The 57,671-nt window shown below is 49.1% G+C and carries 57 protein-coding genes and 1 pseudogene (2 of these 58 only partly in view); 20 read left to right on the forward strand and 38 right to left on the reverse strand.

Annotated features, from left to right (window positions below):
- On the forward strand, positions 1-66 hold the 3' portion of the coding sequence (locus QMK20_RS20640) for a PTS sugar transporter subunit IIB (RefSeq protein WP_283653106.1). The gene continues 258 nt to the left of window position 1, outside the view; only the last 66 of its 324 coding nucleotides appear in the window; the start codon falls outside the window, past its left edge; the stop codon is at positions 64-66.
- 97 nt (positions 67-163) lie between these two features.
- Here the strand turns inward: QMK20_RS20640 and QMK20_RS20645 are convergent, their stop codons facing one another.
- The 5 genes from QMK20_RS20645 to QMK20_RS20665 form a co-directional block, all read right to left on the reverse strand.
- Positions 164-1,891: a methyl-accepting chemotaxis protein gene (locus QMK20_RS20645; protein ID WP_283653107.1), complete on the reverse strand. Its 1,728-nt coding sequence runs from the start codon at positions 1,889-1,891 to the stop codon at positions 164-166.
- A gap of 100 nt (positions 1,892-1,991) precedes the next feature.
- Positions 1,992-2,756, reverse strand: coding sequence for a M15 family metallopeptidase (locus QMK20_RS20650; protein WP_283653108.1), 765 nt, complete (start codon positions 2,754-2,756; stop codon positions 1,992-1,994).
- Positions 2,757-2,898: 142 nt separating this feature from the next.
- Positions 2,899-3,828, reverse strand: coding sequence for an NAD-dependent epimerase/dehydratase family protein (locus QMK20_RS20655; protein WP_283653109.1), 930 nt, complete (start codon positions 3,826-3,828; stop codon positions 2,899-2,901).
- Between the two features lie 126 nt (positions 3,829-3,954).
- Positions 3,955-4,581, reverse strand: coding sequence for a DUF1796 family putative cysteine peptidase (locus QMK20_RS20660; protein ID WP_283653110.1), 627 nt, complete (start codon positions 4,579-4,581; stop codon positions 3,955-3,957).
- A complete protein-coding gene (locus QMK20_RS20665; RefSeq protein WP_283653111.1) occupies positions 4,574-5,221 on the reverse strand; it encodes a DUF1796 family putative cysteine peptidase in 648 nt (215 codons plus the stop codon). The genes QMK20_RS20660 and QMK20_RS20665 overlap by 8 nt, the downstream gene beginning before the upstream one ends.
- 200 nt (positions 5,222-5,421) lie before the next feature.
- On the opposite strand from QMK20_RS20665, the gene QMK20_RS20670 reads away from it, so the two are divergent.
- Positions 5,422-5,769, forward strand: coding sequence for a hypothetical protein (locus tag QMK20_RS20670; RefSeq protein WP_283653112.1), 348 nt, complete (start codon positions 5,422-5,424; stop codon positions 5,767-5,769).
- A gap of 25 nt (positions 5,770-5,794) precedes the next feature.
- Positions 5,795-6,217, forward strand: coding sequence for a hypothetical protein (locus tag QMK20_RS20675; RefSeq protein ID WP_283653113.1), 423 nt, complete (start codon positions 5,795-5,797; stop codon positions 6,215-6,217).
- Between the two features lie 132 nt (positions 6,218-6,349).
- On the opposite strand, the gene QMK20_RS20680 is transcribed toward QMK20_RS20675, so the two are convergent.
- From QMK20_RS20680 to QMK20_RS20690, 3 genes are read right to left on the reverse strand one after another with little or no spacing between them, the layout of a single operon-like run.
- Positions 6,350-6,523 carry a hypothetical protein gene (locus tag QMK20_RS20680; protein ID WP_283653114.1) on the reverse strand — a complete coding sequence of 58 codons (174 nt, stop codon included), beginning with the start codon at positions 6,521-6,523 and terminating at the stop codon, positions 6,350-6,352.
- A gap of 22 nt (positions 6,524-6,545) precedes the next feature.
- A complete protein-coding gene (locus QMK20_RS20685) occupies positions 6,546-7,766 on the reverse strand; it encodes a glycosyltransferase family 4 protein (RefSeq protein ID WP_283653115.1) in 1,221 nt (406 codons plus the stop codon).
- Between the two features lie 34 nt (positions 7,767-7,800).
- Positions 7,801-8,007, reverse strand: a complete 207-nt coding sequence (locus QMK20_RS20690) for a hypothetical protein (RefSeq protein ID WP_283653116.1) — start codon at positions 8,005-8,007, stop codon at positions 7,801-7,803.
- Between the two features lie 76 nt (positions 8,008-8,083).
- On the opposite strand from QMK20_RS20690, the gene QMK20_RS20695 reads away from it, so the two are divergent.
- The gene (locus QMK20_RS20695) at positions 8,084-8,470 is read left to right on the forward strand and encodes a hypothetical protein (protein WP_283653117.1); all 387 of its coding nucleotides are present in this window, start codon (positions 8,084-8,086) and stop codon (positions 8,468-8,470) included.
- Here QMK20_RS20695 and QMK20_RS20700 read toward each other — a convergent pair.
- From QMK20_RS20700 to QMK20_RS20785, 18 genes are all read right to left on the reverse strand, one after another.
- Positions 8,467-9,666 carry a glycosyltransferase family 2 protein gene (locus QMK20_RS20700; RefSeq protein WP_283653118.1) on the reverse strand — a complete coding sequence of 400 codons (1,200 nt, stop codon included), beginning with the start codon at positions 9,664-9,666 and terminating at the stop codon, positions 8,467-8,469. The two genes, QMK20_RS20695 and QMK20_RS20700, sit on opposite strands and share 4 nt — an antisense overlap.
- Positions 9,667-9,695: 29 nt before the next feature.
- Positions 9,696-10,412, reverse strand: coding sequence for a glycosyltransferase (locus tag QMK20_RS20705; RefSeq protein ID WP_283653119.1), 717 nt, complete (start codon positions 10,410-10,412; stop codon positions 9,696-9,698).
- Positions 10,409-11,437: an NAD-dependent epimerase/dehydratase family protein gene (locus QMK20_RS20710; protein ID WP_283653120.1), complete on the reverse strand. Its 1,029-nt coding sequence runs from the start codon at positions 11,435-11,437 to the stop codon at positions 10,409-10,411. Before QMK20_RS20710 ends, QMK20_RS20705 begins: the two co-directional genes overlap by 4 nt.
- A complete protein-coding gene (locus QMK20_RS20715) occupies positions 11,395-12,252 on the reverse strand; it encodes a dTDP-4-dehydrorhamnose reductase family protein (protein ID WP_283653121.1) in 858 nt (285 codons plus the stop codon). Before QMK20_RS20715 ends, QMK20_RS20710 begins: the two co-directional genes overlap by 43 nt.
- Complete coding sequence (locus QMK20_RS20720; protein WP_283653122.1) at positions 12,249-13,235, reverse strand: polysaccharide biosynthesis protein; 987 nt, start codon at positions 13,233-13,235, stop codon at positions 12,249-12,251. The genes QMK20_RS20715 and QMK20_RS20720 overlap by 4 nt, the downstream gene beginning before the upstream one ends.
- Entirely contained in the window at positions 13,228-14,319 is a 1,092-nt protein-coding gene (gene wecB, locus QMK20_RS20725) for a non-hydrolyzing UDP-N-acetylglucosamine 2-epimerase (protein ID WP_283653123.1), read from the reverse strand. Before wecB ends, QMK20_RS20720 begins: the two co-directional genes overlap by 8 nt.
- Before the next feature lie 123 nt (positions 14,320-14,442).
- Positions 14,443-16,122, reverse strand: coding sequence for a glycosyltransferase (locus QMK20_RS20730; RefSeq protein WP_283653124.1), 1,680 nt, complete (start codon positions 16,120-16,122; stop codon positions 14,443-14,445).
- Between the two features lie 60 nt (positions 16,123-16,182).
- Complete coding sequence (locus tag QMK20_RS20735; RefSeq protein ID WP_283653125.1) at positions 16,183-17,301, reverse strand: CgeB family protein; 1,119 nt, start codon at positions 17,299-17,301, stop codon at positions 16,183-16,185.
- Between the two features lie 33 nt (positions 17,302-17,334).
- Positions 17,335-18,426 carry a CgeB family protein gene (locus QMK20_RS20740; protein ID WP_283653126.1) on the reverse strand — a complete coding sequence of 364 codons (1,092 nt, stop codon included), beginning with the start codon at positions 18,424-18,426 and terminating at the stop codon, positions 17,335-17,337.
- A gap of 181 nt (positions 18,427-18,607) precedes the next feature.
- Positions 18,608-18,967 carry a FliH/SctL family protein gene (locus QMK20_RS20745; RefSeq protein ID WP_283653127.1) on the reverse strand — a complete coding sequence of 120 codons (360 nt, stop codon included), beginning with the start codon at positions 18,965-18,967 and terminating at the stop codon, positions 18,608-18,610.
- Between the two features lie 12 nt (positions 18,968-18,979).
- Entirely contained in the window at positions 18,980-19,264 is a 285-nt protein-coding gene (locus tag QMK20_RS20750) for a hypothetical protein (protein WP_283653128.1), read from the reverse strand.
- Positions 19,264-19,596, reverse strand: coding sequence for an alpha-helical endospore appendage domain-containing protein (locus QMK20_RS20755; protein ID WP_137060081.1), 333 nt, complete (start codon positions 19,594-19,596; stop codon positions 19,264-19,266). Before QMK20_RS20755 ends, QMK20_RS20750 begins: the two co-directional genes overlap by 1 nt.
- Positions 19,597-19,625: 29 nt before the next feature.
- Entirely contained in the window at positions 19,626-19,913 is a 288-nt protein-coding gene (locus QMK20_RS20760; RefSeq protein ID WP_025684990.1) for a hypothetical protein, read from the reverse strand.
- A gap of 119 nt (positions 19,914-20,032) precedes the next feature.
- Complete coding sequence (locus QMK20_RS20765; RefSeq protein WP_283653129.1) at positions 20,033-21,514, reverse strand: glycosyltransferase family 2 protein; 1,482 nt, start codon at positions 21,512-21,514, stop codon at positions 20,033-20,035.
- A gap of 72 nt (positions 21,515-21,586) precedes the next feature.
- Positions 21,587-22,318, reverse strand: a complete 732-nt coding sequence (locus QMK20_RS20770) for a sugar phosphate nucleotidyltransferase (protein WP_283653130.1) — start codon at positions 22,316-22,318, stop codon at positions 21,587-21,589.
- Positions 22,315-23,115 (reverse strand): glycosyltransferase family 2 protein, encoded by an 801-nt coding sequence (locus tag QMK20_RS20775; protein ID WP_283653131.1) that lies wholly within the window; start codon positions 23,113-23,115, stop codon positions 22,315-22,317. Before QMK20_RS20775 ends, QMK20_RS20770 begins: the two co-directional genes overlap by 4 nt.
- Positions 23,112-24,047 (reverse strand): glycosyltransferase family 2 protein, encoded by a 936-nt coding sequence (locus QMK20_RS20780; protein WP_349361867.1) that lies wholly within the window; start codon positions 24,045-24,047, stop codon positions 23,112-23,114. The genes QMK20_RS20775 and QMK20_RS20780 overlap by 4 nt, the downstream gene beginning before the upstream one ends.
- Positions 24,044-24,982 (reverse strand): glycosyltransferase family 2 protein, encoded by a 939-nt coding sequence (locus QMK20_RS20785; protein WP_283653132.1) that lies wholly within the window; start codon positions 24,980-24,982, stop codon positions 24,044-24,046. The genes QMK20_RS20780 and QMK20_RS20785 overlap by 4 nt, the downstream gene beginning before the upstream one ends.
- Positions 24,983-25,545: 563 nt before the next feature.
- Here QMK20_RS20785 and QMK20_RS20790 point away from each other — a divergent pair.
- From QMK20_RS20790 to QMK20_RS20800, 3 genes are all read left to right on the forward strand, one after another.
- Complete coding sequence (locus tag QMK20_RS20790) at positions 25,546-27,321, forward strand: M4 family metallopeptidase (RefSeq protein WP_283653133.1); 1,776 nt, start codon at positions 25,546-25,548, stop codon at positions 27,319-27,321.
- 537 nt (positions 27,322-27,858) lie between these two features.
- Positions 27,859-29,574 (forward strand): M4 family metallopeptidase, encoded by a 1,716-nt coding sequence (locus QMK20_RS20795; RefSeq protein ID WP_283653134.1) that lies wholly within the window; start codon positions 27,859-27,861, stop codon positions 29,572-29,574.
- A gap of 503 nt (positions 29,575-30,077) precedes the next feature.
- Entirely contained in the window at positions 30,078-31,874 is a 1,797-nt protein-coding gene (locus QMK20_RS20800) for a M4 family metallopeptidase (protein WP_283653135.1), read from the forward strand.
- 164 nt (positions 31,875-32,038) lie between these two features.
- Here the strand turns inward: QMK20_RS20800 and QMK20_RS20805 are convergent, their stop codons facing one another.
- Complete coding sequence (locus QMK20_RS20805; protein ID WP_283653136.1) at positions 32,039-32,827, reverse strand: WIAG-tail domain; 789 nt, start codon at positions 32,825-32,827, stop codon at positions 32,039-32,041.
- A 114-nt stretch (positions 32,828-32,941) separates the two neighbouring features.
- The gene (locus QMK20_RS20810) at positions 32,942-34,102 is read right to left on the reverse strand and encodes a glycosyltransferase family 4 protein (protein WP_283653137.1); all 1,161 of its coding nucleotides are present in this window, start codon (positions 34,100-34,102) and stop codon (positions 32,942-32,944) included.
- A 223-nt stretch (positions 34,103-34,325) separates the two neighbouring features.
- On the opposite strand from QMK20_RS20810, the gene QMK20_RS20815 reads away from it, so the two are divergent.
- The gene (locus tag QMK20_RS20815; RefSeq protein ID WP_283653138.1) at positions 34,326-35,453 is read left to right on the forward strand and encodes a YheC/YheD family endospore coat-associated protein; all 1,128 of its coding nucleotides are present in this window, start codon (positions 34,326-34,328) and stop codon (positions 35,451-35,453) included.
- An 88-nt stretch (positions 35,454-35,541) separates the two neighbouring features.
- Entirely contained in the window at positions 35,542-36,339 is a 798-nt protein-coding gene (gene asd / locus QMK20_RS20820) for an archaetidylserine decarboxylase (protein ID WP_283653139.1), read from the forward strand.
- 170 nt (positions 36,340-36,509) lie between these two features.
- On the opposite strand, the gene QMK20_RS20825 is transcribed toward asd, so the two are convergent.
- The gene (locus QMK20_RS20825; protein WP_283653140.1) at positions 36,510-37,295 is read right to left on the reverse strand and encodes a helix-turn-helix domain-containing protein; all 786 of its coding nucleotides are present in this window, start codon (positions 37,293-37,295) and stop codon (positions 36,510-36,512) included.
- A gap of 180 nt (positions 37,296-37,475) precedes the next feature.
- Between QMK20_RS20825 and QMK20_RS20830 the strand changes: the two are divergent.
- Positions 37,476-38,773 (forward strand): annotated as a pseudogene (locus QMK20_RS20830) (aminotransferase class I/II-fold pyridoxal phosphate-dependent enzyme).
- A 138-nt stretch (positions 38,774-38,911) separates the two neighbouring features.
- On the opposite strand, the gene QMK20_RS20835 reads toward QMK20_RS20830, so the two are convergent.
- The gene (locus QMK20_RS20835; RefSeq protein ID WP_283653141.1) at positions 38,912-40,222 is read right to left on the reverse strand and encodes an ATP-binding protein; all 1,311 of its coding nucleotides are present in this window, start codon (positions 40,220-40,222) and stop codon (positions 38,912-38,914) included.
- Between the two features lie 149 nt (positions 40,223-40,371).
- Between QMK20_RS20835 and QMK20_RS20840 the strand changes: the two genes are divergently transcribed.
- A complete protein-coding gene (locus QMK20_RS20840; protein ID WP_014277794.1) occupies positions 40,372-40,497 on the forward strand; it encodes a hypothetical protein in 126 nt (41 codons plus the stop codon).
- Between the two features lie 113 nt (positions 40,498-40,610).
- Here QMK20_RS20840 and QMK20_RS20845 read toward each other — a convergent pair whose 3' ends face one another.
- The 5 genes from QMK20_RS20845 to QMK20_RS20865 all read right to left on the reverse strand — a co-directional run bounded on the left by QMK20_RS20845 (position 40,611) and on the right by QMK20_RS20865 (position 45,426).
- Complete coding sequence (locus tag QMK20_RS20845) at positions 40,611-41,834, reverse strand: ABC transporter permease (protein ID WP_283653142.1); 1,224 nt, start codon at positions 41,832-41,834, stop codon at positions 40,611-40,613.
- A 2-nt stretch (positions 41,835-41,836) separates the two neighbouring features.
- A complete protein-coding gene (locus QMK20_RS20850; RefSeq protein WP_025685414.1) occupies positions 41,837-42,583 on the reverse strand; it encodes an ABC transporter ATP-binding protein in 747 nt (248 codons plus the stop codon).
- 18 nt (positions 42,584-42,601) lie between these two features.
- Entirely contained in the window at positions 42,602-43,993 is a 1,392-nt protein-coding gene (locus tag QMK20_RS20855) for a DEAD/DEAH box helicase (protein WP_283653143.1), read from the reverse strand.
- A 155-nt stretch (positions 43,994-44,148) separates the two neighbouring features.
- Positions 44,149-44,928 (reverse strand): SDR family NAD(P)-dependent oxidoreductase, encoded by a 780-nt coding sequence (locus QMK20_RS20860; protein ID WP_283653144.1) that lies wholly within the window; start codon positions 44,926-44,928, stop codon positions 44,149-44,151.
- Between the two features lie 39 nt (positions 44,929-44,967).
- On the reverse strand, positions 44,968-45,426 hold the full coding sequence (locus QMK20_RS20865; RefSeq protein ID WP_283653145.1) for a chemotaxis protein CheX: 459 nt from the start codon (positions 45,424-45,426) through the stop codon (positions 44,968-44,970).
- Positions 45,427-45,853: 427 nt separating this feature from the next.
- On the opposite strand from QMK20_RS20865, the gene QMK20_RS20870 reads away from it, so the two are divergent.
- The 3 genes from QMK20_RS20870 (at position 45,854) to QMK20_RS20880 (ending at position 48,481) form a co-directional block, all read left to right on the forward strand.
- Positions 45,854-46,756 (forward strand): LysR family transcriptional regulator, encoded by a 903-nt coding sequence (locus QMK20_RS20870; protein ID WP_014277800.1) that lies wholly within the window; start codon positions 45,854-45,856, stop codon positions 46,754-46,756.
- A 60-nt stretch (positions 46,757-46,816) separates the two neighbouring features.
- Positions 46,817-47,626 (forward strand): histidinol-phosphatase, encoded by an 810-nt coding sequence (locus QMK20_RS20875; RefSeq protein WP_283653146.1) that lies wholly within the window; start codon positions 46,817-46,819, stop codon positions 47,624-47,626.
- Positions 47,627-47,740: 114 nt separating this feature from the next.
- Positions 47,741-48,481 carry a GTP pyrophosphokinase gene (locus tag QMK20_RS20880; protein ID WP_283653147.1) on the forward strand — a complete coding sequence of 247 codons (741 nt, stop codon included), beginning with the start codon at positions 47,741-47,743 and terminating at the stop codon, positions 48,479-48,481.
- 270 nt (positions 48,482-48,751) lie between these two features.
- Here the strand turns inward: QMK20_RS20880 and QMK20_RS20885 are convergent, their stop codons facing one another.
- A complete protein-coding gene (locus tag QMK20_RS20885; protein ID WP_283653148.1) occupies positions 48,752-49,411 on the reverse strand; it encodes a hypothetical protein in 660 nt (219 codons plus the stop codon).
- A gap of 153 nt (positions 49,412-49,564) precedes the next feature.
- Between QMK20_RS20885 and QMK20_RS20890 the strand changes: the two genes are divergently transcribed.
- From QMK20_RS20890 to QMK20_RS20915, 6 genes are all read left to right on the forward strand, one after another.
- On the forward strand, positions 49,565-49,780 hold the full coding sequence (locus tag QMK20_RS20890; RefSeq protein WP_283653149.1) for a helix-turn-helix domain-containing protein: 216 nt from the start codon (positions 49,565-49,567) through the stop codon (positions 49,778-49,780).
- 34 nt (positions 49,781-49,814) lie between these two features.
- A complete protein-coding gene (locus tag QMK20_RS20895; protein ID WP_283653150.1) occupies positions 49,815-50,027 on the forward strand; it encodes a helix-turn-helix domain-containing protein in 213 nt (70 codons plus the stop codon).
- 958 nt (positions 50,028-50,985) lie between these two features.
- Positions 50,986-54,093: a contractile injection system protein, VgrG/Pvc8 family gene (locus QMK20_RS20900; protein WP_283653151.1), complete on the forward strand. Its 3,108-nt coding sequence runs from the start codon at positions 50,986-50,988 to the stop codon at positions 54,091-54,093.
- 1 nt (position 54,094) lies between these two features.
- Positions 54,095-54,583 carry a hypothetical protein gene (locus QMK20_RS20905; RefSeq protein WP_283653152.1) on the forward strand — a complete coding sequence of 163 codons (489 nt, stop codon included), beginning with the start codon at positions 54,095-54,097 and terminating at the stop codon, positions 54,581-54,583.
- A gap of 259 nt (positions 54,584-54,842) precedes the next feature.
- The gene (locus tag QMK20_RS20910; protein WP_283653153.1) at positions 54,843-55,016 is read left to right on the forward strand and encodes a hypothetical protein; all 174 of its coding nucleotides are present in this window, start codon (positions 54,843-54,845) and stop codon (positions 55,014-55,016) included.
- A gap of 196 nt (positions 55,017-55,212) precedes the next feature.
- The gene (locus QMK20_RS20915) at positions 55,213-56,100 is read left to right on the forward strand and encodes an NAD(P)H-binding protein (protein ID WP_283653154.1); all 888 of its coding nucleotides are present in this window, start codon (positions 55,213-55,215) and stop codon (positions 56,098-56,100) included.
- Between the two features lie 182 nt (positions 56,101-56,282).
- Here QMK20_RS20915 and QMK20_RS20920 read toward each other — a convergent pair whose 3' ends face one another.
- The gene (locus QMK20_RS20920; protein ID WP_283653155.1) at positions 56,283-56,906 is read right to left on the reverse strand and encodes a GNAT family N-acetyltransferase; all 624 of its coding nucleotides are present in this window, start codon (positions 56,904-56,906) and stop codon (positions 56,283-56,285) included.
- 52 nt (positions 56,907-56,958) lie between these two features.
- Positions 56,959-57,671 carry the 3' portion of a metallophosphoesterase family protein gene (locus tag QMK20_RS20925; RefSeq protein WP_283653156.1) on the reverse strand. 28 nt of this gene lie beyond the right edge of the window, so the window shows 713 of its 741 coding nt (coding positions 29-741); the start codon falls outside the window, past its right edge; its stop codon occupies positions 56,959-56,961.

Consider the following 57,671-nt stretch of genomic DNA (forward strand, 5'->3'; position numbering starts at 1 on the left):
GCTTATGGTAGAGCAAACGGTGCCGCCGTGCTGGATCAAGCCTTGAAGCTGGCTGGCGAATCATAATGAACATGTAGACATTTTTCGATGAATAGCAAAAGGCAGCAGTCTCCCATCAGGAAGCTGCCGCCTTTCCGTATATTGGTATACATATTGATATTGATTATCCCGTCACCTTAAACCGTCCAATCAACTGGCGTAGCTCGGCGGACATCCCTTTCAGGCTCTCCGCCGATTGGCTGACGCCTTCCATGGAGGTTAGCTGCCCATCCGAGGCTTCTGTAATCAGGTGGAAGTGTTCGGCTGCATGCCGTGAAATTCCCTCCATTTGGTCCACGGAAGCTGCGACTTCCTCCGAAACAGAAGTGATCTCCTCCGAGGCAGCCGATACCTCCTGCAATTGTGTCGTGATCCGTTCCAGACCGGAATGAATATGGCCAAAGGATTGTCCAGCCACATTTACAATGTCCATTCCCACCCTGGCTTCAAGGGCGCTTCCCTCCATCCGCTTGGACAGCTCGGAAGTCTGTTGCTGAACCGAGGTGATGATGCCTGCGATAACCGCCGAGGACGACTGGGATTGAGTCGCCAGCTTCCTTACCTGCTCGGCTACCACGGCAAAACCACGCCCATGCTCTCCGGCCCGAGCCGCTTCTATCGCTGCATTCAGCGCGAGGAGATTGGTTTGTCCGGCAATATCCGTCATCAGGGAAAGTACCTCTCCGATTTCCACGGAATGCTCCTCTAATTGTTTGGTGGCGGTAGCCATCGCCGCTGTAGAGTCTACAATGGATTTCATTTGATCCACAGCCCTGACAATGGCTTCATTACCCTGATGAGCATTCTCGGTAGTTTCCTGCGATAAGTCCGCTACAATCGCAGCAGATTGTGCAATTCGATGCATGCTGGAGGTCATGTCCTCCATGCCTTTATTCATCTCCATGGCCTGGAATACCTGGGTTTCTGCCCCCACCGCAGCTTCTTTAATATGTATGGAAATATCCCGACTGGCTTCTGCTGTAACATGGGCATGATTGTACACATCCCCGGATGAAGACAGGATCTGGTCCGAGCCTTTGCCAATGCCCTCAATTACCGTTCTTGTATCCGTTACGAGGACCCCAAAAGCCGAAGCCAGACGGCCAATTTCATCCTTACGATTCGTATCAATAACGACCGTAAGATCGCCTTCACCAACCTTGGCAACATCTTTGGTCAACCTTAATAACGGACGAGTCAAATATTTGGCTAGTGCAAAGACCAACAGAATACATACCACCAGCACAATCGCAGCTACGATCAGCATCGTTCTTCTGGATGTTTCCATTAATTTGTATACCTCTGTAGCATCCAGATCTGCCCCGACAACTCCTGTAATGCTGCCGTCCTTGCCTTTAATCGGAACATAAGCCGAGACGGTGGCTCCGTACTCATCCTTCGTCAGATCGCCTATGGAAGCCTCCCCAGTTTCCAAAGTATGCAGCATCCCCGGGTACGCATTGTTTTCGGGAGTGCCCAGCGGCGAATAGTCCTCTTTGGCGGTGGAAGCAGCCACGCCGTCAACGATGTACACATAGCTCGCTTGGCCTCCGTCTTCCACTTTCCCCAGCGTGTATAAATACTTGAAGCCGTTAGCTTCCTTCAGCTCGTTAAGCTGATCGCGCAGCTCATTAAAATAAGCATTCTCTCCCCCGGCAACGGGTTTAATGTCTGTGTATTTGTCCACATTAATCATGGCTGCGGCCCTTTCGGCCACCGCTTTGGCCTGCTGGCCCATGGAGTTTTCCACCAGTTCGCTCGAAGATTGATACAAGGTAAAACCCAGAATGGCTCCACCGATTACAATAAGGCCCGAAAAAAACAACACCATACGTGACAACAGACTGTTCAACCCGCCAACGCTCCTTTGGATAATCCAACTTGTATTTACATCATTTTATATTATACATGTCTTTCTGCCTATCCTTTTTAGTTAAATCGTCCCATATTTCCTATTCCACATCAAAATTGAAGTATGTTTTAGCATAAGGCTCCTTCATCAGCGTAAAGTGCCACCATTCCTTGTTGTAAGGTTTGAAGCCACGCTTCACCATAGCATCCCTAAGGATTTTTCGGTTCGCCTGCTGTGTCTTGCTGATCAGCTTCGTGTTGTAATAGGAAATATCACCGAAAAAATCAAACGGACTCCCCATATCGACAGTCTTCCCCGTTTTGATGTGCACCAGCGTCAAATCCACGGTGCTCCCCCGCGAATGGCCGGATTTCCTGGCGATGAAGCCCAGCTTGAACAATTTGCGCTTATCCAGCTTCGGGTAATACTGCTGCTTCATTTTGAGATCACCGTTATCCTGCGACCATCTGACAAAATGATTCACGGCTTTTTGCGGACGATAGGCATCGTATACTTTCAACAGATATCCTTTGGCTGCCAGATCATCGCTAACCCCTTTTAAAGCCGCTGCACCTGTATGGGTCATGATCGCAAAAGGCCTCTTATATCCATCAATCCGTCTGCCAACAAAGTTATTTTCACTATAATAGCGGATTTCATATTGCGCCGCAGGAATCACTTCATCCAGATACACGAATCCCTTGGGCAATTTATTTTTCTTCTCAATGTTCAAATTCTGCGTTGTACTGCTATCCGCAGTTACGTCCGAGGCTCCGGCAGCAACGGTGAAAAAAGGACCTGCATTTAGCAATAATGCATATGTAATCAGTGCGATGCCGATTTTTCTTAAAGACTTCTTCAACATAGGCAGACTCCCCTTTGTGAAACTGGTTGGCTTACTGCTGACCATTGTATCAGGTGAGGACATATTTTCCTATAAGTAGCTGCCAGGCTATCCATAAAAAAGAGGCTGCCCCCAGCCCCTTCCTGAATCGCACGCTTTCCCGCTACACGCCTTCTTTTCCTGAACCAATACTGCTCGCATACGTTTCCTTCAATCCGGCAGAGATGCCATATAGCGGCTCCCATCGAAGCCAATGTCTCGCGACTGCGTTGCTAAGACAGCTATGGTGAATGTCTCCCGCCCGCGCAGCTGAATACACGGGCCGAACGGACGAGCCGTGCAGCTTCAGCAAATCGTAGGCCAGCCGATTGATGGACGTGGTTCGTCCCGTACTCACATGTACCGTACGCTGATCCGCTGCACGTATAGCCGCCAGATTCGCTCTGACTACATCCTTGACGTACACGAAATCGCGGGTTTGCGTTCCGTCGCCGTGAATGAGCAAGGGGCTCCCTTTTTTCAGTCGATCCATAAAAAGAGCGACTACACCGCCCTCTCCCTTCGCGGCCTGACCGGGACCATACACATTCCCGTAACGCAAAATCGTGTAATTCATGCCATATAACCGATGAAAAAGACGGATATACGATTCTGCGGTCAGCTTGGAAAGCCCGTAGCCCGAAATCGGCTCCACAGGATCGTCTTCCTGAATACATTGCTTTTGCAGTTCACCGTATACGCCGGATGTGGACGCAAATATCAGCTTGGATACACCGACTTCATGACAAGCCTGCAACAGATGAATCGTCCCCATCACATTCACATCTGCGTCCTCATCCGGTCGATGGATGGATTGCTGGACATCGGCCTGTGCCGCCAAGTGAAATACAATATCCGGGCTTTCCCGAATGAGCAGCGTCCGGGTCTCGGAGCTGCGGATATCCGCCATATGCATGACCGCGCGCGGGTCCACATTTGCGACATTCCCGGTCGTCAGATTATCCAGCACATGCACCCTGATGCCCGAATCAGCAAGCGCACGCACCAGATGGGAACCAATAAATCCGGCTCCCCCGGTGACCAAAGCCTTCACTAGCGCACCCTCCTTTTGGACCAAAGCAAGTTTCTTCCTTTCCCATCATGTTATGCGGCGCTCTACAGCTTGGCGCAGGCACGAGCACAGACACCAAAGACAATCTAAGACGTACCTTCCAGTTGCTCAGACGTGTAGCCTGACGTTTGCCAGCATAAAGCGCCACATCTCATCCTGCCCGCTCCAAATATCCTCAGGCGGCAGCGCCACTGGAACCAGTTGCTCCAGCCCCCAATCCAGCTCCGTCACATCGGCAGCCCCTGTATAATCCACGAATAACAAGCGAAAATCGTGGGTAATCATCTGTGACAATACGGTGTGCAGTTCTACCGCCTGATCCCGACTGCCCCCCAGACGAACCAGCAGCAAACAGGACGCAAGCGCAGATTTCTCCAATAGACGTGCGATGCGGCGATCAAGCGTCGTTTTGAATGCAGGATAGGAAGTCAGCTGCTCCGATGTATTCAGGGTAACAGGAAAATGGTGTGCCGCTGTAATTTCATACGACGCGTCCTCGACCATGAAGTTATACTCGCCGTAATCATGCCCCGTCACACGCAGGCTGGCAAAGTCCATGAATCCGGCGAAACGGGCATCCAGCAAGCGACTGATCTGCGACAAGTTGCCGGAAATCATCCAGTCCAGCGGTCCCGCGTATGGACGCAGTCCGTTTTTATCCAGCTGAATGGAAGGCAGGCAATGTCCTCCCAAGCTGAATACAGCGTCATAATCCCCCTGCAATCGCTCAAGCACGCCGTCCTCCCCTTTCCGAAGATAGGGACATTCCCTGAAAAAGCGTACACCAGTGCGGATCACTTTTATAATTCCATACATCGGCAAAAGGCATTTCCACCGCGCATACATTTGGAAGCTGCCAGTCGACCTCAGTCAGCTCTGTTACACCGGAACAGTTCACGATGAGCAGTCGAAATTCATGCGCCACCATGCCGTACAAGATGCGCTCCAGTTCCTCTGCCTCTTCATAGGTTCCCAGCATACGGACGAACAAGCTGTGCTGCGCCTTCTGCGTTTTTGCAAAAAAACGTTCGATACGGCGGTCTATCTTCTCCCTGAACTCTGGATAAGTCGCCAGATCTGCGGACGTATTGCGTTCCTGCGGGAAATCATGTACCGAGATCACGTTATAATCGATATCCCTGACCATATAGTTCAGTTGGCTCGTACCAACGACACTTAAATTGGGAAAATCCATAAACCCGGAAAACCGGTTTTCCAGCAAGCGATTCACATCGGACAGCGTGTCAGACATCATCCAGTCCAGCACTCCGGCAAACGGCCGTAGGCGGTTTTTTTCCAATTGAATGGCAGGCGTGCAGTTTTGCCCCAAACTGAAGACCGCATCATATTCCCCTGCCAGCTGTGCAAGTCTCATAGCCGTGCCTCCTTTTTAAAGCGACCCTTTCCTCAGGCCGCAGGTTGTTCCACTCTACATTACATGCCAGCTCGGCTAAAAGGGTTGGACCCCGGCGCGTATTTTGTCAAAAAAGGCGTACAACTATCCAGTCCAGACACGGCCATTTTTCATATGATATAAGGCTGGTAACCTAACGGAATTCAAGGAGGCTTCATCATATGTCCGTGTTTCTTTTATCTGCTGATCATCACCTCGCTTATCACAGCGCCAGTATACAAAGCTGTCATGTGACCCTGTTCAATCGTGAAAAGAGACCTGTCGATGTAATGTTGGAAATAGGAAATGATAGCGGCGTTTTCCGACGACAACTACTTAGCCTGAGCACTTCTCCCCAAGCCGGGTCTGTCGTACAGCTCAAAGATATGGAAACAGCCCAAAACCCTTTTTACCTGCGGGTGGTCACAAGTATATGCAATCCAGAAACGTTATTTATTTTGGCTGAATTTGTGGAGAACGAGAACGTGGTCGCTATGCGTACAGCCAGTCATTTTACCGTGACGCCCTAATACACGGACAGGAGAGGAAGAAAGTATGCTAAAATACTCGGTGCAAAACAAAGCCGAAGCAGGCACACATGCGCTGCCTTTTCAGGTCACCGAACAGGAGAGCGTGCTATCTACGTTGATCATTCCTGCGAGTGAGTCTGAAGGAAGTATTGTCATTGAAGCCTCCTTGGCATGGGAAAATCCGCTGCTCAACTGGGATATCGGAGAGCTGGTTATCCGACTGCGTCGCAACGACGGTCAGGGTCCCGTGCTGGACTGGTTGCAGGATTCCTGCTATCAGGAGGGCTTTGCCGAGCTAAGGTATGAGGAAACTGTGGAACAGACAGCGCCATATGTTTATTGCCTGACTGTGCAATCGGCTGACCGTCGGGCCGTTGTCACCGGTCCACTCGTGATCCAAGGCTCAGTTTACGATGATTCAGTTGATGGAAACCTGGACGAAACATGATCTGTAATCGCCCAAAAGGCAGGCTGGGAATCACGCCCCGGCCTGCCTTTTACACTTGCTCCACATATAATGAAACAGTCGAATATTTATATGCATTACGGACGTTTCGGTTCAGAATGACGACTGTCACTCTCATCGCGTGGCTTGTTTCAGACGTTCCAGTATGTTCGCGTCCGGTAGCTTATAATGTTCTGGTAAAGAGGTGTTAATCCGATTCCATATTTCATAATCCACCTCCAGATCCAGGTGCGATTGCTCGATTTCAAAAATACGGTTGTACAAGTCTCCAACTACAGGAAAAGTCATGATCCCCCTCCTCACTATCGAATCAACGTACTTGCTTGAGCGCTTGCGCGTAAATATCCACGAGTCGTGCAATCATTACATCCAGAGACCACTGCGTGGTTCCCCATGCTTTGGCTCGGTTCCCCATAGCAATACGCACATCATCCTGAGCCAGTAAATGTTGCAATTGAGCTGCTAACGCCTCCACATCGCCAACCGGGGAGACCAGCCCAGTATGTTCATGCTCCACCATTTCCGGGAGTCCACCTGCATCCGATACCACTGCCGGAAGCCCCGAAACCTGCGCCTCCATAACCGAAAATGGCTGATTATCTTGTATACTCGGATGAACAAAAATATCCGCCAGTTGCAAGAGGGCAGGCACATCCTCACGATGTCCGAGAAAAACTACCTCTTCCCTCAGCCCCAGCTCATCAGCCTGTGTTTGAAGTTCTTCCCTTTTGTCTCCCTCTCCGACAATCCAGCACACCCAATCTGTGCGCCGATCTTTCAGCAAACCAAGAGCACTCATTAAGTAGTGCAGCCCTTTGATATATACCAGCCGTGAAGGACAAATAATGACCTTTTTCCCCTCAGGTCGTGTGACATCCGTCCCCTTCGCGCAAACCTCCCAGAAGTGTTCGGTATCCAAACCATATTGGAAAGTAGCAATCTGTTGCTCAGGCACTTCAAACTCACGAATGAGCGTCTGCTTCATCCATTCCGTAGATGTAATTGTAATATCAGCGGATATAGCGCCATAGTGCTCCAGTGCCCAATAATATTTCCATACCAACAACTCTCGATATCCCGGCTCTTGATCCCGTTCCATCGCCATCATGACTTCGCGGGCCAGCGAGCCGTGAATATTGGCGACCAATGCGCTATCTTTACGTTTGACTCGGCTTAGGGCACGTGTCGCAATGACATCCTGTGTATGAATGACATCGTATTGTTCAACTCCAAAATACGCCGCCGACAGTTCCATGCAGTATCGGTCTTTTTCCACCGTCTGCACCCAGGAGTCCTGATGTAATACAGGTACAACCGTCTCATTCAGCTTCGTGTTCAGCATGGGCAACAACTGATCCTTCAGCAGCTCCCTATTCTCAAAAACAATATGGTATTTGGGTATATCCGGTCCGTTGCCCATCAAATCCACGGTGTGACCCAGCAGCTCCAGCCGTCGTTTAATTTGCAGCATAAACGGCCACACGCCTCCCAAATGAGGGATCGGCCAGTAGGTAGCCAACAAAATTTTCACAACAGCCTCACCTCCTCCTGTCTCGTACGCTAAGCTACATTCCGTTACTTCCGTAAATTTGCTGAGAGCCCGACAGTGCATCTGTCCATACCGCAAAGAAACCGTTATTGGGCACGATGGTCACATCAATAAAATTACCGATGGTGACAACCGGAACCGGGCTGTTCCCGTTAGGATTAAAGGAACTATTGGTTACCAGAAGCACTCTGTTAAATTTTATGCGCAGACTCCTGACAACCATACAAGCTTTCTATTCAGTAGATTCATAGTATAGAAGCATCCCTACAGGGATTTTCCAATATTCTGTATTCGAGAGGATGATTGTTTTGGCTTTTACAACCGGATATATGACAAACACTAGGGATTTTGGTACTGCCTGCTCCAATGTCGTTGTGAATCTGGTGAATGAGGATACGGTAAACGCAGCAACCGTGACCATACAAATTTTTTTCTCGCTCGTACCGGATACCAAGATCCCCTTGTACGTAACATCGGTTAACGTACCTGCAAACTCCATTGCCCGACGCACCTTCTTTATACAAGGTGTGCTTGCCTATGAAGTGCAATACAACGTGGTCGCCGCTGTTCCATCCAATGTGGTTCTTTCCAACTTCGGTCTGGACCAGTTTGGCAATGTTGTGCAGGAGCATCGTGTCCTTCAATCGGAGCTGACCACGATTGCGGCCCTGTCTCCAGTTAGCTAAAAGCGACCCTGTTCCAGCGCCTGATGCAATCGATGGGTGTAATACACGTAATTCCATTCCGGCGGTACAGCGGTGACTTCCCGCCCGCTGCCTATGGTAGAGTGATCATCTGTATAGTAGGAAAAAACGTGGGTATTCGGCAGTGGGCGGAGTAAATCCGTCAGATACAGCAAATCCGTCACGGCGATATAAGGTTTAACCCCGTAGCATACAACAAAGCGGGTCACCGTTTCCCCAATGGCCTGAATCAGCGCTTCCCTCATGGAATATCGCGGTCTTGGAGTTACGATCAGGCGAGGGTCGAGCATGATGGGCAGGAAGGAAGAGGCGCCCTGTTCAGGCGTAAGATCCAGCAACCGCACCAAGCAATTGCTGTAATGCTGCTCCAGCAGCTGATCCAGCAACGGCTCAGCCTGAGTCATATCCGTAACGGGCATCAAAATGGTCATTTCAAGCGGGATACCCCGGCGCGCTCTCGTCTCATGCTTGGCGACTTGAAATGCGTGCCGCCAGCGTCGATGCTCCTTCTGGCTGTGCAAGCTGGCCGATACACTAAAAGCGGAATCCACCCGGTAATCCATAAGGACCTCCGGGATGAATTTCATGCTGCACTTCTCGGTCAGTCGCAGCCAGTAATCATAGTCCTCCACGGGTTGCAACCGATAGCCGCCGATCTGACGGGCATATTGGCTTTTGTACATAAATGAAACCCCAACAATGCTGGCGTTCAGTAATTCGTGATGTGGCTGGCTCTGGTATCGGATCAGCGCTTGTTGATGCTGCTCGTCATACAACGGGTTTCCTCCAGCGTCAACCTGGCGGAAAGTGGAGAATACAAGGCCAAGCGAGTCGGGCCCCTGCTCCAGCTCTCTCCGCAATCGTTCAATAAAGAATGAATTATAAACATTGTCACTGGATACCCAGGTCACATATGTGATCGCAGGATCTTCGAACAACTCGTCGAACCCCCGGTTGAGGGCATGTGATACTCCTTTGTTTTCAGGAAGTATAATCAACTGAACACGCGGGTCCCCCCCTGCTGCATGGAACGCCGGTCCTACCATTTCCGGCGCTCCGTCAATAACGATGATGAAACGAAACGCTCCGTAGCTCTGGGCCAGTACGGACGAAATCGCCGCTTGTAGATAACCGATATCCTGTTTGTAGAGCGGCATTACAACCCCCGTATCTACCATATCAATCTCCCCCTGACAGACTTCCGGATTCATGAGGATAAACCGTTCAACAGCTGGCTGAAGCGATCTCGATACCGCGCTTGAGTTATGTTGTATTCCCGTTCAACGGCAGGCCAGTGCTTTTTTGTCCCCATTTCGTCATGCCAGCGATAGTTAACCAACGCTTCGTTCAGAAAAGGGAAAGGGTAACCCGCCAACATGACTCGATACCACATATCCAGATCATGGGTGTACGGCAGCAATTCATCGAACAGACCGATATGCGCAAACAGTTCCTTTTTGAACATGACAGTGCATCCATTGACCGGATTCCCTTGCTGGAAAAAACGGCAAAACTCCGGTATGGACGGAAATACGGCTGCCGCCTGCGGGTTCGTGATTTGGCTGTATTGATTGATAAGATTAAAATTGGTGTGAGAGATATATGCCCCCTGTTCCACCATAAAGGATACCTGGTTGTTAATTTTGTCCTTGTGATAGATATCATCTGAGCTGAGCCACGCAATATATTCGCCGCTGGCATGCCGGATGCCGTGATTCAGTGCGCTGGCTGTTCCGCCATTGGATTTGCCCAAATAATATATATATGGAAGATAGGGCTGAAGCATTTCGGTATGTGTCGTGGAACCGTCATCAACGACAATAATTTCAAGCGGACCATAGGTTTGCTCCAATGCGCTTTGCACAGCCTTATCCACGTATCCACAGTTATAAAATGGAATGACGATCGTTACACTCGGTCTCATATCGTTCCTTCCTTTCCGACTCGGCGGTATCGAATCATATCCTCCAGCGATTGCCCCAGCGGTATGATCGGCCTCCATCCCATATCCTCCAGCTCCTTGGCCCGGTATGCATCCATATACGCTGACTCTGCCGCGTCCCCCCATTCGATGGCAACAGGTGTCTCTGCCATTGCAACCATACGTTCCACGATATCTCCCAGCTCCACGATGCGGCCTGTGCAAACCGGGTAAACCTGCCCCGACACCCCTTGCTCCAGCAGCACACCGTATGCGCGGACGGCATCGCGCACATCGAGAAAATCACGCTGCGCATGCCGGGAAGATACCCGGAACGGTGCGGGTTCGAGTGCGGGCAAAGGCTCACATGCTGATTCGGTTGCTGGCTCCGTGTACGTGCGCTCCGTACGGATAATATGACCCGCCAGCAATGCGCAAAAGCCAGTGGATGGACCCGGCCCAATCAGATTACAAGGCTCTGCCAGCATGACGGATTGGTCAAACAACGTGCTCCAGGAGAGGGCGACTGCTTCTTGAAGGCTTTTGCTGAGACTATATGGATGCGATGGATGATACGGAGCCTGCAAAATTGCCTTTAGCCGGGAACCCACCACGACAATCCGGGCCTTTGGAAAAGGACGCAGCGCATCCAGCAGATACAGCGTGGACAGCACATTGGATTCCATGTAGAGCAGCGGGCTTCGCCAAGATTCGGGCACCGAATTTTTTCCACCCAGATGGAGCACATAATCCGGCGCAATCTGGCCAATCACTTCGCGAAGACGCTCCTTGTCGAGCAAATCGCATACATAAGACGTGATGTAAAAGCTGGTGCCGGAATCTACGCCGACGTTCTCATCACCGTTAAACTGCAAGATCAGCTCCCGGGCGGAAGCAGTCGTGCGGGTCAGAGCCGCTACCTTCCAGCCGAGCTTTGCAAAATGGCGGCAGGCGTGTATCCCGGTATAGCCTGCCGCTCCGGTAATTACAATGACGGGCCGACGTTGTTCCGCTGTGCTTCTGTCCATTCCAGCAGCTCCTTCAGCATAATGCTGTAGTGAGGAACATCGTAGAGCAGATCGGCCCGGGTAGAACGAAGTGTCCGGTCTTGAACCGGCTCATCCTTCAGCACGATCCGAATATCCTCCCTCTTCCAGATGTCCTTGAACAACAGCAACAGATCATACTTGCTGATCGGTTCAGGATGAACCAGATGAATGAGTCCATCTAGCGGCTCATTCATCAACACCTGTATAGCCTTTGCCAGCTCCAGTGTTGTAACCCCGTTCCAAAAGACGCGGCGATACCCGTCAACGTCCCCACTCTGCTGCAAGAACCAGTTCAGCAGACCAATGCCCCCCGGCCGGATTTCCGGGCCGATAATGGAGGTGCGAATCGTCAGATGGCCCGGCGCCTTTACTTCCCCGAGTATTTTCGTCAATGCATAGGCGCTTGTCCCGTCAGGTTGATCCGTTTCTGCATATAAACCGGGTACCCGCGTCCCCTCGAATACACAGTCCGTACTGATATGAATGAACCGAGCACCGATTCTGTCCGCCGTCCGCTGGAGAAAGTGCGGCAGCAGGCCGTTAATTTGATATGCTGTAATCTGATCCGCTCCGGCATACTGGTTTAGCACACCCACCGCGTTAATAATGACGTCAGGTCGCACACTCCGCACCAGTTGCTCCACCATAAAGCTGTCATTCACATCCAGCAGCAGACCCCCTTTATTCTTGGGATCACGCGTGGTGTAGAACACATGATATCCGCCCTGCTTTTGAAAGTAATCGACCAGCACATGGCCTGCCATGCCGTTACCGCCCAAAATAAGCAGCTTCATTTAATGAACCCCCCGCTCTGGAGAATGCTTCGAATCTCCGCTTTAGACATCAGATTGAACTCTGAGCTAAAGCTGCTGAACGACACTGGAGGGCATTGCTTATATCGATCCTTTAGTTGAGGGATATTCAGCGTTGGCAGAATGATTAAATATTGCTCGTCGTATACGACCGTCGTCAGACTTTCAAAGTCGCTCATTAAAATCTCATGAATTTTCTCGCCAGGACGGACACCTTTTTCTACAATTTCTACATTCTCCACGCCCGAATCCTCGATGAGCACCTCTGCCAAATCCACAATGCGGCAGGTTGGCATGGTCATGATGAAAATTTCCCCGCCTACACTTTCCACCGAGGCTTTGAACAGAAGGCTGATCGCATCACGCAGGGTCAGGAAAAAACGGGTCATGTTCATATCCGTGATCGAAACGGTACCCTTTTGGCGAATCTGGCTTTGAAACAGATGCACCACGCTTCCGTTCGTGCCCAATACGTTACCGCCACGCACCGTTACAAATCGTGTATCGCTATTCAGCAGATTGGCGTAGACGATCAGTTTTTCACCAATCGCCTTGGTCATCCCGTAAAAATTGGATGGATTCGCAGCCTTGTCAGTGGAGATATAAATGACTTTCTTGACCTGATTGATGACAGCGGCTTCGATCACGTTTTGGGTGCCTACCACGTTCGTTTTTAGTGCTTCATAGGGCTGATCTTCACATACAGGTACGTGCTTGAGAGCCGCCAAATGAAATACATAATCCACACCCTGACAGGCGGTAACCAGTGCATCCTTATCCCGAATATCCCCGATGCAGAAGCTAAGTCGTTCATCCTCAAACTGCCTGTTCATCGCAACCTGACTCGATTCTCCGCGCGAAAAGATAATGACCTCTTTGGGGTTACGCGGCAGTAGCTGGGCAACCAGCTCATGCCCCCAGGAGCCGGTACCGCCGGTAACCAAGATACGTTGGTTTTCAAACATGCCGTTTCCCTCCAAGCAAAAATTTGACTACCTTATCTGACACATCCTCCGCCAGATAACCTGCGGGACACTGCCACTTATGCTTCATCCCGGTCATTAAGACTACTGCGTTCGCTATAACCTCTCCATCCAACCCGGACACGATATTGCTGCCACAATCTACGGTTTCCGGCCGTTCCGTCGTCCGGCGCATCGTGACCGTCGGCACACCCATGATGCAGCATTCCTCCTGTACGGTGCCGCTGTCCGTCAAAGCGCAGCGGGCATGCCGCTCCAGCAGTACGAAGTCAAAAAAACCGAACGGCTCATGGAATTCCACCAGCGGATCAAGCTCGATCGGCGGATGGCTCGCGATACGAGCGGCGGTGCGAGGATGAATACTGCAAATGACCCGCTGTCCGGACTGCTGTGCTACCCGATTCAGGCCATCCAGAATAGCCAGCAAATGTGGCGGATGGTCGACATTTTCGGCTCTGTGGGCGGTTACCAGGAAATATTGCCCTGGCGACAGTCCCAGCTTCTTCAAAATGTCGCTGCCGGACACCTCTTTCTCGTAATGCTGCATCACTTCGTAAATCGGGTTTCCAGTCAATACAATTTGTTGGCTCGGAAAGCCTTCCCGTATTAGATGCTGCTTGCTTTGCTCCGTATACGGCATATTAATCGTAGAAATCGCGTCAATGACGCGGCGATTCTTCTCTTCCGGCACATCCAGATCGTAGCAGCGGTTCCCCGCCTCCATATGCACGACCGGGTAGCCCATACGTTCCGCAAGCAAGGCGCACAGGGCGCTGTTCGTATCGCCGAGCAGCAGCACATGATCCGGGCGCTCCTTGTTTAAAATATCCTCCATCTGCGAGTACATGGCAGACAACTGTTTGCCCAGCGTTCCCGCCTTCTCCTGAAGCACATAATCTGGGGCACGCAGCCCCAGTTCGCGGAAGAATTGCCCGCTCAGGCTTTCCGTGTAATTTTGGCCCGTATGCACAAGCACATGCTGGTCTGCATGGCGATCCAGCTTCGGAATGATCAGGCTGAGCCGTATAATTTCCGGTCTTGTGCCGAGCACGGTCAATATTTTCATTGTGTTGGAACCCACCTTTGCTGTCGTTGTTTCATTAAACTGTGGAGTTTAATGCGTGAGATAGCCATCCAGCAAACTGTCTGTGCTCCAGCTAAACGTTCACCTCAACGGTCCGGCATGCTTTCACCCGGACCGTTGTTTTTTGTGGCGTCCAGCCTTGAGCGTTAGCCGCTTCCGCTTGTGCGGATGCGGACGCCTCGACACAGGCTTGAGCTTGTGTTTTCGTTTGAGCTTCCGCTTCAACCTGGGTTTCTGTCTGGACTTGGATTTCGGCAGAAGCCCTGACAGCGGAAACCAGTTAATGCGATAGCTCCTGCTGCTGGCGTTGCTCTTACCCTTGCGCTTGCGGGGTCTGCTTTGCTTGCGGGCCGCTGGCCATCTCGCTCGAATGCCACGCTTGCCATGATGCAGGTCTGGCTGTAGCTCCGGTACAGGAGGGGGTGGCTGTGGCAAGCCCGGAATGGCTGCATACTCGATAGGTGGCAGACCGAGCACAGGCAGTTGGCCAACCAGCGATTCGGGAAATTCTCGAATAGCGCTGGTACATGCCTCCGGTATAGCGATGACCTGACGTAGCCCTTCTCCCTCCCGCGTCCATACCGGACCACCCGGCTGCTGAATCAGCGGGAACCACTGCGGATCATGACACACCCATTGGCTGGCCATGACGTGCAGGTTGTTTTGGTAGGAATCAGACCCGTATACACGTGTAGCCGCGCTGTGGTTCCGTACACCAATCCGTTCCACTTCCTCGGGATGATTGAGCAGATAGCCCACTTTTTCAGCCAGCATATCGCTGTTTCCCGGCTCTACCAAAAACTCAGTATTTCCGGTCGCCTCCATCAGCTCCACCAGTCCGCCCTGCGCAAAGGCCACAACCGGCTTTCCGTAAACCAGCCCCTCCAGTGCCGTCAGACCAAAGCCTTCCTCCACCATGCTCGGGATGACAACCATATCCATCGCGCTATATGCGGTGGATACAGATTCCTCAAATGAGCTGAACTGGAATCGGCGGCTGTAACGGGATTTGCGGATTAAAGAAACGCATTTCACGTAATATTCCGAGTCCACCGAGCTGCCGATGATCCAGAAGCGGCAGCTCGAATTCGTTTCACACAGCTTCAGAGCCATTTGAACAAAAGGTAACAGTCCTTTGGCTTCGCAGATAAAGGAAGAAATATAACCAATACAGATATGCGATTCCTTCAACCCCAGCTTTTCACGTTTGCGTTTCCGTTGCAGTACATGCTCTTTGTGCGGCGGCATATCCATATCCCGACAAGGAGACAACACCGTATGCGGACGTGTCAGCCCCGCCCCGTGCAAAGGCCTCAAGACGGCTTGCGAAATACCGATGACCCATCGGCTGTAACGCTCGATGATGGAGACCGAGACAGGTGTATGCTCATTCTGGTTAATGACTTCGGTTATTTTCCAGACCACTGGAATATTCGACTCATGGGAAGCCATCGCGGGCATGACGTTCACACAGGTATTGACCAGCACCACATCTGGACGCGCTTGCTGTAGCAACTGAAGCAACGGTGCGTACGAAGCATGGTTTCGCAAATTCTCCGCATCTTGCGCCAATCCCTCATACGGGGTATACATGCCGTGCAGCATGGGCAGGTTCTGAATTTGGACGGTAATCCCGCGCTTGCGGGCAATCGTGGTCAGCCGCCCTTCACCGGGCGTCACCAGAATGCAGTCGAAGTACGTACGAATGTCTACACAAAATTGCAATAACAGCTTCTCCGCTCCCGTAATGCTGCGGACATTGCTGACATGGCTGAATAGCATCATTTTCGGTTTGATCGGAGTTCACCTCCTTTAAAATAGCAATCATCGGGCGTATGAACCGAATTATGGAAATACGATCGACAGCAGCTGGTCAATCCGGTGACCATACGTGTGCTCACGCAGTGTCCGTTCCAGAGCACGCAAGGCAATCTCACGGCGTTCCTTTTCGTGCGTCAAATAAAACTCAATCTTCTCCAGCAGCTCCTGTTGGGAACTGTACGTCTCGATCTCTTCTCCCGGCTTGTAAAAATGAGCCAGATCATCCCGTGTGTCGGTCAGTTGCAAGGTGCCGCAGGCAGAAATTTCGAACGTGCGCGGATTCGGCGACGCCCCCGGAATTTTCAGCGCATTGTTATTCACTGAATCATCCTGATGCGAACGATGAAGATTAATGACAATTTTGCTGCCATTATACGTATCATTCGTCTCGACCGGAGACATCCAGCGGCCTATCTCGATTTTGTCTCCGTACGATTGATAATCAGGGAGACGATCCCACCAGATTCCGTTGATTTTAATATTACGAGCCATGAGCTGCGGCATAATCGGATTAAAGAAATAGATGCGATTCCAGTAGGCCGAGCCGGTAAACCCGATTTCACGCCGTACAGAAGCGGGAGAGCTAAGCGGGAAATATTGAGTCAGAAATGCCGCAAAGGGCAAGTAATGTACAGATGGGCAGCCAAGCTGACGGTACATTTCAATGCAATTCAGCTCTAGCGTGAACACATGGTCATAATGCGGGACAATTTGGGTCGTCGTGTCCGTGTAATAGGGATCATCCGTTAGCCAGATGGCGGTCGGAATGCCCAACTGACGCACCGCTTCCACCTGCTCCAGTGGAAGGTCCATCCCATCCAGCGCCAGCACCAGATTCGGACGGAGCTGAGCAGCGATACCACCTACGGGCTGACGCGGGTCGGTTACAGTAACCTGAGCCGTCATACTTTGCAATGTGGTAATAACCGCTTCATCCAGTGGAGAATAGGGAAGACCTTTACCGGAGACTACATACAGTACATGGATTTGTCGAAAAGGAAAGACCGCCTTCGTCCGGGTAAGAATCGCATTGGCGCGCCCGCGCAAATAGCCTTCGTCGTAACCGTCACTGATTCCCGCAGCTCTCCCCTTTTCCCAGGAAGTTGTGGCCGGGTCAAACGGTCCTGTCGTAGATATCGTCATCACTTTCACTCCTCACTGTTTTTGGTGTTTACTTTAGGCCATCGCCTTGTCCAGCAATTCTTCCATACGATTTGTGTACAGATGCTTTTGCATGGTGGTGTGCAGCCCGCGCCAGGCCATGCGTTCACGTTCCCAGTCATGCTTGAGATAGTAGTCCAGCTTGACCTTCAACTCCTCTACTCCACCAAAGGTTTCAATGTCATAGCCCGGTCGGTAATAGCGGCTCAGATCCTTCCGAATGTCCGTCATCTGGAGCGTGCCACAGGCAGCAATTTCGTAGGTCCGGGGATTAATGGACTCCGCCGACAGCTGATGTGTATTCCGGTTATCCAGTCCGGGGTCCGTCGGACGATGCAGATTGATAACAATTTTGGAGCCGTTATAATATTTGGCTGTTTCCTCCGGCTCCATGAAGATTGGACGGATAAATCGTTCCAGCACATCCCGACGGGTCAGCCGATCCCAGCTTCCACCCACGATCAGCACCCTTTTATCCGCTAAAAAAGAAGCGAGGTGGTCAAACAGCTTTACGCGGTTCCAGAAGGCATTCCCGATGAAGCAAATGTCATGCTGGTGCTCCCGCTCCACCCGCTGGGGATAAAAGATCCGGGCTGACGCAGCAAGCGGCAAATAATGTACCTTTGCCACTCCCTGATCTCGATAAAACGGCAGGCATGACATCTCGTGCGTAAATACAACATCGTAGGATTGGCAGATCAACGCCGTATCCTCCGTAAAGTAAGGATCATCTACAAACCATATGGCCGTCCGAATACCCAGGCCCCGTATTTGCTGCACCTGCTCCAGATGATCCGGTGGAAAAACATGCAGCCCGTTCATGACCAGTACGAGCTCGGGTCGATGGGCTTCGGCGTCAGCCAGCATTCTGGCAGGAGTACCGATGATGAATTCACTGCATATTTGGCTTAATGCCTCTTGTACCCCTGTGTCTATTGCGGCGAAGCCTTGCGGGATATACAGCACTTTCAAATGGCGAACAGCAGGCACCGTGGCCACGACCTGTGACAGAGCAGCCGTGCACCCCCCCATTCTGCGTCCTTCCCGGTAGCCACATCGATAGGCTTCGCGTTCATTCCCGCTTCGTTGATCGTTCACATCCTTCACCCTGTCCTGTTGTAGAATAAACTTCTGTCACTCCTAAACTATATGCGGAGGGGTCAAACGCATCATGGACGACTGCCACTGCCCGGACAAAATTGGCGTTTGCCCGTCCATCTGCCAAACAACAAATAACCCCGAGGCTGTTAGCTTCGGGGGATCAGTTACAATAGATGATGTTCACGGTTTACTGGGCCTTGTATGCGACTTGGTGTCCTTCTTCGTAGCCTTTGGCAAAGCCTGAATTGAAGCCCTCGTTATAGGCAGCATCATATCCCTGCTGGAATGCCTGCGGATCATGCTCCAGCACAACAGGCTCGGGCTGTGGATTTTCCGCTGCAGGAGCTGTAGACTGGGTGGGCTGAGGTTTTTTCTCCCGACGCAGATGAGGACGACTTCTACGGGCGGAGTGAAGCCCTCTTTTACGCCGTCTTAAAGCAAGCAGACGTTTTCTTCTCAGCTTTAATCTTCGGATACTCGAACGTCGGGTACTTTTGCGTCTTTTGCGGGCTTTTCCCCGCGTAACGCGTTCCCACCGTATTCTCATTCTCATTCCTCCTTAGTTTCCTCGTCGTTGTTGCGTTTTTGGAACAGGCAGTTGGAGCCACGGCTGAGTCGGTTTACCATACACCTGCCGTCTTAATGGTATGCCCGCCAACATCTGCGTGATTTTCCCCTGGTAGTTGCTGAGCACACGAATGGTTTCCTCCAGACGGGTAGCGGACATATCCGCATGGGGCGTCAAGTCCGCAAGACTGCTCAGCATCCGAGCAACGGCGTGCTGGCTGGTAGCAATGGACTCCATCATATCCAGCTTGATCTCACGTTCGCGCCTCATACTCATTAGCTCATATCCCCCGGTCCCATTCCTCCCATCATCCCTTCCAATCCGCCACCCTGCTGCTCATCCTGATCCAGTAATGCCTTGAGATTACTGCATAGTCCGGTTTGAAGCCGGGTTAAACCCTCCAGCATTTCCACCATCTGCTCATGAATTTCCAAAGGCCGTCCCAATTGTTCTTCATCCGTGTCAAATGCGTGAGGCTCCAGATGGTTCAGCGTCCAATTACGCATTTTTTCGGCTTCTACCGCCTTGGCCTCCAGGATCATGGACACATTCCATTGCATTTTGGAAGCTGCGTCCAGCATATGAATCATTGCTTTTTCCCTACTCATGTGTTCACTCCCTGCCCTCGGTTGGTACGTTACTCCTCGTCCGGGTATGCCGTCTCTTTCACGACACGAACGAGCATTTCAGCCATTGCTTCCTGAAGATCGGCAATACCGTTCAAGTAGGCAACAATGCTTTTGTTTACTTGTCCCGAGCTGTCGAGAATGCCCGGAATTCCATCAAAACGCGGCTCTTCGTCCGGCAGTTCATGTATGATCTGCGACATGCGCACGACCACCTGCCGTTCCGCATCCAACAGCCTTGACATCTGCTGCTGCGAGTGCGAAATATGGATCAGCAAATCATCTACCTGGTTATGCATAAGCCCCTCCTTTATGTGCTCCGCCGTGCGGAACGCACGAATTGCCTACGGGCTTTCCGCTACTACAGCGTATGCCGCAACGAGTAGTCGGTTCCGCCTAAAAGCGCCTATTCCGATCATTACAAATGCCCGTGCAGCACAGGTGGCGCAATAATGGGCTGCTCCTCCGCCAAATCCGACAAATCTCCGGGGGACACCAACCGAATCCGGTAATCAGCCGCCAGCCAGCTCATGGCGGCATAGGGGGTAAGGAACGATCTTTTCCAGCCGTTCCCGATTTGATACAGTTGCCCGCCTTCGACATAAAGGACCTCAATCCATCGCATGCGTTGAGCCGGGATATTAAGTGTGGGCAACACGGGCATGTTCTCCAGTTCCGGAGCCGCCAGCACCGGAACAGCTTCCTCTGGCACAAGGGATGCGAGAGGCGAAATCTCGTTTACAGGATCATAATCGCCGGGAATCGTAACCTCTGGCTTTGGCACCAACGGAAGCGCCATTAGATCAAGCTGTGATACCCTGACCGGGGCAACGTCTTCGCCTCCTGCATCCCTGACTCCATGCAGAAGCCGCCTTCCCCCCGGCTCCAGCCGATATATTGCACCAGACGGTCCCTGAACGAGCGCTCCAATGGGATAAAAGGTTGCCGCCGACACGTGTCTGGACTTGGTTGGCGATATCTGGCTGTCCAGCTCTGCTGCTGTGCCGAATTTCAGGCTGTGGAGCAGCTTATCCGCATCCCCCCATTTTCGTACAAAAAAGGATCGGTTCCGGCTGCTTTCCTCCATCAAACCGCCTTCTCCGGTCGTCTGGGGAGAGGCATAAGCCGTATCCCGATCACTTTCTGTGCAATGGATAAAAGCATCTCCCGCAATGGCCAGACGTGTCCCCAACAAGCGTACACGCAGCAGCCAATCTGCATCTGCTTCCTGACCGCTGTGACAGCCTTCGTCCCAGTACCCCGTCTTTTCCAGCGTCTCTCTGCTCAGCAGTAAACAAAATCCGGCCAGGCTTTTGGTTTCCCGCCATGCAGCCGGATTGGAAACATTATGAGAAATGGCGAAAAGACGTGCTTCATTTTCGTTCGTATAAGGTGCCTCAATCTGTTGCTCTCCGAACGGACCGTTCGTTACAGGTCCGACGACACCAATACGTGGATCACTGTGCAAGCACTCTAGCAGTCGATCCAGCCAGTCTGGCGTTACCAGCGCATTTGGGTCCAGCACCACAATGGTCGTGCCTTTCGCCATCATCAGTCCCTGATTCAAGCTGCCTGTCAAATGGACATCCTTTTGGAGTAGCGCGTAACGCACAGCGATGCTTTTACGCAGCAGATAGGTGCGTGTCCCGTCCGTTGAGCCGCAATCCACCACGATGATTTCATGCGGACAGCTTGTATTTTCCTCAATACGATCAATACAGGTGCGAAGACGATGAAGCTGATTATAGGACGGAATGATAATACTGACGCCTTCAAAGACTTTGCCGAACGAAGCCTGGCCCAATCTGCTGCCTTGCTCCCGACCCCTTTTATATCCCGCCCAATAGCCTTTCTTACTGAGCCGCTTGCTGTGTTTCCTTTTTATACTCAGGCGTTTCATGCCGTTCACTCCTCCGGGTGGCATTATGTCCATACTATATGCCTAGCCCGGCCGGATGGTGTATCGCTGAGATCAGGGCAGAAGCCCTTTCATTTTTGCCCCGGCTTCCTGAAGGGAATCGAAGGTCCCCGCATCGCTCCAATACCGCCGCAAAATATCGTATTCAAGCTTGCCCTCAGCCGCATAACAGTTGTTAACATCCGTGATTTCAAGCTCACCACGCGCCGAAGGCGTAATTTGCCGGATCTTATCGAACACGGTGGTATCATACATGTAGATGCCAGTTACACAATATCTGGACTGGGGATGCTGCGGCTTTTCTTCAATCCGCGCAATGCTCTCCGGCCGCTCGGGATCAAACACGGGTACTCCGTAGCGATGGGCATCTGCCACCTTTTTTAACAATACTCTGGCGCTCCCCGGAGGCTGCTGCCCGAACCGTTCAATAACAGGTCCCAGATCTTCCTTGAACAAATTATCACCCAGCAAAACAGTGAATTTTTCTCCTGGCTCCATGTAGCTTTTCGCCAGTTCCAGTGCTTCCGCAATGCCGCCCGCCTTTTCCTGAATCCGGTACGTCAGTTGGACACCATAATTGCTGCCACTACCCAGAAAATCGGTGTACAGCCCGGCCGATTGTTTGCCAATAATAAGAAGCATATCGGTAATTCCCGCCTGTCGCAGTCTTTCGATACCATACACGATCATGGGATACTTGCCGACCGGAAGCAGATGCTTGTTGAGTAATGAAGTCAACGGATGAAGGCGCGATCCGGTTCCTCCTGCGAGAATAACCCCTTTCATATCTTCCTTCCTCCTTCGACAGCATGTTCAGTGCCTAAAGCTCCGCTATTTCCAGTCTCAATAAACGCTCTGGGGTCTATGTTCCATTTGTCCATAAACAAACGATAATTCCGCTCAATCAACTCTTCGACCCAGGCAGATTCCGAGCGTGAAAAGCTCGCACTCCCCTGGTGATAGACAAAACAGTCACTGCACATCAACAGCTTGTAGCCATGTACACGTGCGCGCAGACAATAATCGTCATCCTCATAATGCCCGGGGTTAAACCGTTCATCCAGTAATCCGATCCGTTCCATCAGCTCACGCCGGAACATCAGACAAAACCCGACCAGCCGCTTGACCTCCTGCCATCTGGACGGATTACTTGCATTATTCTGCTCTGCAAACTGGAGACAGCTATCCAGATCCCCTGCTAATCCGTCAATCTGCTGAGTACCGCTAACATAATTCGTCACTGGTCCCACCAGTCCCACTGTGCTTTGGCTCCGCAATGCAACCAGCATATTGGATAACCATCCCCGTGTAACCGTCACATCATTATTCAAAATGACGAGCTGATCACCCGAAGCCAGCCGAAGCCCTTGATTACAAGCTGCCGGAAAACCCCGGTTTTCGGGGAGACGGATGCTGATCAGCCGCTCGGCTTCACAAAAATCATCCGTTCCGTCATTTGAAGCGTTGTCCGCAACAATAATTTCATAAGGCACATCTGTCGTATGTGTCCGAATCGCCTCAATACACGGCTTGAGCAGATGCAAACCGTTATAGGTCGGAATAATAATGCTCGTCAGACTCATCGTGCATTCCTCCCTTTGGCGACGTCTGCCCGTGTTGGAACAGGTCCCAACGGGAAAGCTCCGGCTACCTGAAACACCGCAGCCAGTGCCTCCGCATGATCGCCGACGATCAATTGCTCCATGGCATTCCCTTTGCCGATATTGATAGTCCGCTTGCGGTTTGTTCCAATGACGTCTACGGCATGTACTGCCGTCACCTTCATACCGTGCAGTATCGCCATAGCGTGGGCTTTCGGCGGAACAGCGAGCATAGCAGGGCCGAGCAGCTCCAGCGAACGTCGTGATAACGCGTGCGGCACAGCGGTCAAGGAGCTTGCTCCCAGATCCGGCCTGCGCAGCACGCGGTTCAGGAACCCTTTGCACCGGGTCACGCTGTCCTGCCGGAAGTAAGGTGGCAAATGTCTGCTCAGATCATTAAGTGCCACATCCGTTCCTTGATCCACTGCATAGAGGAACGGCAGCAAGTCAAACGCAGGAATCGGCAGATCCCCGTCTACGAACAATACGATTTCAGCCTGCGTCATACGTGCGCCTACCGCCCGTCCGACATCATGCCCGAGCCGAGTCGGCACGCTGACGAGAGTCACACCCGGATGATGCTCCGCTACTATAGAACGCGTGCCATCCGTGCAACCGTTCAATACGACGATGATGTCCGTAAGAGGCAGCTTTTCCAGCTCGCTCAGCACCCCACCAATCGTAGATTCCTCGTTGCAGGCGCTGACCACTGCGGCGGCTGTCCCCCGCAGCAGCATATCCCCGGGCAATGCCCGTACCTCCAGCGGATTTGCTTCGGTCATTTTCCCCCGCCGGGGCGCGGGTTTCCTCACCCTGCGGCTATCCATCATAGTCGTCGTTCCATGTCTTCGCTGTACACGTCGTATGCCCCGGCTTCGGTCATCACGCCTCCCTTTTCGATACATTCTGCTCACGGCCTCACCTCGTTTCTGATCCGTTTGCGCTTCAAATCCGTATATCCTGCACGCGTTCCCAAATGTGATGTAAGCCAGGCAATCGCGTCAAGATGATCCTGTACGACCACATCCACAAGCGGGTCCCTGCCATTCATTTTTTTGCGGGTCGCATTCACTTTACCCACGGCTATTCCACGAACAGTCACCACCCGCAAGCCGGAGGTAATCGTCATGGCCTGAAATAACGGAGGTTTTTCCAAGGACTTTAGACCTATTTTATTTAAGGCCTTTCGACTTATGGCATGCGGAATTCCAGTCATGGATGCCCCTCCTAAATCAGCACGGTTCGACAAAATATTCAATACATGCTTTGCTTCAACCACAGGATGCACCGACGTACGGTCTACTGGCCCATGATAATCATTCAGTGCAACATCCGCTCCCGCACATACAGCTTGTATGAATGGCTTGAGTCTGACGCAGGGAATAACGATATCACCATCCAGAAAAAGCAGTACCTGCCCGGAAGCCGCTTCCGCTCCAATACGGCGACCAATATCATGCCCCAAGGGTTGCGGAAAGGAAAGCACTCGCGCGCCCGCCGCTTTTGCCGCCTTGGCCGTCCTGTCGCTTGATCCGTTCTCGACCACGATGACCTCGGTGTGTGGATGAACATGGCGTGCCTCACGGACAACAGCCCCGATCGTTTTTTGCTCATTCATAGCCGGAATGATGACGGATACCAGCAGTTTTCCCGCCGAAGACGAACCGGATGGCCGTTCTTCACCTGTCTGTGCTTCTGCTTCTGTGCCTGGTCCCCTTCTTGTTACAAGGTACGGGGTGATATGCACGGATGGCGTTCGTACAGGCAGCCATACCTTTGAGTAGGGATTATTAGCACTGGAATGCCGCCTGCGATGAGCCTTGAATCCAAATCTTGTCTGCTTCCTCATGCTCCCGCCTCACCTCCCTTGCTGCTGTATGGATAGACAGCATGATTAGGACAGTTCAACATAACCTATGCGTTCTAAAACCCGTGTGTAACGGCAAGCGTGGAGTCTTTTCGACAAAGCAATTTTCGACTTTATTTTACAAAACTTATTAATCCTATTGAATAAATCAGTTATTAGGGTCTAAAGAATCATTTTGGATAAATTTGTGACATACATCTTCTCGTTCGTCATTCTCTGTGCTAATATCAGAGCCAGATGATGGGAGTTCAAAAATTCAGCATTTGTTTTTTTTGCATAAGTAAACTTCTTTCCATTATCCGCCTTTTTTCCACTTTCACTTATATGACAGGAAAGGAGGAGTTTGTCACCTTTTCAGGCTGTACGCTTCACATGCAATACCCTCTTTTCACACACGCTTCCATGAAAGACACTTCGGCTTTTCTTCTTCACGTTCCATTTTCTTCATGTTCCAGACGACAACACGACCTACATAAATGGCGCAATGCCTATTTCTTAACAGGATGGTCTTCATCCTGACATTAACCGGGGAGAGTGAATTTTTAATGAAAAAAGTATGGGTTTCGCTTCTTGGAGGAGCTATGTTATTAGGGTCGGTAGCGTCTGGTGCATCTGCGGAAAGTTCCGTTTCGGAGCCAAATCAGCTTACGCCAACCTTCCACGCCGAGCAATGGAAGGCCCCTTCATCGTTATCAGGTGATGACATTGTATGGAGTTATTTGAATCGACAAAAGAAAACGCTGCTAGGTGCGGACAGCACCAGTGTCCGTGATCAATTTCGCATTATTGATCGCACGAGCGACAAATCTGGTGTAAGTCATTATCGGCTGAAACAGTATGTGAACGGGATTCCCGTATATGGAGCTGAACAGACAATTCATGTGGACAAGTCTGGTGAAGTCACCTCTTATCTGGGAGCCGTGATTACTGAGGATCAGCAGCAAGAAGCTACGGAAGGTACAACTCCGAAAATCAGCGCTACCAAGGCCGTATATACCGCTTATGAAGAAGCCGCTACACGGATTCAAGCCCTCCCTTCCTTCGACGATACGATCTCTAAAGATGCTAAGGAGCAAAGCAGTGTAAGTAAAGACACTTACACGGAAGCTGCTAACAACGAACAAACCACCTATATTGATAAAGACAAGCTGAGTCTTGAAAAAGCTGCTGATTTGAAGGACAGCAAAATTGAAGCTGTAGAAGCACAAAGTTCCATCGCTAAAATCGCCAATTTACAGCCTGAAGTAGATCCTAAAGCTGAGCTGTACTTCTATCCTACTGGCGATACGACGCGTCTGGTTTATGTAACAGAAGTTAATATTTTGGAGCCTGCGCCGCTGCGTACACGCTACATCATTGATGCCAATGATGGCAAGATCGTATTCCAGTATGACATCATTAATGAAGCGACGGGCACAGGTAAAGGTGTGCTTGGTGATACCAAGTCGTTCAACACTACGCAGTCCGGAAGCAGTTATCAGTTAAAAGACACAACACGCGGTAACGGAATCGTGACCTACACGGCCTCCAATCGTCAGACCATTCCAGGTACGCTCCTGACGGATGCCGATAACGTTTGGAATGATCCAGCCGGCGTAGATGCTCATGCTTATGCGGCCAAAACATATGATTACTATAAGGACAAATTCGGACGCAACAGTATTGACGGACGTGGCCTGCAACTCCGTTCGACGGTCCATTACGGCAGCCGCTACAACAACGCCTTCTGGAACGGCTCCCAAATGACTTATGGAGACGGGGACGGTACCACATTTATCGCTTTCAGTGGTGATCCTGATGTAGTTGGTCATGAACTCACGCACGGTGTTACAGAGTATACTTCGAATTTGGATTATTACGGGGAATCCGGTGCGTTGAACGAGTCCTTCTCGGACATCATCGGCAATGACATCCAGCGTAAAAACTGGCTTGTAGGCGATGATATTTATACGCCAAGCATTGCGGGTGATGCTCTGCGCTCTATGTCTAACCCTACCCTGTACGATCAACCAGACCACTATTCCAACTTGTATAAAGGCAGCTCTGATAACGGTGGCGTTCATACCAACAGCGGCATTATTAATAAAGCATATTATCTGTTGGCACAAGGTGGTACCTTCCATAACGTAACTGTAAGTGGAATTGGTCGTGACGCAGCTGTCCAAATTTACTATAGTGCCTTTACGAACTACCTGACTTCTACTTCCAACTTCTCCAATACACGCGCCGCTGTGGTGCAGGCAGCAAAAGACCTTTACGGTGCGAATTCAGCGCAAGCAACCGCAGCCGCCAAATCTTTTGACGCTGTAGGAGTTAACTAAATCATAATTGCAATCCCTCTTATTCATCCTCGTCCATAGACCATTGTCGTTGTGCAGCTGTCATCCAACCCAGCTCATAAAATGGACGAAAAAATAGGGGTGCAGTGTACAAGTCTGCGCCCCTTCCCCCTTATGTATATGGCGTCCCCCAGCGGGACGCTCTTTTTTTGTCTACATAGCGGATGCTCTAAAACCAGTATGCTATGGCCATTGCCATTGCGGAATCATTTACACTTCAACAAGACTATTTTCGATCAATTTCGACTAAATAAGACAAACACAATCTAAATAAGGGTCTTTAGTCTCATTTTGGAGTAATTTGTAATATACATCTTCTCGTCCTACATTCTCTGTGCTAATATCAGAGCCAAGACGATTTAATCACAAAAAAATAAAACTTGTTTTTTTGCATAAGTTTATTTTTTCATGATCTTCACGTTTTAAAAAAGCAGCAAGACCTACATACATGGCGCCGTGCCTAAAAAACAAAACAGGATGCACATCATCCTGACCTAAATTTGGGGAGAGTGGTTTTTAATGAAAAAAGTATGGGTTTCACTTCTTGGAGGAGCTATGTTATTAGGGGCTGTAGCACCTGGTGCCTCAGCAGCGGAGAATTCTGTTCCCGATCCTACTCAGCTTACACCAACCTTTCACGCAGAACAATGGAAGGCTCCTTCATCCGTATCGGGTGACAATATTGTATGGAGTTATTTGAATCGACAAAAGAAAACGCTGCTAGGTGCAGACAGCACCAGTGTCCGTGAGCAATTTCGCATTATTGATCGCACGAGCGACAAATCCGGTGTAAACCATTATCGATTGAAGCAATATGTAAACGGGGTTCCCGTATATGGAGCTGAGCAGACCATCCATGTGAATAAGTCAGGTAAAGTCACCTCTTATCTGGGCGCCGTCATTTCGGAGGATCAACAACAAGATGCCACTGAAGACACCACTCCAAAAATTAGCGCTACCCAGGCCGTCTATACCGCGTATGAAGAAGCCGCTATACGGATTCAATCCTACCCTTCCGTCACCGATAACGTTACTGAGGGTAGTCAGGATCAAGGCAGTGTAAGTAAAGACACTTACAGAGAAGCATCTAACAACGAAATATCCATCCCGGAACAAATTTCCATTGCCAAAATCGCCAATCTGGAGCCAAGTGTAGAACCTAATGCAGAACTGTACATCTATCCTGACGGTGAGACTACACGGCTGGTTTATGTGACAGAGGTTAATATTCTGGAGCCTGCACCTTTGCGTACACGCTACTTTATTGATGCCAAAGACGGAAAAATCGTATTCCAGTATGACATCCTCAACTACGCAACGGGCAACGGCCGCGGCGTGGATGGTGTAATGAAATCGTTCACGACTACAGCTTCCGGCAACGGATATCAGTTGAAAGACTCGACACGCAGTAATGGAATCGTAACCTACACCGCTGCCAACCGTCAGACAACGCCGGGTACGATTTTGACGGATGCGGATAATGTATGGGATGATCCGGCGGCTGTTGATGCCCATGCCTACGCTATTAGAACCTACGATTATTATAAAAATAAATTTGGTCGCAACAGCATTGATGGACGTGGCATGCAAATCCGTTCGACCGTCCATTACGGCAAAAAATATAACAACGCCTTCTGGAACGGCTCTCAAATGACATACGGCGACGGCGACGGCAAATTATTTACCTTTTTCAGTGGTGATCCCGATGTCGTGGGGCATGAACTCACCCACGGTGTCACAGAGTTCACCTCCAATCTGGAGTATTACGGTGAATCAGGTGCGCTGAATGAAGCCTTCTCAGATATTATGGGTAATGATATGGATGGCAGCAACTGGCTCCTTGGCGATGGCATTTATACGCCTAACATTCCGGGCGACGCTCTGCGCTCTCTATCCGACCCTGCAAAATATGGCCAGCCGGATCACTATTCCAATTTTTACCCTGACCCTAACAATGATGATGAAGGAGGAGTCCATACAAATAGCGGTATTATCAACAAAGCCTATTATTTGCTGGCACAAGGCGGTACATCCCATGGTGTAACGGTAACCGGTATCGGACGCGAAGCGGCTGTATACATCTACTATAATGCCTTTACGAACTATTTGACCTCTACCTCCAACTTCTCTAATGCGCGGGCTGCTGTTATACAGGCGGCCAAGGATTTCTATGGTACTGATTCGCTAGCAGTAACTAGCGCTATTCAATCCTTTGATGCTGTAGGAATCAAGTAAATCATATTCCGTATTCCTCGCAATTGATCCTCATTCAGTAGACAGAAGCCTGTTGTGTGGGTATCATCTGATCCTGCTCATAAGCGGACCAAAAATAGGGGTGCAGTGTAAGTCTGTACCCCTTCCTCCTTGAGTCTATGGCGTCCCGTTCAACGGGATGCCCCTTTTTTCATCGTGATGCCTGTTCGACTATATGATTTTCTATTTATTCGACGAATTATGACAAAAAAATTAATATTTTGGGACTATCGAATCATTTTGGAGTTATTTGTAAGATAAATCTTCTCGTTCGACAATCTCTGTGCTAATATCAAAGCTTAGAAGATAGAATGGAAAAAAATAATCCCCATTTTTTTGCATAAGGTAATTTCTTTCCATCCTCTTCGCATTCTTATCCATAATCTTTACGTTTCAAAGGAGCAACAAGACCTACATACATGGCAAAATGCCTATTCAACAGGATGATTTTCATCCTCACATTAACTTGGGAGAGTGAGTATTTAATGAAAAAAGTATGGGTTTCACTTCTTGGAGGAGCTATGCTATTAGGAGCAGTAGCACCCGGAGCATCCGCAGCGGAGAATTCTGTTGCCGAGCCCACTCAGTTTACGCCAACATTTCAAACGGTAGACTGGAAATCTCCTTCATCGCTATCAGGTGACAATCTGGTCTGGAGCTTTTTAAATCGACAACAGAAAAAATTAATGAGTATGGACAACAGCGGCACCAGTGCCCGTGAGCAATTTCGGATCGTGGATCGAACCAGTGATAAATTCGGTACGCAACATTATCGCCTAAAACAGTATGTGGACGGCATCCCCGTATTTGGAGCTGAACAGACGATCCATGTGAATAAGGCTGGTAAAATTACTTCTTATCTGGGAGCTGTCATTTCAGAAGATCAGCAAGCGGACGCTAAAGAAAATACAACTCCAAAAATTAGCGCTACTGAGGCCGTATATACTGCGTATGAAGATGCAGCTACACGCGTTCAATCTCTCTCTTCCTCTGCTAATACCGTTTCTGAACCTTCCGAGGACGTTAGCAGTGTAAGTAAAGACACCTACGCAGAAGCATCTAACAACGAAGGATATCCCTCTATTGACAAGGATAAGCTGGATCTGGAAAAAGAAGCTGAACTGAAAAATAGTAAATTGGAAGCGGTAGAGCCTGCGTCTGCACCTATCGCCAAAATCGCCAATCTGGAACCAAACGTGGACCCTAAGGCAGAGTTGTACATCTATCCCGATGGAGACACAACACGTCTGGTTTATGTAACGGAAGTTAATATTTTGCAGCCTACTTTACTGCGCACACGTTACTTTATTGATGCCAATGACGGCAAAATCGTGTTCAAGTATGACATCCTCAATGAAGTAATCGGCACAGGTCGTGGTGTACTCGGGGATACCAAAACGTTCGAAACAACAGCTTCCGGTAAAAAGTACCAATTGAAGGATGCGACTCGTGGTAAAGGCATCTTAACTTACAATGTTCACAATACCGAGACGCTTCCAGGCACCCTTTATACAAGTACAGATAACGTATGGAAAGATCCGGCTGCGGTGGATGCCCATGCTTATGCCATTCGCACCTATGATTATTATAAAGAAAAATTTGGACGCGACAGCATCGACGGACGTGGCATGGCTATTGCCTCGGCAGTCCATTACGGGGAAAAGAACTACAATAATGCCCACTGGGGCGGCACCCATATGCTATACGGAGACGGTGACGGCACGCTATTTGCCCCTTTCAGCAGCGACCTTGAAATTGTTGCTCACGAGCTGACTCACGGCGTGACCGAGCATTCATCCGGGCTGGTGTATTTCGCTGAATCTGGCGCACTGAGTGAAAGCATCTCGGATATTATCGGTAACGACATTGAGCGTACCAACTGGGATTTTGGCAAAGTCGCTTATACACCAAAAATTAAGGGTGACGCAATCCGCTCCCTTTCCGATCCTGTCAAATACGGTCAGGTAGATCACTACAGCAATTTTTATCCTGACCCGAATAACGAGGATTATGGTGGGACCCATATTAATAGCGGTATTATTAATAAAGCCTACTATCTACTGGCACAGGGCGGTACCTTTCATGGTGTCAAGGTAGATGGAATCGGACGTGATGCAGCCGTATATATTTACTATAATGCCTTTACTAATTACCTGACCTCCACTTCTAACTTCTCCACTGCACGCGCCGCCGTTATTCAGGCAGCCAAGGACAGCTATGGTGAAAATTCAATAGCAGTCATTTCTGCCATTAAGTCCTTTGACGCTGTAGGTGTGAAATAAGTTGAGCTTAAACAAGCAATCTTCTGGCTCTACTTAGGATGTACAAAAAGAGGGCGATATTACCATTACAAGTGTGCCCTCTTCCCCCTCATGTATACGGCTTCCCTTCATCGGGACGCCTTTTTCTTGTTTTATGCAAATTCGCAATCCTGTGCAGAGGTCTTTTAATCGTGCCCGATTGCAATCCACAGAATCAAACCTTCACAAACCGAACCTGCATGTCTGCGTTCCACAGTGAACACCGCCGAATCTCTCTGACAATTCGTTACAGATACTATTACCCCAGGCATGCTCGCATTACCTGTGATTGCATAACGTACATCCTGGAATGGCTGCTCAAACACAATGCTCACATCATCCCTGTCCGCTTCTGCGGGAATGTAAAAAGGAATGCTGCCAAACCGTGTTGAGGCCACTCTTGAATTAAATGTATGCTCACGAAGAAGCCCGTCATCATAAGTCACGTTAAGCGGAGGTTCGTCATCATCCGTAAAAGCAGCAGCAGGCTTGTCAGCGGACAACGCTACCCGCTGCTGCTTGAGGCGATGCCTGCCTTCAGCAATGTGAATACTGGTAATGGAGCAATCCAGCAACGATTCCTGCTCTGACTGACCTCTGTATGCTATAGACGATATGCCTTCTTCTGTATTATGTTCCGTATCTGCCTCAGGCACAGACAGCAGCAGTACAGACGCCCGGTTCATCAGCATGGCTTCCTCCAGTGTCTTGGGAAGCTTATGCTTCCGCCATGCTGCTTCATCCACAGTGATAGGGTCATGAGCTGGAGCATGGATATCCACCATTGGCTTTACACTTGCCGTTTCCCGCTGGATCGGTTTGCCGGATACGGAAGACGTTTTATTTTTGTCTATTCGAGGGGAGGGAACCGCGTTGGAAGGGTTACGCCGCGCTGTTCTTTTATCCTTACTATTATGGTTCATACGATGGTTCATAATGAACGCTCCTTTGGACAGGAGTGAACCAGCGGTCGCTCCGCTTCATTCACCCGGCTGGGAATTATGCTAATGCCTATACGATAGCCTATGCTCACAGCTGGGCTCATGTCACTACGTTACGCAATCCAGCATGATTTGCGCCCAGCGCTGTGCTGAATGCTGCCATAAAAATCGTTTTCGCACCTCGTTAAGCCCGGCCTCTCCCATGCGCCGCCGCAATTCAGGCTGCTGAAGCAGTCCGATGACGGCAGCGGCCATTTCCTGCTCCCCCTGAGATGGCGAAACAAGCCAGCCCGTCTCCCCGTGCCGTACAATCTCCGGAATGCCGCCTGTATGGGAAGCAACTACGGGCACGCCTGCGGCCATCGCCTCCAGATTGACCAGCCCGAAGGCCTCATCTCTCACCGAAGGAACAACGGTCACATCGGCCAACTGATATAGCGAGGCCAATGCCGGATGGGGAACATAGTCGAGAAACTTGACGTGCTTTCCCATCCTGAGCTTACGCGTCTGCCGATGCAGCGACACCGAGTAAGGCGTGAGGCGATCCTGCCCGTAATAGGCGCTGCCCGCAATGAGCAGCAGCACATCCGGGCAGGTACGGGCGATGCGCGGCAGGGCCTTGAGCAGCCGATGAACGCCTTTACCCGGTACCAGCCTGCCCGCGTAGAGTACGATGCGACGGCCTTCCCAGCCGAAATCGTTCAGCCGTGCCGCTCTGACCGCTTCCGCCGCAGGGGTCCAGCGCGGCAGGAAATCGCCGGGATGAATGCCCAGCTCATTTATAGCGATGCGTTGCCTGACAGCATCAGAGCTGTCAGCGGTCACGGCTGCCCGCATGTAGGCGCTGTTCACGATGATCCGCTCCATCGGCTGCAGAGATCGATCCACTTCCTTCCGTTTGAGGTGCGGCTCCCGGATGAAAGTGGTCGAATGCAAAGTTAGCACGACCCGGCTATCGGGCAAAGCGTTGTGAATCGCATATGCCGCAGCCGGGCGGTTGTGTACATCCACCACCGCAGGTGACCATCTTTTCAGGTCAGCAATCACCTCGGGAATATAACTTGGCCCCTGCTTATAACGTATGCATGGCACCCCGTCCACATCGGCGTTATCCGGTACCTCTTCTCCCCGTATGCCATATATCTGTACCTGAAGCTTATCGCTGGCCAGCGGTACCGTATGGGCAATAACCCGCTCCACCGAGCTGCTGCGGGGCGAAGGTATAACAAAAGAGCCCGGTGTAATAACTGCTACCTTCGGCCTCTGCATCAGCCCTGCACCTTCTTTCCTCTTTGATTCAAGCTCTCTCCTGCAAATTCTCTTCAACACTCATGGTGTATCATATCGTCCCCCTGCCTGAAAGGTGCCTGGCTCCTCACTTTGGGCAAGCAGCAAGGCTACCGTCCATGCCTGGCCGATCTTTGATACATATGATGGACTAGAACCACTGAATTGTCAGTTGGAGTCACAACAAGGAAGGGCGGACATACCCATGCTGCATGTCGGCGTCATGCTCAACCCGGCAACGTACCGGGGCATCCCCGCCATGAGGACCGGATATGAATCACTCGCCAATTACGTGGACACCGGGTTGAGCCATGAGCTAATCCCCTGCTTTCTTCGTTTGGAGGAAATTCATATACCGACCGGAACATGCCGGGCTTTTGTTAAACACGGTAACGGCTATCAGCAGATGACTCTCCCGTTGCCACGGGTCATCCACAATCGGACTCTCTATCGGCAAAACGAAAACGCCCGTGAAATCAACAGACTGGTGCAGAACGGAATTTATATCTTTAATGAACAAAACCGTTTCCGTAAGGACCACATACATGCGATATTGCAGGAAGACCCTCTGCTGCACCCCCATCTTCCGCGAACGCTACAAGGCAATCCGGCTTCGATTCGTACCTTGATGGAGCAGACCGGAGATGTCATCATCAAACCAAGCAGCGGGAGCATCGGCAAAGGAATTATGCGCCTGAGACATTCCCGTAGTGACTGGACTTTACAATGCGCACATCCCGCTGTACCCGATCGCTGGACTACACTGCGCCTGCATGCTGGAGAACTGCCTTCATTTCTGCACAAGCGGCTGTTGCATAGTCCTCATATCGTGCAGGAAACTTTACCGCTCGCTTTGTATAACAACCGCCCTTTTGATATTCGCGTGACGGTTCAACGCGGATATGGCAGCATTTGGAGCGTAACGGGCATGTTTGCCAAAATTGCTCCCTCCCACACCTTCGTTTCCAATGTGGCGCAGGGTGGCTCAGCCCGTTTCTTGCCAGAGGTGCTGTCACAGGTACAAACGGCTCAGCCAATGAACGCAGCCCGTCTAATGAATGAATTGGAAAGGCTCGCGTTGCAAATCGTCCATAGGCTGGCACAAAACCTTCCCCGGCTCGCCGATGTCGGTCTGGACCTGGGCATTACGCAAGAAGGCAAGATTGTTTTTATCGAATGCAACGGTCGCGATCAGCGCTACGGATTCAGCCAGGCGGGCATGAACAATGTCTGGAAAGAAACGTACACTAAGCCGATGGCTTACGCACGTTGGCTTCTCGAACGGATGCCCCCGGCGGACACTGCCCGTTCACTCGACCGTCCACTGTATTGATTTACGTCACATTCTGTGTCAATATAATTCAGAGCGGCCGGACATGTTCCGGCCAAGACGGCTCGGAAATGAACAAGGGGGATCTGAAATGGCAAAACAGTGGCTGCGGCTCATGACTGAGCTATCATCGCGCAAGTGGGTGTGCCGGGTTGTGGGTTCCTTCGCGCAAAGCGGTGCAAGCCGACTTTTTATCCCCACCTTTATACGTACGTACCAGATCCAGACGCATGAGGCTGAACAGGAATGGAAGGAATACCGTTCCCTGAACGCCTATTTTACACGCAAATTAAAAGCGGGCATGCGCCCGATTGATACGAACGCCGAGGTGATGACCAGCCCGGTGGATGCGCGGATTACGTTCACTGGCCCAATTACGTCCGGCACTATTTTGAATGTCAAAGGTCAGGACTATACGCTGGATGAGTTGCTTAACCGTTCGCCGCGTCTTGAGAAATACACGCACGGCTATGCCTTTGTGCTGTATCTCAGCCCGACCGATTATCATCGTATTCATGCGCCGGTATCCGGTACACTGGTGGAGAAGGAGCATTTGCGCGGCAAGGTATATCCGGTGAATGACTTCGGCTTACAGCACATGAGAGCGGTTCTGAGCCGCAATGAACGGCAGATTACGTACATAGCCCATGAATACGGCGAGGTGGCGGTCGTCAAGGTTGGCGCGATGAATGTAAGCAGCATCAAATACACCGATGATGAAGCTGTCTCATGGGAAAAAGGCGAGGATCTCGCATATTTCGAGTTTGGATCAACCGTCGTTTTGCTGACCGAAAACGGCACGTTTGATCCTGACCCTGCGCTGAAGCTGGGAGATGTGGTTAGAATGGGGCAGCGTCTCGGTTGCTTCCGGCACGATCCCAAAGTGTAAGCACGTTTGCCGTTACAGCATGACAACAGCAACATATATGATAAAGGACCCGACATCATTGCTCAGGTCCTTTTTTGTGTTTATCTTTTTATTCGTTATAGGAAATATGCTCAGAACCACACGTTCACCGCTCCGTCGCTTGGCTACAGCCTGTCCACCCGCTCATTCCTTCAGCTGATCTCGGATGGACTTTTCCCCGTGTACTGCTTGAATTGGCGGCTGAAGAAAAAAATATCGCGGTATCCCAAAGCCTCTGCCACCTCAGTCACATTCATTCCGGCATGTAGTAACAGATGCTGTGCGCGCTCAATTCGCATGCTGATGATATGAGATTGAGCGGAAACACCCAGCAACTCCTTGAATTTGATTGAAAAATAGCGCGGTGACAGCCCTGCCCGTGCCGCCAAATCCTCGACGCGATGAGGAAGCCCGGGATGCTGGCGCACATAATTGGCCGTTTCCCGGATGACCTCGGTGAGCTGGTGGCTGGCCGACCGCTCCTGCGGCTCCTTGCGGTCGGCACGCAGCAGATGTATCATGAGCTGCTTCAGGATTAGCCTGCACTCCTCCTCGGCCCCGTAAGCACGTTCCAGGCGCAGACGGACGTACCTGGCAAGCATATGCTCCACCTCGATCGTTTCCTCCAGCATACGATAGCTTGCAGGTATGATCTCCGGCTGCTCGGTAAGATCAAAATGAATATAGGTAAGTATTAGCGGCTTTTGCGGGTTATGTGTAGCTCGGGTATCATCCCCCGGCTTGAACAGGAAGCAGCTTCCTTTGCTTACCGGATAGGACTCCCCGTTCAATACAACCGTTCCTTCACCGCTCCATACATAAAATAAATCATAGTTTGGCATCGGCCTTTCACGCACCTGCCATTTCCAGCCCGGCTCGCACACAATTTTGGCAAAGGCGGACAACAGGATGAACGATGACGCAGACGTATCCAGCAAAATCTGCACCTCCTTATGCTATTCTTTCGTTGTCCCTGATCCCGTTAAATTATAATATAAGCGCAGAACAGCCATTACGCAAAAAATAAAGCCTTCTTTTTCAGGAACGCTTTTGCGTGACGCTTACCGTGTGTGATGCTATAATATGTAATCAAAATGACTTGGAAGGATGAAACCGGAATGAATCCACTGGCAGCGCAGTTAAACCGCAACATTCAGGCAAGCAACGAGCATGTATATGAAATGCTTTCTCTTTTAGGTAAAGAGATTTATTTCCCAAAAGAAGGAATTTTGAGTCAATCCGCAGAGGCGGGGAAACTTGCCAAGAAGTACAACGCTACGATTGGTATTGCTACCGAGGGCAGCGGCCCTATGCATTTGGGGGTCATTCAGGAGAAGCTGTCCGCATACAGCCCCAAGGACCTGTACCCTTATGCCCCCCTGCGGGCAAGCCTGAACTGCGTAGTGTATGGCGGGAAAAAATGCTGAAGGAAAACCCGTCGCTCGCTGGAAAAAGCTACGGCCTACCGGTGGTTACGAACGCGCTGACTCATGGATTGAGCATCGTTGCCGACCTGTTTACGGATGAAGGGGATGCTGTCATTTATCCGGACAAGAACTGGGAAAATTATGAGCTGACCTTCGGTATTCGCCGTCATGGACGATTGGTGAATTTCCCGTTGTTCACAGAGGATCAACGTTTTAATAGTGAGGGGTTACGTGAAGCGCTGCTGGCGCAGAAGGAATACGGCAAAGCCATCGTTGTGCTGAACTTCCCGAACAACCCGACCGGCTATACACCGGGAATCGAAGAAGGCAAAGCGATTGTTGCTGCCATTCAGGAAGCAGCAGAAGCAGGCATCAATGTTGTAGTTGTGACAGATGACGCTTATTTTGGCCTGTTCTTCGAGGATTCGCTGCATGAATCGCTATTCGGCCAGTTGGCTGGACTTCATCCAAGAATTTTACCAGTCAAAATTGACGGAGCTACCAAAGAAGAATTCGTTTGGGGCTTCCGTGTCGGATTTATTACCTTTGCTTCGGAACATCAGGACGTGCTGAGCGCACTGGAGCAAAAAACACTGGGAATTATACGGGCAACGATTTCCAGCGGCCCTCACCCGTCGCAAACCTTCGTGCTGGATGCTCTCAAATCACCGGATTTTGAGCAACAGAAGGAAGAAAAGTTCCAAATCATGAAAGGCCGGGCCAACAAGGTCAAGGCGTTACTTGATAGCGGAAAATACGGAGATGTATGGAGTTACTATCCTTTCAACTCGGGTTATTTCATGTGTCTCAAGCTGAACGGCTTATCCGCCGAACAATTGCGCACACATCTGCTGGAGCAATATGGGGTGGGAACGATTGCGCTGGGTGAGCATGATCTCCGTATCGCGTTCTCCTGTATCGAGGAAGAATATCTGGAAGACTTGTACGACATTGTGTATCGTGGTGTGCAAGACTTATTGAACGCCTAATCTAATCGGTACTGACTGGTTAGAGTTATAGCTGGATGGAGCGGTGTGCCGGATGTTGCGGCATACCGTTTTTTTATATCCCCTGCTGAACGATTCATTCACAACTCGAAGCACTTATCCCTCAGCAGCCAGCAAAGATTATTGTGCCAGCGGCAGCAAAATGATAACCTCCGTACCCGCTCCCGGCTCGCTCTCATACCGTATACTGCCGTTCATCGCTTCAATCATGCGAAAGGAGACTGCTGTTCCCAGCCCTGTTCCTACTTCTTTGGTCGAAAAAAACAAAGTGCCTACCCGCTCCAGATGTTCCGGGCTCATGCCTTTTCCAGTATCCTTGATATTCAGACATGCCTTCTCTTCCTGAACTGCCAGCTTTATGTCTACCTCGCCTCCATCTTCCGCAGCCTCAATCGCATTTTTCGTGATATGAATTAACGCCTGCAACAGTTGATTACGATCCGTATGTAGATATATATCATTCCTTAGCTCCGTCTGCATTCTTACGCCTTGCTTGGTCGCCATCGGTTTCAGGAGCAGAACAATCTGTTGAACCATGCCGGACAGATCCATCAGCTCTGTCTTCCCAATCTGCGGCTTGGATAAATTCAAATAGTCGCTAATGATTCTTTCAGCCCGATCCACCTCCGCCAGCGCCAGCGCCATATATCTGCGGTTTTTCCCTTCCAGCCCTGACTGAACCATTTGCAGAAACCCTTTAACGACTGTCAACGGATTTCGAACTTCGTGAGCCATGGAGGCGGCCAGTTCCCCTAACGTATTGAGACGTTCAGCATATTTGATCTTTTTTCTCATCTCTTCCCGCTCCAGACTAAACTCCATCCAGCAAGAGGCGGCTCCGATACTTAGAAATTGAATTATAGCAAACCAGAGAACCCCCTTGAACAGCTCGGCTTCATCCTGATCCAGTCTGCCGTTGGCCCAGGAATGCATCATAAGAATAACCAGCATAATCACATTCATCCATACACTCATGAGCAAGTTTATCCACACTCGGGGCAGCATACCTTTGAGCTGCATAAATCTTTTTCTCACCAAGAGAGGTACGAGATAACATAGCAGCATGCTAATCAGCCCCACCCCGATGGAATCAGGTCCAACATAAATGCGAGCCATCACCATGAGTGTTATATTCACCAGTCCTGCTCCGGGTCCAAAATATAAAACGGAGAGGATCAGCGGAACATATCGGAGATCCCAAAACAAGCCATACCAGCTATACGAGAAAATAAGACAAAGCACAGAAGAGATACCCAGCACCCCTCCCATGAGCAATGGGGCATGTTTCATATGTCGATGATCCGATAAAGTGCTATACACCAGCAAGGGTACAAAAACCAGAAATATATTCACGAGCAGCTTGTCTGCCAGCATCTCGTTGTTCCCACTTTCCAAGTGATAATGATTACATACTTCTTCTATTCTCGACAAAACGTGGCTTTTCCTCTCTATCCCCCCCTATCCGTTGAAAAAAATAAGGCGATCCGGCAATGTACCTCCACATTGGCCCAAGCAATACGAAAATGCGCTTCATAATATACGGTGTATCCTACATCACGATGACCGAGAGGAGAATGAGCATGGGAGCAGAAGAAACAAGAGGCGGTTACGGTGGTTACGGTGGTTTCGGCGCATTCACAAGCACAGGAACGATTCTGGTGCTGTTCATTTTGTTAGTGATCATCAGCAAAACGATTTTCATTTAAGCAGACGGACATCTGCGCCCACGGCTGACAAATAGCAGCTTCCCACGAAAAAAGGTTATTCTGCAAACAGCCCTTGCTGCTTGCGGAATAACCTTTGCTTTATCCACACAGGATTAAACTTCTTCTTCATCTTGACCGTCCAGGCGCCATTTCTTCGCCTGAGCGCCTCGTACCAGGTATACTACCAACACTCCACCAGCCAGCGTAAGCAGCATGGAGATCATCCCTTCAGTTCCTCTCAACAAAAAAGGAAGCCACAGGACGACCGCAACCGGCAACAGCAGCCGGACAACAAAGTCCAGGAAAGACGCGCGGCGGGTATGTGCAGGAAGCGGATAGAGCTGGAGCCATAGCGAATCCTTGTGGTACTGCCTTAGCGAAGTAATCTGCACGCCGATCAGGAATATAAAAAATACATACACAGCGATACCGATCCAGCTCGTATGCGTGATCCATATAATCAACAGGCCGAGGATACCCAGTCGTATCACCATCCCCACAGGCTCTGTGCGCACAAAGGTCTTGAACAGCAGGTAACGATAAGCTCCCCTTTTGTCCCACGGTATGTTACCACCCAACCAGGACAACCAACGACGCGGAGTCACTCTCTGCGTAAGGGCCGGCACATCAACAAACCAGCCCAAAGTACGCATCACACGGGCAGCCTGAATACCTTCTGTGCGGATCAGGGTTTCCCATGCCACCAGCAGTTTGACCGGAAAACGCAGGACAAGCACGTACACCACACCTACCAGTATGATAAACGGCAAGCTGCGCAGCGGAGGCTGCCACAGCCATGCGGCTACCAGCAGCACTGCCAGCGCCCAGCGAAGCAGACGATACCCCATACTCGCGCCGCGCGATACCATGCGCAGCTCCTGCCAGCCGCCATAGCTGAACAGCAGCTTCAGCAGCACGAACAGCAGTATGGTCAGCAGCAGTGACTTAGGCGCAGTGTCGCTGCGGATATACAGCGGCCACGCGATCACAAGCAGCAACAGCAGGCCGAATATTTTGTACACTACGCCACGGATACGGCTGGACTTAAAATATTGGTGCATCGCATACTCCTGCGGACGCAGGAAGACGATATCGGCTTCATTCAAATACGTACGGAAGCTCACATGAGCGACCGGAACAGCTACAATGAGCATAATCCAGCGGATGGGCAAATCCGGCGGGATATGCATAATCAACGACGTGTACCATGCGGCAAAGGCAATCAGCGCAAAGCCGAAGACGACCGCCAGACCGCTCTGAATGACATAGCCGAGATAAGGCAGCACTTGTCCCCAGAACGCAACACGTCTTTCTTTATGTATACGTTGCAAATCCATGCTCATTCCCTGCCCTGTACCAGCTCATAAAATGCATCTTCCAGCGGCATGCCCGGCTTACCCGCCTGTGCTGTCACTTCGTCCAGCGTGCCCTGTGCAATGATGGCACCCTGATGAAGCACAATGAAACGATCACAATAATTTTCAATCGTGGACAAAATATGAGAACTAAGTAAAATGGACGAGCCCGAGCGCTTCATTTCCAGCATAAAATCAAGCAGGGAACGAATACCGAGCGGGTCCAGACCCAAAAATGGCTCATCAATCACATACAGCGGCGGCCCCGCCAAAAATGCGCACATAATCATCACTTTCTGGCGCATCCCTTTGGAAAGATGCATCGACATGCTTCCGCTCTTATCCCGCATACGGAACAAGTCCAGCATTTGGTCACTGCGGGTGCGGAAATCAGCTTCACTGACTCCATACGCTCTGGCGGTGAATTCCATATGCTCCATCACGGTCATTTCGGGATACAGCTCTGGAGACTCGGGTACAAAAGCAATGGCTCCCTGATACTGCTCGGGATTTTCCGCCTGCTTATGTCCCTGCACGCGGATTTCTCCCGCCTGCGGTGTCATCAGACCCAAAATATGCTTCATCGTCGTACTTTTCCCGGCTCCATTCAGACCGATCAGCCCCACCATTTCGCCCGGCTTTACATCCAGAGAAATCTGGTGCAGCACCGGGCGCTTGGCGCTGTATCCGCCTGTCAGTCCATTAATTTGCAATACAGGCTGTTGTTCCATGGCTCCCCCTCTTCTCACTTATCCGTTCGGTTTTGACCCTTTTTCCTTCAGCCATCTTGGTGCTCCCTTATTTTTACGATCACGCTCGCGCTGCGCTTTCCCTGCTTTGGACAAAGCTGCTCCTTTGCTCTTGCCTGGAGCCGAGCTATTTGCCGCAGTTCTGCCAGGACGACCGTTCTCACCGCGGGCAGGTGCCTTGCGGCTTTCCACTGGTGCTCCGTCAGAAGTAGGTCTGGCTTCGGATGGCCTTGCAGGCGCTCGCTTGGCATCCACCGGACGCGGCACGACAACCCGGCCTCCGTGCAACGCACGCTCCGCAATGTCGATGCCCAGTTCACGGGAAAATTTACGCATGATGAATGTTTCACGGTCGGTAACAACCGACGCAACCAATCCTTTACGTCCCATTCGTCCGGTCCGTCCTGCACGGTGAACATAAGCCTGACTGTCCGTAGCCGGATCAAAATGGATCACCATCTCCAGTCCCTCAATATCCAGACCACGGGCTGCCACATCGGAAGCAATCAGCACCTTGAGCTTGTCCGCACGAAACTGGGCCAGCACGTTGGTACGTGTAACTTTGTCCGCATCACCGTACAGGGATGCTGTAGTCAGTCCCATATGCTTGAGCTTGGCCTCAATCTCCCCGATGGCATTGGTTGTATTGACGAACACCAGTGCTTTTCTCGGATTAAAATGACGCACCAGTCGGCGCAGCATGTCCACCTTATCCCGTTCTTCGGATACAAAGTAGTAGTGTTCCAAACCGCTGGCCGTCTTCTGGTCAGGATCAATCCCGATTTCCACGTAATCCTGCATTTCCCGCTTGGCCAACGCTTGAATTTCGTCGTTCAGCGTCGCGGACAAAAATACTAACTGACGGTCACGCTGGGCAGTGCCCAAGATGTTCGTGACATCGCCTGCTCCCCCGAGCTGGAACATCTGATCCACCTCATCGATGACGATGGTTGTAATGTTGTGCATTTTCAGCTTCTTGGAAGCGATAAGTTCCCGTACACGTCCCGGTGTGCCAACCACAAGCTGCGGATGGTCCTTCAGCTTCTCGATCTGGCGCTTGACTGCCGCTCCACCGATCAGGCCGAGTACACGGATGCCGCGATGCTCCCCATAACGCTGACCTTCGCGTACAATTTGCATCGCCAGCTCCTGACTGGGAGCCAGGATCAGCTTTTGCGTAGCCTTTTTCTGCGGGTCAATGGCTTGCAGCAGCGGCAGCAAATAAGCCAGCGTCTTCCCTGTGCCGGTCTGCGAACGCGCCAATACATGCCTGCCCTTGATCATTTCTGGTATAGCCTGCGCCTGAACTGGCGAAGGCTGCGTAATCTCATGCTCAGCCAGCTTGGTCAACAGGTCTTGTTCAACGCCGAGCGATTCAAAATTCAATGTCATGAAAAGGTCCAACCCCTATACGTAAATTCGTTACTCTCCATTATATGCGAAAACAGCCCTGCAACCAAATGCAGATATTTAGTCCCGCCCTCCTTTGCTACGAAATAACAAAAAAAAGATGTCCCTCCACCATCACATGGCTTGCGGGACATCCTTTATTTTTTGTTCATCACGCCATGGCCCAGCCTGTCGGTCAGTCTGGGAGCAAGCTGATACAGCTTGAGAAAAGGAGATATCCACCGTGGCAGATTAACCTCCTCCTTGCGAAGCTCCATCGCTCTCACGATGTGCTGCGCCACCTTGTCCGGCTTTAGCATAAACCAGCCTACATTACGGACATATCCGCCCGAAGGATCAGCGAGGTCAAAAAACGGCGTGTCAATCGGTCCGGGATTAATCGTCGTTACCGTAACTCCGCTCCCGCGCAGCTCCTGCCGAAGCGCATTGCTGAACCCTAGCAGCGCATGCTTCGTTGCTGTGTAGGAGGACGATTTGGCTGTCCCGATTTTTCCCGCCATGGATGCCACATTGACGATCTGACCTGTACCTCTTGCCGTCATTTGCGGCAGAAACGCCTTGATACAACGGACAGCACCCATATAGTTCACATCCATCATTTGTTCAAACTCTGTCAGGTCTGTCTCATGAAAATACTCAAACTTCCCGTAACCTGCGTTGTTGAGCAAAATATCGACCCGTCCGTACTGCTCCATCACACGGGCAGCCACGGCCTCTACCTGCTCCTGACGAGTGACATCCAGAGGGATCAGCTCATGCCTGCCGCTAATTCCCGCCGACACTTGATCCAACCGTTCCTGCGAACGCGCTGTCAAAATAGGAATCGCGCCCTTTTCGCTCAGCAACCGTGCGCAAAGGGCACCAATTCCACTGGATGCCCCTGTAATGACAACCACCTTGTTTTGCAATGTACTCATGGTCATCCCTCCATATTAAAGAAACCTGCTTCTTTAATATTAAGAGATCATCACCTGAATATCCAGCTCACCGATTCCTTCCATCGTAAGCGGAATATAAAGGGCACGCTGAGGTACGAAGGAGGTCAAGTTTTCCGACTTCATGACCTGCGGAGGCGTAATGTCGACTACAATCCCCTGATTGGACAAAATCGTGCTGGCATTACCGCTGATCATATTGCCCAATTCCGAAATGGCGCTTTTGCCCATCTCATCAATTTCAGTCAAAACGAATCCGCCCATCATCGCCGAAACCATGCGCAACGCTACCTGTTCATTCAGGCCGAACACAATATTTCCGCTAAGCTGTCCGGTCATCCCGATCATAATCCAAATATGGTCTTCCACCAGCTCGACATTTTTCACACCGAGATCGCCGGGTGAGGGAGAGATTTGGATCAATTGTTCAATGACCCGCCGCGCCGACTCCAAAAAAGGATTTATCACTTCTGCCTTCACGATCATTGCGCCCCTTTACGATGGGCTTTTAGACACACAACAAAAGTCCCATTTTAATTAGAATTTTATTTTTCAAAATGATGCATAACGAATCAACCTTCAGTAAAATACTCTCTCTATCACTTATCGACAGCTATCCAGCAATTTTTTATAGCCGAATCACAAAAAATGTGAATAATGTCCTATTCCATTGCTTTCCATCGAATTCAAATGGGTTACTTTTGATGTATAGCAGGACTTTAGTCTTTATTTTCCAATATACCATACTTCACTGTGTTCTGCTTCGATTCATTGCCCTTCCCGCTCGAATAACCTATAATTTAATGAAATAAGCATAACGATGGTTTTACATATGCACATGTGGATTTGTGAAAAATCCTCAGGCTGTGCTGCTGCGACAGAATTAAGAAAAGAGAGGAGGAACTTCATGAACATCAGTCAACTTGAAACACTTATCATGATTTCCAAAACGATGAGCTTCCGCAAAGCCGGAGAACTTCTCAATTTGACGCAGCCGGCGGTATCCGCCCAAATCAAAAGTCTGGAGGACGAGTTCAAGACCATTCTGATCGACCGCAACCAACCCGTCACCCTGACCGACCGAGGGGCTGTTTTTTTGGAACATGCAGAGCGGATCTTGAGTGTTGTCGAGGAACTACGACAAAAATTGTACGATCTGAACGAAACGCCGCAGGGTCATATTGCGCTGGGCACTACGACGTCCATCGCCATTCAAATTTTACCACGTGTACTTTCCTACTTTCAGGATCAATTCCCGCTCATCAAAACCTCCATTCAATCCATGGCTTCCTCCATGATTTATCAACAGGTGGAAAACGGGCTTATTGATGTTGGCATCGGTTACTTGATCGAACGTAATCCAAATTTGAGCACTTCGATTTTGTATTACGATTCCTTTGAGCTTGTCGTATCGCCCACTCATCCGCTGGCCTCCCAACCGCATGCTACCATTGAAGCCCTTCGGGAAATTCCACTTATTCTGCTCTCACCCGATACGGTAGGACGAAAATTCGTGGACGATGTATTTAAAAAACACCAAATTGTGCCTCATGTCGTGATCGAATTGTCCAGCAGCGAGGAAGTCAAACGGATGGTCGAGATCAATCTGGGCGCTGCCATTATATCCAGGCTGTCGGTCACTCCCGAGCTACGTGCGGGTACATTGAAAATGATCCAGATTACCGAGCTGGAGGTTAGCCATCCGGTGGGAGTCATTTATAAATCCGGCCGATATCTGAACTCCGCTATGCAGCAGTTTCTAAGCGATCTAAAGGGTATGCCGGAAACCAATTTTATTAGTTCTGAATAGCGCACTCCGCTAGAAACACCATACGAAATACAAACCTTAAATACGAGAGGACGACATTCTATGAAATTTGATCTGCACACCCATCATTTCCGCTGCGGTCATGCAGACGGAAATATTCGGGACTATATCGAAGCAGGCATTCAGTCCGGTTTACAGGCAATTGGTATTTCAGACCACTCCCCCTTCTTATGCAGCGAGCAGGATCAGGCTTTTCCGAAAATTTATATGGCGAAATCACAGCTTGCCGAGTACGTAGAAGAGGTACAGCAGCTACAGAAGGAATACGAAGGCCGTATTGACGTGCTGCTCGGATTGGAAACAGATTATTTTCCTGATTTTGCAGAACTGTACCGTTCCACCCTGGCCCCTTATCCGTTCGACTACCTCATTGGGTCGATCCACAACGTTGAGGGAGACAGCATTTTTAATCGTAGCCGTTGGAATGACGTAAGTGATGCACGCAAAATCGAGGTCAAACAAGCTTACTATGCGCTCATTCAGGAATCTGCGCGGAGCGGTATGTTTCAGATTTTGGGTCATATCGACGCGATGAAGGGGAATTTCCCGGCTTTCTCAGATATTCCTGCCGATGAAGCGATTGATGAAACCTTGAAAGTGATTGCAGAATCCGATGTTGCCATTGAAATTAACACATCAGGCAAAACCAAGCTCAGTGGCGGATGGTACCCGTCCGTTCCTATTTTAGAAAGAGCGCATCATTTTGGCGTAGAGGTCACTTTTGGTTCAGATGCCCATAAACCTGCTCGGGTAGGCGATGATTGGGACGAAGTGAAGGCGATGCTGAAGGATATTGGCTTCCGCGAATGGGTTTATTTTAAACAAAAACGTAAAATTTCGGTGCCGCTTTAAAATTTGTTTAGGGTGGGAATTGCCGCTTCGCTGCCAACCACCTTAAACCACACGGCTCCATTATTTTAAATATTATTTACATTTTACGACATCTATGTGTGAGGAGAATTACATATGTATCTGGAAGACCCGATGGACAAGATCAAAAAGCTAAAGCACGATATCACGCGTTTTATGCTGATCTATAAATTTGCACTCGACGAAATGGAAACCAAGATTGAAATACTAAAGCAGGAATTTCAGGCGTTGCACGATTATAGCCCTATTGAGCATACCAAATCGCGCCTCAAATCCCCTGAGAGCATCATGAACAAAATGCTTCGTAAAAATAGTGAGCTTTCCCTCGCTGCCGTCAAGGATAACATTAAGGATATCGCGGGACTACGCATTACCTGCTCTTTTATTTCGGACATTTATGATGTAAGTGACATGTTACAGAGACAAAGTGATTTGAAGGTGCTGGAGGTCAAGGATTACATCAAAAATCCCAAACCAAACGGTTACCAAAGTCTGCATCTGTTGATCCAGGTTCCTGTATTCATGTCCGACTGCCAGGAGCTGGTCTGCGTAGAGGTACAAATTCGGACGATTGCGATGGATTTCTGGGCCAGTCTGGAGCATAAAATCTTTTATAAATACAACCAGTCCGTTCCTGAAAGCCTGACACGCGAATTAAAAAATGCGGCAGATTCAGCCAATGCGCTTGACCTCCAAATGGAACGTCTCCACCGTGAAATTAAAGAGATTAAAGACGCCCAAGGTGAAGAAGACTCTATTGAAGAGATTCGGAAGATTATCATTAATAATCAGCAATTTTCGGTGCCAGCCAACTTTTTGAAGCTGCTCGGAGAGTAATTGGACAGGCTTCGTTAGTGATTTCATCGCTACGCGAATGATTTGATCTTACGATCGCTGTTGCAACGGGATTCTCAGGTTTGTATAAGCCCTTTAAAGGATAGAATCCCATTGCAAAGGCGAACGCTTACGCATATTCGACACCTCTATAAAATTGATTATCAATAAGCATCTGTAGGCTGATCCAATCACCTCCAAGTGTCTTTAGAAACAGTTTGCCGTTAATTAATCTTCCCGTTCTGTACATACGCACTCCTCCTCAGTAAACAGTTAATAACCGGATACATATCGGTCGACTTCGTCCTCAGCCCTCTCAATCACTTGAATCAAAGTTATTTCAGGTTCCTCCTGTTTATATTGAATAGCCTTCTCACACGTACCTCCTACCCCTGCCCACTCCCAATACAGATGGATGTCTACGGACTCCAGAAAATATACAGATAAGGCTTCAATAGGATTTGCAACATACAAGTCCATAAATTCCTCGTCTGTAAGCTGATGATACCGAAGATATTCACCCTTCATATTGCAGAGTAGATTAAAAGTGTCTTGTTCGTTAATATAAATAGAACGGGCAATGAATTCATTGCGCCTTTCAACCGAGTTCAGTATGATTTGCATAGCGTTACGGATGTGCTCATCTTCGGGGCTGATATGAAACATTTGAATGAGATCGTTCGTGCTCAATTTGGGGTTAAACGGGGCTGGCTTTATGATTCGTGTCCACATATCAGTCTTTCCTGTCTCAAACACTTCAATAGCGTCCGAGACATTATAGCCAATCGTTTGCCATTTACGGTTCAGAGCATCAGTGATGTGATAATAATGTATCTCTTGGTCATCGCTCCCCACTTCTTGCGGCCAAACTGGTTCCATGCGAACAATGTCCAGAATGTGCTGTTTGTTGAGTTTGTTTCCTAGTGTAGTCATATGTATTTCCCCCGGTTCTTTTTGGTAAAATGGCAATAGTAAAGCCAAGGATATGATGCATATCCCCTTGTTAAGATAAATAGTATGTAAATCATTATTATACGTTCCTTAGTATATACTTTGGATAGTATAATGTCAACGGAGGTTTTAGATTTGCTGAAGGTTAAATTAAAGCTACATATTGTCATGAAAAATAAAGGGATCACTCAGACAAAGCTGTCTCAATTAACAGGAATCCGCCAAGCCACGATTTCTGACATGTGTCGTAATGCAAGACAAGAAATTAGCTTTCCCGTAATCGAAAAAATTGCTCATGCTTTGAATATTACGGATTTATCAGAATTAATCCAGTTAGAAGAAGAAAACTAATTGCTCTCAATTCAAGTTAGGAGATAAATCTAAGATGGAACTGATCATAAAACTTAAAGACGTTATGAAAGAAAGAGGCATCACTCAGTTACAATTAGCAAAAATGGCAAATGTCCGGCAAGCTGCAGTATCGGAATTATGCAGAAATGCTCGGGAAGAAGTGAATTTAGCTATGCTAACAAGGATCGCCATCGCTTTAGATATTAAGGACATATCAGAATTAATGCAATTCGATGAGACTGAGTAGAGAAATTATACAGGGATAACTGGAAGGATTAAATAAACTCCATGTGTGATGTAATTGAAGAAGCAGGCGTGTTATCAAATCAATTAAATTACTACTTTAAGGATTATTGAAACTCAAATTGCAACGAGCAAGCCTAAAATGGCATTGCTCGACATTGAAGCATGAGAATCTTTTTCGGGATACTACTCAACACATTTCTTAATTGCAAGCATAGTTCTGATCTTTGACAAATTCCTTCCAGATCCACTCCCGTCATGCCCTCCGTTACTTGAGCAAAAATAGAAAACGAAACATACTCATCAGGCGCCACCAAGTATCATATTTCGGTAAAGTTAGTGAAAAATAAGTAAACACATCCAGATCTAAACAAGGATACTTTCTTCCTTTTTACTACATGTGTCGAGACGATAGAAAGGGGTATATTCCTTTTTATTATATATATTACCTACACTATCAAAAGCCACTCTTTCTCACAACACCCCTTTTTCCAGATGATGGTTCTCTCTTCCCTTCACTTCTATTGACCCCACTAATTCAATATGAGCCTGTATTTAATTTACCCGAATCCATGATCACTATTAAATCAGCCCCCTTCCTGACTTTGAAAAGCAATTGCTCAAAATTACTATCAGCTTTCTACATTCCATTATTTAACATAGTAAATACACCAATCAATGGCTCATTCTGTAAACTAAATCTCTCTTTTAACCGATAAATACATATGCTGGACTGTTTAATAAATATCACCTCTTACCCTTTTGTACCTTGAATGAAAGCTTACTCGGAACATCTGTATCCGAATAAGAACGTTTTGTACCCAACAAACTCAGTGATACATATGGGTCTTAACTCAAAGTTGTATCCATCCATTTCTTCTATTCGTCAGACCCGAATTAAAAATGCTGCACTTTACTTTTGTAATCAGCCATCACATCTTAGAAAGGAGTCATGAACTCACTTGAGCGTATTGTCAGATGGAATCGGATATGAAAGCCTACGCTTTTATGGTCCCTTTCAGCCACAACATATTGAACAACTTCAAATAACACGTGCCATCAACGATCATACCTTTTTACATATCAGTGGTATGCTCTCCGAAGAACAGGGAGCCGCATGCATCGGACAAAATATGGAGCAAGAGCCGATTGTGATTCGTCAGTTGGATGATCAGGGACAATCACTGAGAAGATTGTTCCACGGGATTGTTACGCGCATGTCCGTACATTGTGTGCGAGGCGTGTATACGTTTGAACTGGAGGCCGCTTCCCATTCGTACCAGATGGATATTAAGAGTAAAAAGCGCTCCTATCAGGATATTCACCGCACTTATGATGATCTGGTCACCGCGATGGTTCGAAAGTATCAGTATGGAGACGCCATTGATACCGTAACTAATTATGCCAAGCTGGATACTTTTGTTTTACAATATGAGGAGACCGATTGGGCATTTTTAAAACGCCTCGCTTCCCGCTTTGGCTCCGTACTTGTGCCAGAGGTAACCGCAGCCTCGCCCAAGGTTTTCTTCGGGATGCCAGAAGGCAAGCAGCACAAAGTGGAACGGGATGTGTTTTACAGGGTACGAAAAACGTTTCATGAGTTGGATGCGGAAAAACCCGGAGAACAACGTGCTGGCTCGTATGTCACCTATACAATTGAAAGTCTGCAATACTATGCGCTAGGAGATCTCATCACGTTACCCATCGGACAAGGCAAAGAGTTGGTCGTGGTTCGGGCAGTGACAACGTTAGCGGATGGCTTACTGCGTACCTGTTATGATCTTCAAGCCGAACAGAATATTCGCTATGCCCGGTATGAAAACGATCAGGCTACCGGGATTTCGCTGACAGGAACGGTGCTCAAGGTACAACAGGATTTCGTACAGCTTCAACTGGATATCGACCCGAAGCAAGATCCTGCCAAAGCCTGCTGGTTTCCTGTAGCGACTCGATATGTAGCCGAAGAACATATTGGCTGGTACGATATGCCTGAAATCGGGGAACAAGTAGAACTGTATCTGCCTACACACCGCGAACAGGATGCCTATGTAACGGATTCGCTACGACAACAACGCCACACAAATGGACAGCCGAATGTGAAGGTTTGGCAACATGTGCAAGGTAGCGGCGTAGAAATGTCTGAGCAAGAACTGACCCTTTCCACCTCGGATGGATTTTCAATTACACTAAATGAAGATGGTGGCATCACCATCAACAGTCCGGGGGATGTACAGATTCAGGGTGGTCATGTGAAGCTGGATGCAGGTGAGGAACTGTCGTTAGAAGCTGGAACAGCCCTTTATCTAAAAGGTGGAGCCAGCAGCATGGTGCTGGATGGTGAGACGGATACCCATGCTCCAGTGATATATCAGGAAGGTACAGTGAAAGCTCCTGTTTTCGTAGCTGACCTCCCTCCTGTCCCTGAACCGCCGTTAATGAGCATCAAAGCATATGAGGCCGCACAAACCGTAACAGCCAAGAGCAGCCAAGCCCCTACTCCTAAAGCAAAAGTTACGACTCCAGCAGCGCTTCAACAGGCCAATGCTTTGTTGGGTATGGTATCCAAGCTATTAGGCTCCATTCCCATAGTTGGGAACGTAGCCAGTGTAATGTTGAATACTGTTGGTGGGCCAGCAGGTAAAGTGGCGGCAACGGTGTTACAAGCAACTGGAGCCATCCCTATTCGTAGTAAAGGAACTCCTACAGTTGGAGGAAGCGGTAAAGGAAGCGGAGTTCATCCGTTGAAATATTTGGCTGGTTTAGCCCTTGAGGGACTGATTAGTCATTATGAGCATGAGCAAGCTAAACAAGCTTACTATAGCAAGTGGATTTTAGGAAAAGCATATACGAGTGCGCGTCATTTGGCTGATTCCGGTGGACCATTGGAGCTGGTGCAGAACTTGCTGAAAGAGTCGAATGCTATGGCTCATGCCTATCAGCAGATTCCTGTGGAATTGAGACAACGCTGGAGAGCAAATTATGACAGCTACATGGCACAACAACCGAAACCACAAGTTGAGGAGCCTAAGTCCTTGTGGGATCGTTATCTAGATCATACGGGTAATGGTGAGATGGTAAAAGGCCAAATAGCCATGGATCAGGCACATGCATCTACAAAATCAGCAAACAGCCTAGTTGAATTATACAAAGGCATAGAGCAGGCTAATAACGTAAGGTACCAAAATCAAGGAAACTCCATTGGTGAATTTTTAGATTATTGGTCATTTGGTATACCTAAAGGATTGTATCAAGCCTATATGGAGCGTGCACGTAATCAAGGTAACTCTGGTAGTGACGCTATCAATTTTGGTACATTTGGAATAACAGAGGCTATACGTGGAGCTGTGACACCTGAAGATCCTTTGTCACCAGACCATTGGTCCAATATCATTAGTGTAGCAGCGATCGTTGAGGGAGCCGGATCATTTTTCAAGCCGAAAACCATACTAAATTCACCAGTTAAAGAACCTGTTCATCCAGGCCCTAAAATCATAAATGAAAAAACAGAGTCACCCCAACTCTCAAATCTGAAGCCCAATAAAGAGATAGAGATTGAGGGAGTGGGGAAAATTACTAATGTTGGTCGCATAGTTAAGGATGGAAATAAGACGAAATATACAAACCCTGCTGGTAATGAATTAACTTGGGTTGACCAACATCCGAAAAATATTAATCGGGATATTGATAATGCTCTAGATAGTTCAAACGTTGGTAAAGCAACTGAGGCAAAGGTTGCAGATTTTGTAAGAAAAGAAAAAGAAGTAACAGGGTTTGGACAGAAAGTTTTAAAAGATAATGGTGAAGCTGCTGGTGACTTAGATGTAGTTACAAAAGATGCGATTATCGAAGTCAAAGCATCAATTAAAGCGGTAAAGGACGACCAATTTAATAAGTTGACTCATACAAACCAGGACTATTTCTTTAATCCCGATAAGAAAAATGTTATTTTGTATATTGATAAACCTATGACTAATCTAAGACCTGAACACAAAATAATGCTAGAAAACATTAAATCTAAAGGAGTTACTATTGTTAACTCATTAGATGAGTTGAAGGAGGTTTTAAAGTAGAATGGGAACGTCAGCCTATATATTAATGAGTAAAAAAAAATATTCGCCTGAGCGACTTTTAGCTGATTCAATTATTTCTACTTTTCATGCAGATGTGATGCTGAACTTTCATAACAGTAAAAATTTTGGAAATAATGGACAACTTCTTTCTACAACATTGAATATCAATGATAGAATGGTACGAGAAAATAATTATTCGTTTATTTTTTATGTGGATTCAACGGATAACCCAAATCTTAATTTTTACTATAACGAAGATGTAGGCCTAGATTCTAATAATAAACTATACCAAGTAGGATGTATTGAGGATGTTTATGGTGTTGAAGCGTTAGTATTCCGGTTCATTTATGAATACCTCAAATTAAACTCAGATGATTATTTCTGGGTTGCAGATTATGATTGGGTTTACAGTTGGGAGGATATGCAGAAATTAAAATCCCAACCCTATGACCCAGACTGGTGTTATAAAAATCCAAAACTAATTTTCTAATGGTCAAAAAAATGTGAGTTTTAAAAAAACAAAGAATCATTCAATACAACCAACCATACTCTAAAAAACTTGACAAGAACACTTGAGAAGCTTTCAAAAGCTTATTCCAAACTTGAACCTTAAGTGAGGAATGAGCTTTTTGGCATGCCCAAGCTCAAAGGAGGAAGAAATAACCTCAATACTCTAAAACAATAACTTGCCATCCCTCCCCATCAGAGTTAACATACACACACTTCAACAACGGGAGGGGAAATGCGCTATGTCAAAATGGCCAGATTGGTTTCAAGAAGCATTACGCCAACGTTTTTATCAGTTGGAATTAGCCAGTGAGCAACAATCTTCTTGTTCATCAGAAGATGAGTATCTATTCACCAAAATGGATCAATTCAAGATTAACCAAGACGAGGATATCCAACATCTGTTATCTGAATGAGAAGAAGCCATAGGCTATCAACTAAGTCAGGAAACGCAAGCTGGAGGATGGAGACATCGACCATCTTATTTTTTTCATGCGGAACCCTTTCTTGTACTATTATTATAGAAAAATAATCCTTTCATCGTTCCGTTTCCTTTGAGAACATTATTCCGTCTATCTTAATAAAACCAATCCCTTAAGGAGTGATTCATGAATGAGAAAGATACTTGTATTAGGTGGAACGCGCTTTTTTGGAAAAAGGCTGGTAAAACGTCTGGTGGAGGATTCCGAGAATAACGTTACGATCCTCACGAGAGGTCAAATAAGCGATTCATTCGGTGACCGCATTCAGCGGATTATTGCAGATCGTAACGATGCAGAAGCGCTGGCTGAGGCGGTAGGTGAGCAGGTTTGGGATGTTGTCTACGATAATATTTGCTTTTCTCCAGATGAAGCCAGAGAAGCCTGCCGCATTTTTGATGCTAAAGCCAAACGGTATATTCTGACCTCCAGCTTATCCGTCTACGATCCAGGTCCAGAAGTGCTGACCGAGAGTATCTTCGATCCTCAGGCTTACCCGGTTCGCAAAGGCAGACAGGGCGATTTTACATATCAGGAGGCTAAACGGCAGGCAGAAGCGGTTTTCATGCAACAAGCTACGTTCCCGGTTGCCGCTGTTCGTTTTCCGATTGTATTAGGAACAGATGATTATACGAGAAGACTTCATTTTCATATTGAGCATGTTCGTGATGGAATAAAAATAGGCATACCGAATCCGGCAGCGCACATCTCGTTTATCCGTTCTGATGAAGCCGCAGATTTTCTGCTTTGGCTTGGTCAATCTCATTTGACAGGACCCGTAAATGCTTGCTCGGACGGTACTGTGAAGATTGGAGAACTCATTTCCACCATTGAACAGTTAACTGGAAAACAGGCCGTGATTCAAGAAAAAACAGCCGACGAGCACATGTCTCCATTTGGTATTACACAATCGTGGTACATGGATACAACTAAAGCCCGATCAGAGGGGTACTCCTTTCTTTCCCTGACCGAATGGCTTCCTGAGCTGATAAGCGACCTGAACTGTACCTATGAATCATAGTAGTAACTTGTAAATCGCACGTAGCTACAATAAAAACAAGACAAAAAAAGAGGACCCGAAGCTTCGGGTCCCAGCAACATATATTATTCAAAAGGGGGTCATGTCTGTATTGTACCCGTCCTGTGTTAGAGTTAGTTTGCAGTTATATTTCATCTCTGTAACAAAGTATTCCTTTTCCATTTCTATGCATAATCCCCTTGGGTAATCGAGAACACCAATACACTCGGCACTTCTCCTGAATGATCATAGGCACTGATTGTGCGCAGCTGGCGCATCTTATTTTTGATCAGCACACGCACAGAAGCCTGATTATCCTCTTGGCAACGACCCTCGATCCGCTTGAGCTTTAAAGCACCAAAACCAAATCTCAGCATTTCCTCCACGACCTCTGTAGCCAGCCCTTGTCCCCAGAAAGGACGGTCCAAAATATAGCCTAGCTGCGCCTCCCCTGCTTTTTCATTCCATTGCTGGAATGAAGCGATACCGAGCAGCGGCGAGTGGCTGCGTTCATTGAGTTCATTAAGTTCGCCAGGTTCGTTGTTTGCTGCTGTATTCCCCCCCTGCCATTCCACCGCAAAATGCAGGGAATCCAGGGAATCCGCAGCTACTCTGATTTGCGCTACCAGACGCCGCATCCGCGCATCGGCTGGCTTGCGAATCCGGTTCACATACCGGATAACCAATGGATCGGACAGCATCCGTTCCAGCGCGGGGTAATCCCTTGCTTGTAGCTGGCGCAACCGGACACGGTCGGTATAAAGCTCCGGTAGCCCTGACCCTGAACGAAGCATTTCTCTGGTCAGCACAATGATCCCTCCTGCGGATGGATTGGCTTTTTGCAGCGAATAGGTTGCACACTCAATCCAGGTCCTGAATTCCCCGGTAAATGCCTGTGCGCAACTCACGGATATAATACGGCAAAGAAGGTACGTCTGCTTCCTCAGCCTGTCTCACCGCCAGCTCAATATCATAAGGCACACGTACAAACTGGATAGAAAAAGGGGTAGGACTCTCTTCTCCCATGTTCCCCTCCAAAATGCAGTAGGAAGCCTGAGTTACATCCAGCGGATTGCCAACACTGCCGACATTAAAAAGCGTTTTGCCCTGAAAATGCTGTATAAAGGCATTATGCACATCTCCATACCCCACGACATCCGGGGCAAAAGCAACTTCTCCACTTTCCTCGGCCAACGGGTCGAACATGGCGAGTCTTTTCTCCGGCTCATCCCATGGCTGCACGCGATGATATACACTTTGCGGCGAAGCATGCACCAGACGGATACGACGTCCACTCATCCTGAAATCATGATGAAACGGTAGCTCTGCCAAATACTGTAGCCGTTCTGTGCCCAGGCGCTCGGCTTGCCAGCTAAAATTGAGATCATCCGTAATGCTAACCAGCTCATCCCAATTGCCACGCACCACCACCTCGCAATGTTGACGGACAGCCTCCAGAACCTCGCACGGGCTAGGCCCTTTGCCGATCAGATCGCCCAAACAAAACACACGACTAATCCCTCGGGAAGCAATATCCTCCAGCACCGCCTCGCAGGCAGGCCAGTTGCCATGTA

This window comes from Paenibacillus sp. RC334 (assembly GCF_030034735.1).
Lineage (GTDB): Bacteria > Bacillota > Bacilli > Paenibacillales > Paenibacillaceae > Paenibacillus > Paenibacillus terrae_A.

Excerpts from the sequence above, each read along its gene's own strand:
- QMK20_RS20650 (WP_283653108.1), bottom strand. The coding sequence starts at position 2,756 with ATGTTGAAGAAGTCTTTAAGAAAAATCGGCATCGCACTGATTACATAT.
- QMK20_RS20665 (WP_283653111.1), bottom strand. The coding sequence starts at position 5,221 with ATGAGACTTGCACAGCTGGCAGGGGAATATGATGCGGTCTTCAGTTTG.
- QMK20_RS20670 (WP_283653112.1), top strand. The coding sequence starts at position 5,422 with ATGTCCGTGTTTCTTTTATCTGCTGATCATCACCTCGCTTATCACAGC.
- QMK20_RS20675 (WP_283653113.1), top strand. The coding sequence starts at position 5,795 with ATGCTAAAATACTCGGTGCAAAACAAAGCCGAAGCAGGCACACATGCG.
- QMK20_RS20680 (WP_283653114.1), bottom strand. The coding sequence starts at position 6,523 with ATGACTTTTCCTGTAGTTGGAGACTTGTACAACCGTATTTTTGAAATC.
- QMK20_RS20690 (WP_283653116.1), bottom strand. The coding sequence starts at position 8,007 with ATGGTTGTCAGGAGTCTGCGCATAAAATTTAACAGAGTGCTTCTGGTA.
- QMK20_RS20695 (WP_283653117.1), top strand. The coding sequence starts at position 8,084 with ATGATTGTTTTGGCTTTTACAACCGGATATATGACAAACACTAGGGAT.
- QMK20_RS20700 (WP_283653118.1), bottom strand. The coding sequence starts at position 9,666 with ATGGTAGATACGGGGGTTGTAATGCCGCTCTACAAACAGGATATCGGT.
- QMK20_RS20705 (WP_283653119.1), bottom strand. The coding sequence starts at position 10,412 with ATGAGACCGAGTGTAACGATCGTCATTCCATTTTATAACTGTGGATAC.
- QMK20_RS20710 (WP_283653120.1), bottom strand. The coding sequence starts at position 11,437 with ATGGACAGAAGCACAGCGGAACAACGTCGGCCCGTCATTGTAATTACC.
- QMK20_RS20715 (WP_283653121.1), bottom strand. The coding sequence starts at position 12,252 with ATGAAGCTGCTTATTTTGGGCGGTAACGGCATGGCAGGCCATGTGCTG.
- QMK20_RS20720 (WP_283653122.1), bottom strand. The coding sequence starts at position 13,235 with ATGTTTGAAAACCAACGTATCTTGGTTACCGGCGGTACCGGCTCCTGG.
- wecB (WP_283653123.1), bottom strand. The coding sequence starts at position 14,319 with ATGAAAATATTGACCGTGCTCGGCACAAGACCGGAAATTATACGGCTC.
- QMK20_RS20730 (WP_283653124.1), bottom strand. The coding sequence starts at position 16,122 with ATGATGCTATTCAGCCATGTCAGCAATGTCCGCAGCATTACGGGAGCG.
- QMK20_RS20735 (WP_283653125.1), bottom strand. The coding sequence starts at position 17,301 with ATGACGATATCTACGACAGGACCGTTTGACCCGGCCACAACTTCCTGG.
- QMK20_RS20745 (WP_283653127.1), bottom strand. The coding sequence starts at position 18,967 with ATGAGAATACGGTGGGAACGCGTTACGCGGGGAAAAGCCCGCAAAAGA.
- QMK20_RS20750 (WP_283653128.1), bottom strand. The coding sequence starts at position 19,264 with ATGAGTATGAGGCGCGAACGTGAGATCAAGCTGGATATGATGGAGTCC.
- QMK20_RS20755 (WP_137060081.1), bottom strand. The coding sequence starts at position 19,596 with ATGAGTAGGGAAAAAGCAATGATTCATATGCTGGACGCAGCTTCCAAA.
- QMK20_RS20760 (WP_025684990.1), bottom strand. The coding sequence starts at position 19,913 with ATGCATAACCAGGTAGATGATTTGCTGATCCATATTTCGCACTCGCAG.
- QMK20_RS20765 (WP_283653129.1), bottom strand. The coding sequence starts at position 21,514 with ATGAAACGCCTGAGTATAAAAAGGAAACACAGCAAGCGGCTCAGTAAG.
- QMK20_RS20770 (WP_283653130.1), bottom strand. The coding sequence starts at position 22,318 with ATGAAAGGGGTTATTCTCGCAGGAGGAACCGGATCGCGCCTTCATCCG.
- QMK20_RS20775 (WP_283653131.1), bottom strand. The coding sequence starts at position 23,115 with ATGAGTCTGACGAGCATTATTATTCCGACCTATAACGGTTTGCATCTG.
- QMK20_RS20785 (WP_283653132.1), bottom strand. The coding sequence starts at position 24,982 with ATGAGGAAGCAGACAAGATTTGGATTCAAGGCTCATCGCAGGCGGCAT.
- QMK20_RS20790 (WP_283653133.1), top strand. The coding sequence starts at position 25,546 with ATGAAAAAAGTATGGGTTTCGCTTCTTGGAGGAGCTATGTTATTAGGG.
- QMK20_RS20795 (WP_283653134.1), top strand. The coding sequence starts at position 27,859 with ATGAAAAAAGTATGGGTTTCACTTCTTGGAGGAGCTATGTTATTAGGG.
- QMK20_RS20800 (WP_283653135.1), top strand. The coding sequence starts at position 30,078 with ATGAAAAAAGTATGGGTTTCACTTCTTGGAGGAGCTATGCTATTAGGA.
- QMK20_RS20805 (WP_283653136.1), bottom strand. The coding sequence starts at position 32,827 with ATGAACCATCGTATGAACCATAATAGTAAGGATAAAAGAACAGCGCGG.
- QMK20_RS20810 (WP_283653137.1), bottom strand. The coding sequence starts at position 34,102 with ATGCAGAGGCCGAAGGTAGCAGTTATTACACCGGGCTCTTTTGTTATA.
- QMK20_RS20815 (WP_283653138.1), top strand. The coding sequence starts at position 34,326 with ATGCTGCATGTCGGCGTCATGCTCAACCCGGCAACGTACCGGGGCATC.
- asd (WP_283653139.1), top strand. The coding sequence starts at position 35,542 with ATGGCAAAACAGTGGCTGCGGCTCATGACTGAGCTATCATCGCGCAAG.
- QMK20_RS20840 (WP_014277794.1), top strand. The coding sequence starts at position 40,372 with ATGGGAGCAGAAGAAACAAGAGGCGGTTACGGTGGTTACGGTGGTTTC.
- QMK20_RS20845 (WP_283653142.1), bottom strand. The coding sequence starts at position 41,834 with ATGGATTTGCAACGTATACATAAAGAAAGACGTGTTGCGTTCTGGGGA.
- QMK20_RS20850 (WP_025685414.1), bottom strand. The coding sequence starts at position 42,583 with ATGGAACAACAGCCTGTATTGCAAATTAATGGACTGACAGGCGGATAC.
- QMK20_RS20855 (WP_283653143.1), bottom strand. The coding sequence starts at position 43,993 with ATGACATTGAATTTTGAATCGCTCGGCGTTGAACAAGACCTGTTGACC.
- QMK20_RS20860 (WP_283653144.1), bottom strand. The coding sequence starts at position 44,928 with ATGAGTACATTGCAAAACAAGGTGGTTGTCATTACAGGGGCATCCAGT.
- QMK20_RS20870 (WP_014277800.1), top strand. The coding sequence starts at position 45,854 with ATGAACATCAGTCAACTTGAAACACTTATCATGATTTCCAAAACGATG.
- QMK20_RS20875 (WP_283653146.1), top strand. The coding sequence starts at position 46,817 with ATGAAATTTGATCTGCACACCCATCATTTCCGCTGCGGTCATGCAGAC.
- QMK20_RS20880 (WP_283653147.1), top strand. The coding sequence starts at position 47,741 with ATGTATCTGGAAGACCCGATGGACAAGATCAAAAAGCTAAAGCACGAT.
- QMK20_RS20885 (WP_283653148.1), bottom strand. The coding sequence starts at position 49,411 with ATGACTACACTAGGAAACAAACTCAACAAACAGCACATTCTGGACATT.
- QMK20_RS20895 (WP_283653150.1), top strand. The coding sequence starts at position 49,815 with ATGGAACTGATCATAAAACTTAAAGACGTTATGAAAGAAAGAGGCATC.
- QMK20_RS20905 (WP_283653152.1), top strand. The coding sequence starts at position 54,095 with ATGGGAACGTCAGCCTATATATTAATGAGTAAAAAAAAATATTCGCCT.
- QMK20_RS20910 (WP_283653153.1), top strand. The coding sequence starts at position 54,843 with ATGTCAAAATGGCCAGATTGGTTTCAAGAAGCATTACGCCAACGTTTT.
- QMK20_RS20915 (WP_283653154.1), top strand. The coding sequence starts at position 55,213 with ATGAGAAAGATACTTGTATTAGGTGGAACGCGCTTTTTTGGAAAAAGG.